The 57,007-nt window shown below is 71.4% G+C and carries 50 protein-coding genes (1 of these 50 cut by a window edge); 17 read left to right on the top strand and 33 right to left on the bottom strand.

Annotation, left to right across the window (positions count from 1 at the left end; translation table 11 throughout):
• Window positions 1-133, top strand: partial view of a 5'-3' exonuclease gene (locus ESG85_RS10545; RefSeq protein WP_128977874.1) — the end only. Its footprint begins 773 nt before the window's first position; only the last 133 of its 906 coding nucleotides appear in the window; the start codon falls outside the window, past its left edge; the stop codon is at window positions 131-133.
• 128 nt (window positions 134-261) lie between these two features.
• Window positions 262-1,098, top strand: coding sequence for a siderophore-interacting protein (locus ESG85_RS10540; protein ID WP_128977846.1), 837 nt, complete (start codon window positions 262-264; stop codon window positions 1,096-1,098).
• Window positions 1,099-1,498: 400 nt separating this feature from the next.
• Here ESG85_RS10540 and ESG85_RS10535 read toward each other — a convergent pair whose 3' ends face one another.
• Both ESG85_RS10535 and ESG85_RS10530 read right to left on the bottom strand, forming a co-directional pair.
• Window positions 1,499-3,286, bottom strand: coding sequence for a virginiamycin B lyase family protein (locus tag ESG85_RS10535; RefSeq protein ID WP_128977844.1), 1,788 nt, complete (start codon window positions 3,284-3,286; stop codon window positions 1,499-1,501).
• A 356-nt stretch (window positions 3,287-3,642) separates the two neighbouring features.
• Window positions 3,643-4,248 (bottom strand): MerR family transcriptional regulator, encoded by a 606-nt coding sequence (locus tag ESG85_RS10530; protein ID WP_374050353.1) that lies wholly within the window; start codon window positions 4,246-4,248, stop codon window positions 3,643-3,645.
• Window positions 4,249-4,487: 239 nt separating this feature from the next.
• Here ESG85_RS10530 and ESG85_RS10525 point away from each other — a divergent pair, with 239 nt between their 5' ends.
• From ESG85_RS10525 to ESG85_RS10515, 3 genes are read left to right on the top strand one after another with little or no spacing between them, the layout of a single operon-like run.
• Window positions 4,488-5,390 (top strand): hypothetical protein, encoded by a 903-nt coding sequence (locus ESG85_RS10525; RefSeq protein ID WP_128977872.1) that lies wholly within the window; start codon window positions 4,488-4,490, stop codon window positions 5,388-5,390.
• On the top strand, window positions 5,387-5,836 hold the full coding sequence (locus tag ESG85_RS10520; protein WP_128977840.1) for an ABA4-like family protein: 450 nt from the start codon (window positions 5,387-5,389) through the stop codon (window positions 5,834-5,836). The genes ESG85_RS10525 and ESG85_RS10520 overlap by 4 nt, the downstream gene beginning before the upstream one ends.
• 9 nt (window positions 5,837-5,845) lie before the next feature.
• Window positions 5,846-6,805: an ADP-ribosylglycohydrolase family protein gene (locus tag ESG85_RS10515; RefSeq protein ID WP_128977838.1), complete on the top strand. Its 960-nt coding sequence runs from the start codon at window positions 5,846-5,848 to the stop codon at window positions 6,803-6,805.
• Window positions 6,806-6,829: 24 nt separating this feature from the next.
• Here the strand turns inward: ESG85_RS10515 and ESG85_RS10510 are convergent, their stop codons facing one another.
• The 12 genes from ESG85_RS10510 to ESG85_RS10455 all read right to left on the bottom strand — a co-directional run bounded on the left by ESG85_RS10510 (window position 6,830) and on the right by ESG85_RS10455 (window position 19,787).
• Entirely contained in the window at window positions 6,830-8,197 is a 1,368-nt protein-coding gene (locus tag ESG85_RS10510; RefSeq protein ID WP_128977870.1) for a cytochrome P450, read from the bottom strand.
• A gap of 185 nt (window positions 8,198-8,382) precedes the next feature.
• Window positions 8,383-11,211 (bottom strand): DEAD/DEAH box helicase, encoded by a 2,829-nt coding sequence (locus tag ESG85_RS10505; RefSeq protein WP_128977836.1) that lies wholly within the window; start codon window positions 11,209-11,211, stop codon window positions 8,383-8,385.
• Window positions 11,212-11,384: 173 nt separating this feature from the next.
• The gene (tatC, locus tag ESG85_RS10500) at window positions 11,385-12,332 is read right to left on the bottom strand and encodes a twin-arginine translocase subunit TatC (RefSeq protein ID WP_128977834.1); all 948 of its coding nucleotides are present in this window, start codon (window positions 12,330-12,332) and stop codon (window positions 11,385-11,387) included.
• 59 nt (window positions 12,333-12,391) lie between these two features.
• Window positions 12,392-12,676, bottom strand: a complete 285-nt coding sequence (gene tatA, locus ESG85_RS10495) for a Sec-independent protein translocase subunit TatA (RefSeq protein WP_128977832.1) — start codon at window positions 12,674-12,676, stop codon at window positions 12,392-12,394.
• Window positions 12,677-12,862: 186 nt separating this feature from the next.
• Complete coding sequence (locus ESG85_RS10490) at window positions 12,863-13,060, bottom strand: hypothetical protein (RefSeq protein WP_128977830.1); 198 nt, start codon at window positions 13,058-13,060, stop codon at window positions 12,863-12,865.
• Window positions 13,061-13,129: 69 nt separating this feature from the next.
• On the bottom strand, window positions 13,130-13,384 hold the full coding sequence (locus ESG85_RS10485; protein WP_128977828.1) for a CpXC domain-containing protein: 255 nt from the start codon (window positions 13,382-13,384) through the stop codon (window positions 13,130-13,132).
• A gap of 89 nt (window positions 13,385-13,473) precedes the next feature.
• Complete coding sequence (locus tag ESG85_RS10480; protein WP_128977826.1) at window positions 13,474-14,424, bottom strand: helix-turn-helix transcriptional regulator; 951 nt, start codon at window positions 14,422-14,424, stop codon at window positions 13,474-13,476.
• A 16-nt stretch (window positions 14,425-14,440) separates the two neighbouring features.
• Window positions 14,441-15,421: a helix-turn-helix transcriptional regulator gene (locus ESG85_RS10475; protein ID WP_128977824.1), complete on the bottom strand. Its 981-nt coding sequence runs from the start codon at window positions 15,419-15,421 to the stop codon at window positions 14,441-14,443.
• 154 nt (window positions 15,422-15,575) lie between these two features.
• On the bottom strand, window positions 15,576-15,956 hold the full coding sequence (locus ESG85_RS10470; RefSeq protein WP_128977822.1) for an FKBP-type peptidyl-prolyl cis-trans isomerase: 381 nt from the start codon (window positions 15,954-15,956) through the stop codon (window positions 15,576-15,578).
• Between the two features lie 63 nt (window positions 15,957-16,019).
• The gene (locus ESG85_RS10465) at window positions 16,020-16,958 is read right to left on the bottom strand and encodes an FKBP-type peptidyl-prolyl cis-trans isomerase (RefSeq protein WP_128977820.1); all 939 of its coding nucleotides are present in this window, start codon (window positions 16,956-16,958) and stop codon (window positions 16,020-16,022) included.
• Window positions 16,959-17,084: 126 nt separating this feature from the next.
• The gene (pafA, locus tag ESG85_RS10460; RefSeq protein WP_128977818.1) at window positions 17,085-18,446 is read right to left on the bottom strand and encodes a Pup--protein ligase; all 1,362 of its coding nucleotides are present in this window, start codon (window positions 18,444-18,446) and stop codon (window positions 17,085-17,087) included.
• 9 nt (window positions 18,447-18,455) lie between these two features.
• Complete coding sequence (locus ESG85_RS10455) at window positions 18,456-19,787, bottom strand: MFS transporter (RefSeq protein WP_128977806.1); 1,332 nt, start codon at window positions 19,785-19,787, stop codon at window positions 18,456-18,458.
• A gap of 123 nt (window positions 19,788-19,910) precedes the next feature.
• Here ESG85_RS10455 and ESG85_RS10450 point away from each other — a divergent pair, with 123 nt between their 5' ends.
• Entirely contained in the window at window positions 19,911-20,933 is a 1,023-nt protein-coding gene (locus tag ESG85_RS10450) for a LacI family DNA-binding transcriptional regulator (RefSeq protein WP_128977804.1), read from the top strand.
• 169 nt (window positions 20,934-21,102) lie between these two features.
• On the opposite strand, the gene prcA is transcribed toward ESG85_RS10450, so the two are convergent.
• From prcA to arc, 6 genes are all read right to left on the bottom strand, one after another.
• Complete coding sequence (gene prcA, locus ESG85_RS10445; RefSeq protein ID WP_128977802.1) at window positions 21,103-21,855, bottom strand: proteasome subunit alpha; 753 nt, start codon at window positions 21,853-21,855, stop codon at window positions 21,103-21,105.
• Window positions 21,856-21,929: 74 nt separating this feature from the next.
• Window positions 21,930-22,769 carry a proteasome subunit beta gene (gene prcB, locus ESG85_RS10440; protein ID WP_128977800.1) on the bottom strand — a complete coding sequence of 280 codons (840 nt, stop codon included), beginning with the start codon at window positions 22,767-22,769 and terminating at the stop codon, window positions 21,930-21,932.
• Entirely contained in the window at window positions 22,750-22,953 is a 204-nt protein-coding gene (locus ESG85_RS36755; protein ID WP_309550255.1) for an endonuclease VII domain-containing protein, read from the bottom strand. The genes prcB and ESG85_RS36755 overlap by 20 nt, the downstream gene beginning before the upstream one ends.
• 403 nt (window positions 22,954-23,356) lie before the next feature.
• Entirely contained in the window at window positions 23,357-23,569 is a 213-nt protein-coding gene (locus ESG85_RS10430) for a ubiquitin-like protein Pup (RefSeq protein WP_030494396.1), read from the bottom strand.
• Window positions 23,570-23,740: 171 nt separating this feature from the next.
• Window positions 23,741-25,255, bottom strand: coding sequence for a depupylase/deamidase Dop (dop, locus tag ESG85_RS10425; RefSeq protein ID WP_128977798.1), 1,515 nt, complete (start codon window positions 25,253-25,255; stop codon window positions 23,741-23,743).
• Between the two features lie 165 nt (window positions 25,256-25,420).
• The gene (gene arc / locus ESG85_RS10420) at window positions 25,421-27,187 is read right to left on the bottom strand and encodes a proteasome ATPase (protein ID WP_128977796.1); all 1,767 of its coding nucleotides are present in this window, start codon (window positions 27,185-27,187) and stop codon (window positions 25,421-25,423) included.
• A gap of 242 nt (window positions 27,188-27,429) precedes the next feature.
• Here arc and ESG85_RS10415 point away from each other — a divergent pair, with 242 nt between their 5' ends.
• Window positions 27,430-27,741 carry a ferredoxin gene (locus ESG85_RS10415; RefSeq protein ID WP_128977794.1) on the top strand — a complete coding sequence of 104 codons (312 nt, stop codon included), beginning with the start codon at window positions 27,430-27,432 and terminating at the stop codon, window positions 27,739-27,741.
• A 68-nt stretch (window positions 27,742-27,809) separates the two neighbouring features.
• Here ESG85_RS10415 and ESG85_RS10410 read toward each other — a convergent pair whose 3' ends face one another.
• From ESG85_RS10410 to ESG85_RS10400, 3 genes are all read right to left on the bottom strand, one after another.
• A complete protein-coding gene (locus tag ESG85_RS10410) occupies window positions 27,810-28,388 on the bottom strand; it encodes a hypothetical protein (protein ID WP_128977792.1) in 579 nt (192 codons plus the stop codon).
• A gap of 340 nt (window positions 28,389-28,728) precedes the next feature.
• On the bottom strand, window positions 28,729-29,616 hold the full coding sequence (locus tag ESG85_RS10405) for a tRNA (adenine-N1)-methyltransferase (RefSeq protein WP_019884997.1): 888 nt from the start codon (window positions 29,614-29,616) through the stop codon (window positions 28,729-28,731).
• Window positions 29,617-29,634: 18 nt separating this feature from the next.
• The gene (locus tag ESG85_RS10400; RefSeq protein ID WP_128977790.1) at window positions 29,635-31,071 is read right to left on the bottom strand and encodes a site-2 protease family protein; all 1,437 of its coding nucleotides are present in this window, start codon (window positions 31,069-31,071) and stop codon (window positions 29,635-29,637) included.
• Between ESG85_RS10400 and ESG85_RS10395 the strand changes: the two genes are divergently transcribed.
• Both ESG85_RS10395 and ESG85_RS10390 read left to right on the top strand, forming a co-directional pair.
• A complete protein-coding gene (locus ESG85_RS10395; protein ID WP_128977788.1) occupies window positions 30,986-31,909 on the top strand; it encodes a RecB family exonuclease in 924 nt (307 codons plus the stop codon). The two genes, ESG85_RS10400 and ESG85_RS10395, sit on opposite strands and share 86 nt — an antisense overlap.
• 84 nt (window positions 31,910-31,993) lie before the next feature.
• On the top strand, window positions 31,994-32,665 hold the full coding sequence (locus ESG85_RS10390) for a response regulator (RefSeq protein ID WP_128977786.1): 672 nt from the start codon (window positions 31,994-31,996) through the stop codon (window positions 32,663-32,665).
• 157 nt (window positions 32,666-32,822) lie between these two features.
• Here the strand turns inward: ESG85_RS10390 and ESG85_RS10385 are convergent, their stop codons facing one another.
• The 4 genes from ESG85_RS10385 to metH form a co-directional block, all read right to left on the bottom strand.
• A complete protein-coding gene (locus ESG85_RS10385) occupies window positions 32,823-34,400 on the bottom strand; it encodes an ABC transporter substrate-binding protein (RefSeq protein WP_128977784.1) in 1,578 nt (525 codons plus the stop codon).
• A gap of 68 nt (window positions 34,401-34,468) precedes the next feature.
• Entirely contained in the window at window positions 34,469-36,058 is a 1,590-nt protein-coding gene (locus ESG85_RS10380) for an ABC transporter substrate-binding protein (RefSeq protein WP_128977782.1), read from the bottom strand.
• 456 nt (window positions 36,059-36,514) lie between these two features.
• Window positions 36,515-37,222, bottom strand: a complete 708-nt coding sequence (locus ESG85_RS10375; RefSeq protein WP_128977781.1) for an HAD family hydrolase — start codon at window positions 37,220-37,222, stop codon at window positions 36,515-36,517.
• Window positions 37,223-37,354: 132 nt separating this feature from the next.
• Window positions 37,355-40,876 (bottom strand): methionine synthase, encoded by a 3,522-nt coding sequence (gene metH / locus ESG85_RS10370; RefSeq protein WP_128977779.1) that lies wholly within the window; start codon window positions 40,874-40,876, stop codon window positions 37,355-37,357.
• 243 nt (window positions 40,877-41,119) lie between these two features.
• On the opposite strand from metH, the gene ESG85_RS10365 reads away from it, so the two are divergent.
• From ESG85_RS10365 to ESG85_RS10345, 5 genes are all read left to right on the top strand, one after another.
• On the top strand, window positions 41,120-41,884 hold the full coding sequence (locus ESG85_RS10365) for an IclR family transcriptional regulator (RefSeq protein WP_128977777.1): 765 nt from the start codon (window positions 41,120-41,122) through the stop codon (window positions 41,882-41,884).
• 265 nt (window positions 41,885-42,149) lie between these two features.
• Window positions 42,150-42,908: an MIP/aquaporin family protein gene (locus ESG85_RS10360; RefSeq protein ID WP_128977776.1), complete on the top strand. Its 759-nt coding sequence runs from the start codon at window positions 42,150-42,152 to the stop codon at window positions 42,906-42,908.
• A 35-nt stretch (window positions 42,909-42,943) separates the two neighbouring features.
• Complete coding sequence (glpK, locus tag ESG85_RS10355) at window positions 42,944-44,473, top strand: glycerol kinase GlpK (protein WP_128977775.1); 1,530 nt, start codon at window positions 42,944-42,946, stop codon at window positions 44,471-44,473.
• 16 nt (window positions 44,474-44,489) lie between these two features.
• A complete protein-coding gene (locus tag ESG85_RS10350; RefSeq protein WP_128977774.1) occupies window positions 44,490-46,094 on the top strand; it encodes a glycerol-3-phosphate dehydrogenase/oxidase in 1,605 nt (534 codons plus the stop codon).
• Window positions 46,095-46,269: 175 nt separating this feature from the next.
• The gene (locus ESG85_RS10345) at window positions 46,270-47,370 is read left to right on the top strand and encodes a PAC2 family protein (RefSeq protein WP_128977773.1); all 1,101 of its coding nucleotides are present in this window, start codon (window positions 46,270-46,272) and stop codon (window positions 47,368-47,370) included.
• Window positions 47,371-47,538: 168 nt separating this feature from the next.
• Here the strand turns inward: ESG85_RS10345 and mshC are convergent, their stop codons facing one another.
• The 4 genes from mshC to ESG85_RS10325 form a co-directional block, all read right to left on the bottom strand.
• Window positions 47,539-48,768 (bottom strand): cysteine--1-D-myo-inosityl 2-amino-2-deoxy-alpha-D-glucopyranoside ligase, encoded by a 1,230-nt coding sequence (mshC, locus tag ESG85_RS10340; RefSeq protein ID WP_128977772.1) that lies wholly within the window; start codon window positions 48,766-48,768, stop codon window positions 47,539-47,541.
• Window positions 48,769-48,956: 188 nt separating this feature from the next.
• Window positions 48,957-49,778, bottom strand: a complete 822-nt coding sequence (locus ESG85_RS10335; protein ID WP_128977771.1) for an SCO1664 family protein — start codon at window positions 49,776-49,778, stop codon at window positions 48,957-48,959.
• A complete protein-coding gene (locus ESG85_RS10330) occupies window positions 49,775-50,365 on the bottom strand; it encodes a DUF3090 domain-containing protein (protein WP_128977770.1) in 591 nt (196 codons plus the stop codon). The genes ESG85_RS10335 and ESG85_RS10330 overlap by 4 nt, the downstream gene beginning before the upstream one ends.
• Window positions 50,366-50,547: 182 nt before the next feature.
• Window positions 50,548-51,237 (bottom strand): histidine phosphatase family protein, encoded by a 690-nt coding sequence (locus ESG85_RS10325; protein WP_128977769.1) that lies wholly within the window; start codon window positions 51,235-51,237, stop codon window positions 50,548-50,550.
• A 96-nt stretch (window positions 51,238-51,333) separates the two neighbouring features.
• On the opposite strand from ESG85_RS10325, the gene corA reads away from it, so the two are divergent.
• Window positions 51,334-52,326 (top strand): magnesium/cobalt transporter CorA, encoded by a 993-nt coding sequence (gene corA, locus ESG85_RS10320; protein WP_128977868.1) that lies wholly within the window; start codon window positions 51,334-51,336, stop codon window positions 52,324-52,326.
• 136 nt (window positions 52,327-52,462) lie between these two features.
• Here the strand turns inward: corA and ESG85_RS10315 are convergent, their stop codons facing one another.
• Window positions 52,463-53,248, bottom strand: coding sequence for a ferritin-like domain-containing protein (locus tag ESG85_RS10315; protein WP_128977866.1), 786 nt, complete (start codon window positions 53,246-53,248; stop codon window positions 52,463-52,465).
• Window positions 53,249-53,493: 245 nt separating this feature from the next.
• Entirely contained in the window at window positions 53,494-54,543 is a 1,050-nt protein-coding gene (locus ESG85_RS10310) for an LLM class F420-dependent oxidoreductase (RefSeq protein ID WP_128977768.1), read from the bottom strand.
• Between the two features lie 162 nt (window positions 54,544-54,705).
• Here ESG85_RS10310 and ESG85_RS10305 point away from each other — a divergent pair, with 162 nt between their 5' ends.
• Both ESG85_RS10305 and ESG85_RS10300 read left to right on the top strand, forming a co-directional pair.
• Window positions 54,706-55,692: an aldo/keto reductase gene (locus ESG85_RS10305; protein ID WP_128977767.1), complete on the top strand. Its 987-nt coding sequence runs from the start codon at window positions 54,706-54,708 to the stop codon at window positions 55,690-55,692.
• On the top strand, window positions 55,689-57,007 hold a 1,319-nt coding region (locus ESG85_RS10300; RefSeq protein ID WP_281288017.1), incomplete at its 3' end, for a helix-hairpin-helix domain-containing protein. The genes ESG85_RS10305 and ESG85_RS10300, both read left to right, overlap by 4 nt.

Here is a 57,007-nt window from a genome sequence, read left to right as displayed (position 1 = left end):
GGACGCGCCGCTGCCCGAGTTCTCGGCGACCCTGCCGCCGGAGCCCCGCGACCCGGAGGCGCTGGCGGGCCTGGTGGAGCGCTGGGGCCTGGGTGGGGCGGTGGGGCGGCTGCTGCCGGTGCTGGCGCGGTGAGCGGGGGCCTGGCGCGGCGGCGCCGGCGGCTTGAAGTCGGTGGGCGTGCGGCCGGCCGGGCCGGGTTCCCCACCCCAGGGTGCTAACTTAGGTAATCCTAAGTAATCATCGGCAACGGGGAGACCGCCGTGGCAGAACAGCCCGCCCGCAAGGCACCGAAGGCACACGAGGCCCAGGTGGTGCGCACCGAGCGGATCACCCCGCACATGGTGCGCCTCGTGCTCGGCGGGGCCGGCCTGGACGCGTTCGAGATCGGCGGGCACACCGACCACTACGTGAAGCTGCTCTTCGCGCCGGAGGGCGTGAGCTACCCGGAGCCGTTCGACATGGAGCGGATCCGGGCGGAGTTCCCGCGCGAGCAGTGGCCGACGACCCGCACCTACACGGTGCGCGCCTGGGACCCGGTGCACCGTGAGCTGACCGTCGACTTCGTGGTGCACGGCGACGAGGGCCTGGCCGGGCCGTGGGCCGCGCGCGCCCAGGAGGGCGACACCATCCGTTTCCTCGGCCCCGGCGGCGGCTACGCCCCGGACACCGACGCCGGCTGGCACCTCCTCGTCGGCGACGAGAGCGCGCTCCCGGCGATCGCGGTCGCCCTGGAGCGGCTGCCGGAGGGCGCGACGGTGCACGCCTTCCTGGAGGTCGACGACGCGGCGGAGGAGCAGAAGTTCGCCACGGCGGCCGGGGTGGAGGTCACCTGGCTGCACCGCGACGGCCGCCCGGTGGGCGAGGCGCTCCTGGAGGCGGTGCGGGGCCTGGACTTCCCGTCGGGCGACGTGCACGCCTTCGTCCACGGCGAGGCCGGCTTCGTGAAGGAACTCCGCCGCCACCTCCGCCTCGAGCGCGAGGTGCCGCGCGAGCGCCTGTCCATCTCGGGGTACTGGCGCCTGGGCAAGACGGACGAGGCCTGGCGGGCGATCAAGCGCGAGTGGAACGAGCAGGTGGAGCGCGAGCAGGAGCGCTGACGCGCACGGATCCCGGGGGGTGGTGGCGGGTTCGGGGCTTTCCCCCCGGGGCGGGGGGGCGGTGAACCCCGTGGGTGGTGACGGGTTCGGGGCCTTCCCCCCGGGGCCGGGGGCGGTGAACCCCGTGGGTGGTGACGGGTTCGGAGCCTTCCCCCCGGGGCCGGGGGCGGTGAACCCCGTGGGTGGTGACGCGCGCCCGGTGCCTCCGGGTGGGGGTGTCCGGACTGCCACCTCCCCTGCGCTGCGCGCGTGGAGGAGGCCGCCACGTCCGGACACGCCCGTCCTCCGGCCCCGGCCCCCTCCCCGCCGTCCTCAGCTATCCGTGGTGGGTCGGCTGCCTTGCCCGCCCCGCCGTCGTCCGCCTCCCCTGGCCGGTGGGGTTTCTCGGGCTTGGCTCGGGTCAGGGGCAGCCCGGGCCCGTGCTCGGGTTGGTGCAGACGTCGGTACCGGGACCGCCGCTGTTGGTGTTCGTGCCCGCGCCGCCGTCGAGGGTGTCGTTGCCGGCGTCGCCGAAGAGGGCGTCGTCACCGGGGCCGCCGGTCACGATGTCGGCCCCGGGCGAGCCGTGGAGGGTGTCGTCGCCCGTGCCGCCGTCGATGCGGTCGCTGCCGGGACCGGCCGTGATCGAGTCGGCCCCGGGGCCGCCGCAGACGAGGTCGTCACCCCTGAGGGCGGTGATGGTGTCGTTGCCGCCATGGGCGAGGATGACGTCCCGCCCGGGTGTGCCGCTGATCTGGTCGTCGCCCTGGGTGCCGGTGATCGTGGGCTGTTCGCCGAAGCAGGCGACCGCGTCGACGGTGGTCGTCTCCGTCACGGTGTCGTTGCCCGGTGTCGGGTCGGAGACCGCGCCGGCCACGCTCGCGGTGTCGACGGCGACGTCCTCGACCGTGGCCGTGACGGTGATCGTCCGCGCGGCGCTCGCTCCCGCGGTGAGGGTGCCGACGCCGCAGCTGACGACGTCCGGCGCGGTGCCTGCCGTGGTGCATCCGGGGGACGCGGAGACGAACTCCATCCCCGCCGGGAGGGTGTCCTGGAGGACGACGCCTTCGGCCGTCTGCGGGCCGTTGTTCGTGGCGGTGAGCGTGTACGTGACGTTCTGGCCCTCCACGACGGGATCGGAGCCCGCGTCGGACTTCGTGACGGCGAGGTCGGCGTCGGTCAGCTGGAGGTGCCCGATGAAACCGGCGGTCTCGGCGAACCAGATGTCGTCGTCCGGCCCCTTGGCGATGCCCCAGGGGCCGCGTTCCGAGGAGGGCAGGGGGAACTCGGCGACGACGCCCGAGGTGCTGATCCGCCCGATCCGTCCGCTGTTGCGCTCGGTGAACCACAGGCTGTCGTCCGGCCCGGCGGTGATGTCCTGGGGCTGGGGCGCGAAGCCGTCCGTCGGCAGGTCGAACTGGGTGATCACTCCGGAGGGCGTGATCCGGCCGATGCGGTTGCCGCCGAACACGGTGAACCAGAGGTTTCCGTCGGGTCCGGTGGTGATGTCGGTCGGACCGCCACCGCCGGGCACCGGGAACTCGGTGACGGCGCCGGTCGTGGTCATACGGCCGATGCGGTCGGCGCCGTTCTCGGTGAACCAGAGGTTTCCGTCCGGCCCGGTGGTGATGGCGGACGGCTGACCGGAGCCGGCGGGCAGCGGGAACTCGGTGATCGCTCCCGCGGTGGTGATGCGGCCGATCCGATTGCCGTTCTGCTCGGTGAACCACATGGCGCCGTCCGGCCCGGCGGTGATGCCGGCGGGTTCGCGTTGCGGTTCGGACAGCTGGTACTCGGTGACCGTGCCGTTCGTGTCGATCTTTCCGATCTTGGAGTCGACGTGCAGCATGGTGAACCAGACGTTGCCGTCCGGCCCGGTGGTGATGTCCTGCGGACCGCTGAACTGGGGCAGTGGGTACTCGGCGATCAGCGTGCCGGCCGGGCTGATCCGGCCGATCTTGTCGGCGACCGCCTCCGTGAACCAGAGGTTGCCGTCCGGACCGCTGGTGATGCCGACCGGGGTGCTGGGGTTGGTCAAGGGGTACTCGTCGATGCCGACGGCGGCCCGGGCCTGCGGGGCCCCGGCGGCCAGGGGGAGGACGGCGGCCATCAGGACACCGGTGAGCAGCGCCGCGTGACCGCGTCGACGGCGTGGGCGCGGCGGGCGGAGCGTCCCTGACGCCGGCGCGTCGGGGTGCGTGGGAGGCATGGGCGAGTTCCTTTCGGTCGTGGCGGAACGCGCCCGTCGTACCAGAGCCCGATCGTTTCTGCGGTTGCGGCGGCACCCGCGCCGCGCCGCGTCTCCACCCGGATTTCACCCGACCAGAGCCACGCCGCCGCACCCACGGACCTCCGCGCCCCCGCCCGAAGCCCCCGCGGATGCGCAGCCCCGCAACAGCCACACCGCAGGCCGCCTCCCCCGTCCCTCCGGCATGAAGTCCTGGTCCGCAGCCGCGCACGTGGCCCCGCCCGACCCCGGCTGGGGGCGGGGCCGCCGGCCGGCGGACGGACTCGAGGCCGTTTCCACCGGGCGTCGGGAGCCCCGCGTGATCCGGAGGAGTCGGCTTAGCGGTCGAGGCCGAAGACCTGCTTCGAGGCCTCGATGTGGGCGAGGCGGCGCAGGGCGGCGAAGACCGCGTCGCCGATGACCGTGCCGACGACCACACTCGCGACGAGTTCTTCGCGGGCGACGTTCTTGGCCACGTAGTCGACGTCCACCCGGGCCACGCGTTCCGCCGCGTCCGCGTACGCCTCGAGGACCGCCTCGGGGAAGTCTCCGTGCCCGACGTTCTCCAGGGCGGCGACGGCGACCGCGAGGGCCTCCGCGGCCGGAGAGCCGGGATGGGAGTGCCAGCCCCGGCGGTCGATCAGCTCCGCGACGGTGACGCGGGCGGCGACGAGGGCGTCGCCCGGCTCGTCACCGACGCCCTCGTAGCGCGGCACCACGTAGTCGGCGGCGGCACCCAGCATCTCGTGCAACGGCCGGTCCGGGTCGTCGACCGCGGCGACGACCTCGCGGACGGCGGCGACGGACAGTCCGCCGACGTCGATCATGGCGCGGATCAGGCGGAGCCGGCGGACGTGCGACTCGTCGTAGGAGGCCTGGTTCGGGCTCGTGAGCTGTCCGGCGGGCAGCAGCCCCTCCCGTACGTAGTACTTGATCGTCGCCACGGACACCCCGGTCCTCCGACTCAACTCTCCGATACGCACCGCGTGTTCACCTTTCCGGTCGCGCCAGGGCCTTGCCGACCCCTCCCTCCATCATAGATAGTGGAACTATCAGATAGCGGTAAGCGCCACTATCCATTCTGTTCCCACGGGGGTTCCTCATGTCCTCAGCCTCAGCCTCAGCCTCAGCGGCACCTCAACTCCGCACCCTCCACCGGCCCTTGGTCTGGTTCACCGGCTCGATGGTCCTGCTCGCCCTGGTCTCGGCCGGCGGGCTCCTGCTGGACGACCGGACGCTGGTCGGCGCGCCCATCTGGGCCAAGCCGTTCAAGTTCTCCGTCTCCTTCGTGGCGTACGCGCTCACGCTCGCCTGGATGCTGTCCCTGTTGCCCGGGGCCCGCGCCCGGCGGGTCGGCTGGTGGGCCGGGACCGTGCTCGCGGCGGCGAGCGCCATCGAGATGGTCCTCATCACCGGGCAGGTGGTGCGCGGCAGGCAGAGCCACTTCAACGTCGGGACGGCCTTCGACGCCGCCGTCTTCCAGCTCATGGGCATGACGGTCGTCGTCCTCTGGGCGGCCGCGCTCGTGATCGCCGTCCTCCTCCTGCGGGCCCGCATCCTGGACCGCGCCACCGCCTGGGCCGTACGCCTCTCCTCGCTCATCGCCCTGGCCGGCGCCGCGATCGGCTTCCTCATGGTCCGGCCGACCCCGGAACAACTCGCGCAGGAGAGCCCGGCGACCAACGGCGCGCACAGCGTGGGCGTCCCCGACGGCGGCCCCGGCATTCCGCTCATCGGCTGGTCCACCACCGGTGGCGACCTGCGCATCGCCCACTTCTTCGGGATGCACGCGCTCCAGCTGGTCCCCCTGCTCCTGCTGCTGCTCGCCGCCCTCGCGCCGCGCTTCGCCCGGCTCGCCGACGACCGGGTCCGCCTCCGGCTGACGCTCACCACCGCGGGCGCGTACGCCGGCCTCTTCGTCCTGGTCACCTGGCAGGCCCTGCGCGGTCAGCCGCTGCTCTCCCCCGACGCCCTCACGCTCGCCGCGGCCGGCGCCCTCGCCGTCCTCACCGCGGCGGCCACCGCCCTGTCGCTCCGCGCCCCCCGCACCCCCGACCCCGCCGGCCGTCAGGAGCTCGCGGCATGACCGACTTCCTCTTCGAACTCACCTTCCTCCTCGCCGCGCCCGTCTGGCTGCTGATGACCCTCGCGCCGGGCCGGAGCATCACGGACCGCGTCGCCGCCTCGCCCCTGACCGTCCTCCCGGTCCTCACGGTCTACCTGGTCCTGGCGGCCCCGGTCCTCCCGGAACTCTGGACGGCCGTCAGCAGCCCGGACATCGACGCCTTCCGCGACCTGACCACGCTCGCCGACGGCGCCGGCGCGGTCTGGGCCCAGATCATCGCCTGGGACCTGCTCCTCGGTCAGTGGATCTACCGGGAGGGCCGCCGCCTCGGCCTCTCGCCCTTCCTCATGGGCCCGCTTCTCGTCCTCACGATCCTCCTCTCCCCCTTCGCCCTCCTCCTGTTCCTCCCGATCCGCGCACTCCGGTATTCCCGCACCCCCCGCCCCGCCTCCTCCGCCCGCCGGTAGCCTCGTCACATGCGACACGAGGACCGGGCCGTCGGCGCCGTACTGGGATCCGCCGTCGGGGACGCGCTCGGTGCGCCCTTCGAGTTCGGGCTTCCCGGCGTGTTCCGCGAGCGCTTCCCCGACGGTACGGGCGAGATGTGCGGGGGCGGCGGCTGGGACCCCGGGGAGGCCACGGACGACACGCAGATGGCCGTGCTCGTCGGGGAGTCGCTCCTCGAACGCGGCGGACTCGATCTGCCGGACATGTTCGACCGCTTCCGCCGCTGGGCCGCCGCCGCGCCCAAGGACATCGGCCTGCAGACGGAGGCCGTTCTCCTCGGCGGCGACCCCTGGGACCGGGCCGCGGCCCTGCACTTCCAGCTCAACGGCCGCGCCGCGGGCAACGGTTCGCTGATGCGGGCCGCGACACCGGCCGTCCGCTTCGCCTCCGCCGGCCGCGCCGCCACCATGGAAGCGGCCCGGCGGATCGCCGCGCTGACCCACGGGGACGCCGCCGCCTGGGAGGGCACGGCAGTGCTGCACGAACTGGTCCGCGTCGCCCTCCTCGGCGAGGACCCGCTGGCAGCCCTGCCCGACGTGCTCGGGAACGTCGCGGAAGCCCACCGGGACCGCTGGGCCACCGTCCTCGCCCCCGGCTGGCGGCCCGAGAACGCCACCGAGTTCAACGGCGCCGTCTGGCCCTGCCTCGGCTCCGCCGTGTGGGCCCTGCGCACCACCGCCTCGTTCGAACAGGCCCTCACCGCCGCCGTCGACCTCGGCGGCGACACGGACACCGTCGCCGCCGTCACGGGCATGCTGGCCGGCGCCGTGTACGGACCGGACGCCGTCCCGGCCCGCTGGGCCGCCGCCCTGCACGTGCCCCTCCCGGGCTTCGGCGACCGGGTCCTGCGCGCCGAGGACCTGGACGCCCTGGCACGGGCCCTGGCCCGTCAGGACAGTGAGGCCGTCCTGGGCCTGTCCGGTCCCTGATCGCGCCGGACAGGCCCCGTTTCCTCAGCCGCGGGAGCGGCCCGGGCGGTCCCTGACCGTCGCGAGGACCTCGCGGTCCGGCTGGAGGGTGAGCCCCGGCATGGGGAGGATCTCCTCGGCGGTGACGTCCAGTCGGAAGCGGCGGGCCAGGACGGCCAGGATCAGGACCGCCTCCACCATGGCGAAACGGGTGCCGAGGCAGACGCGGGGGCCGCCACCGAAGGGATACCAGGCGTACTCGGGTATCTCCTCCGCCTCCTCGCCCTCTCCCGGCGTCAGCCAGCGCTCGGGGCGGAACTCCAGCGGGTCCCGGAACCAGCGGCCGTCGCGGTGGGTGGCCCACTGGCTGCTCCAGATCCGGGTGCCGGCCGGGACCGGGGCACCGCCGAGCACGGCGCCCTCCTTCGCTATCGCGGTGATCAGCCAGACCGTCGGGTAGAGCCGCAGGGTCTCCTTCACCACGGCCTGGGTGTAGGCGAGTTCGGTGTAGTCGTCGAAGCCGGGGTCGCGGTCGCCGAGCACCCGGTCGAGCTCCGCGCCCAGCGCCTCGGCCACGCGCGGGTTGCGGGAGAGGAGATACCAGGCCCAGACGAGGGTGGAACTGGTGGTCTCGTGCCCGCCGATGTAGAGCGTGACGGTCTCGTCGCGGATCTCCTTGTCGGAGAGGTGTGCGCCGGTCTCGTCCTTCGCTGCGAGCAGCCGGCTGAGGAGGTCCGGGCGGTCGCTGTCGCCGTCGCGGTGGCGGGCGACGATCCGGGAGACCTCGGCGTCGATGACAGCCGTCGCACGCTTGACCCGGGCTCGTCCGGGCGTGGGCACCCAGTCGGGCAGCATCGCGCCGATGCCGCTGAACTCGGCGCCGATCTCCTTCTGGGCGACGTCCATGGCGCGGCCGATCGCCTCGGCGTCGGCGGCGGTGTCGACGCCGAAGATGGTGCGGACGGCGATGAGTTGGGTGAGGGCGGCCATCTCCTTCTTGATGTCGACGCGCTGCCCGTCGTTCCACCGCTCGGCGAGGTCCACGGCGCACTCGGCCATCGTCGCGGCGTAGGACTTGACCTGACGGGGCCGCACCGAGGGCTGGACGAGGGAGCGCTTGCGCCGCCAGTCGGCGCCTCTGGAGACGACGACGCCGTCTCCGAGCAGCGTGCGGAAGGCGATGCCCAGTTCTGCCTGGTCGAAGGTCCGCTCGACCTCGGTGAGGAGCTCACCAATGGTCTCGGGGTGGGCGATGAACAGCGAGTTGGTGCGGCCGAAGCGCCAGCGGACGAAGTCGCCGCGTCCACGGAGCTGTTCGAAGAAGGCGAGCGGGTCCTTGCCGAACTCCGGCAGGTTCCCGAGGAACGGAACGCCCCGGGGGCCCGGGGCTGTCTTGCGTCCGTCCGCGGTCACGCCGGTGACGGCGGCGGCGGACGGACCGGCGTGCGTGGTCAAGTGCGGTTCCCCCCTGCGGAATTGCTTTCACGATCTCGTTCTGCTGTACGAGTTCATGGAAGCGGAAGGAACCGACACTCCGCCACCCCTGTGGATAACCCTTGTCAGCTCACGGTCAGCACACCGAACCGGAAGTCGTCGGCTCAGCCCACCGAGCTGTAGGCGACCACGCCCCTGAGCAGCGAATCCACGGCCTTCCGGGCGTTCTTGGCGACCGTGCTGTTCTCCTTCGGCGCGGCCGCCGCGATCTGCCCGAGCACGTCGATGACCTGCTTGCACCATCGGACGAAGTCGCCCGCGGGCATCTCCGCCTCGCGCAGCACCTCGTCGAGCCCCTTGTCTGAGGCCCACTGGTAGGCGGCCCAGGCGAAGCCGAGGTCGGGCTCGCGCTGACCGACGCCCTCCGCCTGGTGGAGCTTGAACTCCTCCTCCAGCGCGTCGAGCCGGCCCCAGATCCGCACCATCTCGCCGAGCGCGGCCTTGGCCCTGCCGGTCGGCAGCTTGGGCGCGACGGCGTCGTCGGACTGCCGGGCCTCGTAGACGAGCGCGGAGACGCACGCGGCCAGCTCGGCCGGGTCGAGTCCCTCCCACACGCCGTCGCGCAGGCATTCGCTGGCGAGGAGGTCGAGCTCGCCGTAGAGCCGGGCGAGCCGCTTGCCGTTGCCGGTGACCTCGTCGCCGCGCAGGTAGTCGAGCTCCGTCAGGAGCGCGACGATCCGGTCGAAGGTGCGGGCGATCGTGTTGGTGCGGCCCTCGATCCGCCGTTCCAGCTGCTTGGTGTCGCGCTGCAGCCGGTGGTAGCGCTCGGCCCAGCGGGCGTGGTCCTCGCGTTCGTCGCAGCCGTGGCAGGGGTGGGCCCGGATCTCGGTGCGCAGCCGTGCGATCTCGCGGTCGTCGGCGGCGGCCGAGCGCTGCTTGCGGTGCCGCTCCGGGTTGATGTGGCCGGCCTTGCTGCGCAGCGCGGAGGCGAGGTCGCGGCGGGACTGCGGGGACCGCGGGTTGAAGGAACGCGGGATCCGCATCCGCTCCAGCGGTTCCACCGGCACCGGGAAGTCGATGGAGGCGAGGCGCTTGACCTGCCGCTCCGCGGTCAGGACCAGCGGCCGCGGCCCGTCGTGGTGCTCGAAGCCGCGGTGCCCGTTGGTACGGCCCGCGGGGACGCCCGGGTCGAGGACGAGCGCGAGGCCGGCGAACTTGCCCGTCGGCACGTGGATGACGTCGCCCGGCTTGAGCCGCTCCAGGGACGCCGCGGCCTGGGCGCGGCGCTGTGCGGCGCCCTGCCGGGCCAGTTCGGTCTCGCGGTCCTTGAGTTCGCGGCGGAGCCGCGCGTACTCCTCGAAGTCGCCGAGGTGGCAGGTCATGCCCTCCCGGTAGCCCTGGAGGCCTTCCTCGTTCCGCTGGACCTGGCGGGAGATCCCGACGACCGAGCGGTCGGCCTGGAACTGGGCGAAGGAGGTCTCCAGCAGTTCGCGCGAGCGGTGCCGGCCGAACTGGTCGACGAGGTTGACCGCCATGTTGTACGAGGGCTTGAAGCTGGAGCGCAGCGGATAGGTGCGCGTGCCGGCGAGTCCGGCCAGGTGGCCGGGGTCCATGCCGCGCTGCCACAGCACGACGGCGTGTCCCTCGACGTCGATGCCGCGGCGCCCGGCCCGGCCGGTGAGCTGGGTGTACTCGCCCGGCGTGATGTCGGCGTGCTGTTCGCCGTTCCACTTGACGAGCTTCTCCAGGACCACGGAGCGGGCCGGCATGTTGATGCCGAGGGCCAGGGTCTCGGTGGCGAAGACGGCCTTGACGAGGCCGCGGACGAAGAGTTCCTCGACGACCTCCTTGAAGGTGGGGAGCATGCCGGCGTGGTGGGCGGCGATGCCCCGCTCCAGGGCTTCCAGCCACTCGTAGTAGCCGAGGACGTGCAGGTCCTCGGTCGGAATCACGGCGGTGCGCTCCTCGACGATCTCGCGGACGCGGGCGCGGCCCTCGTCGTCGTTGAGCCGGAGGCCCGCGTAGAGGCACTGCTGGACGGCGGACTCGCACCCGGCCCGGCTGAAGATGAAGGTGATCGCGGGCAGCAGGCCCTCGGCGTCGAGTCGCTCGATGACCTCGGGCCGGCCGGGGGTCCAGATGCGGGAGCGCTGGCGGCGCTCGCGCTCGCGGTCGGCCTCGCGGATCATCTTGCCGCGGCGGCGGTCGCGCGGGTTGTACGTGCGCGAGTTCTCGGTGCGGGCCAGGCGCAGCAGGTCGGGGTTGACCTCGCGGCGGGAGGCGCCGCGGCCGCCGTGGTCGGTCTCCTCCTCGAAGAGGTCGTACATCCGGCGGCCGGCCAGGACGTGCTGCCACAGTGGCACGGGCCGGCTCTCGGAGACGATCACCTCGGTGTCGCCGCGGACGGTGTCGAGCCAGTCGCCGAACTCCTCGGCGTTCGACACGGTCGCGGAGAGCGACACCAGCGTCACCGATTCGGGGAGGTGGATGATCACTTCCTCCCAGACGGCGCCGCGGAAGCGGTCCGAGAGGTAGTGGACCTCGTCCATGACGACGTAGCCGAGGCCGGACAGCGCCTGCGACCCCGCGTACAGCATGTTGCGGAGGACCTCGGTGGTCATGACGACGATCGGGGCGTCACCGTTGACGCTGTTGTCGCCGGTGAGCAGGCCGACCTTCTCGTGGCCGTACCGCTTCACGAGGTCGGCGTACTTCTGGTTGGAGAGTGCCTTGATCGGCGTGGTGTAGAAGCACTTGCGGCCCTGCCGGAGGGCGAGGTGGACGGCGAACTCGCCGACGATGGTCTTGCCGGAGCCCGTGGGTGCGGCGACGAGCACGCCCTTGCCCGCTTCGAGAGCCTGGCACGCCTCGATCTGGAACGGGTCGAGACCGAAGTCGTACATCTCGCGGAAGGGGGCCAGCGCCGTGGCCTGCTCCGCGTTGCGGGCGCGGGCGGCTGCGTACGCTTCGGCTGGTGTGAGGTCCTCTGTCATCTTGTTGTCGAGCCTACCCGCCCCCTCCGACAGTGACGCGATCTTTATCGAGGGACTGCCGGCGGACGGGAAACGCGCAGGTCCCCCCGGACGGCGTCCGGAGGGACCTGGAGGATCGCGTGAGGGTTCACGGGACCGGGTGACGGGCCCGGGGTGGCAGATCCGGTGGCCGGTCAGGTGATGTCGTCGTAGCCGTTCAGCCGGTGCGACCTGGCGCCCTCGGACTCCCCGGTGGCCTGCTCGGGCAGGGCCCGGGCGGCGGTGACGGGCTCGACCTCGCCGACGGCCTCGGGCGTCAGGTCGAGGTGGGAGGCCTCGTCGTCGCCGAGTGCGGCGTCGGGGTTCCGGCGGCCGCGGCGCTTGTCGTTGAGGAGGGAGAAACCGACCGCCGCCAGGTAGAGGAGGGTGATCGGGCCGGCCAGGGCGAGCATGCCGACGGGGTCGGTGGTCGGGGTGATGACGGCGCCGAAGACGAAGACACCCATGATCACGCCGCGCCACCAGCGAGCCATCCGCCGGCCGCTGAGCACTCCGGTGAGGTTCAGCATCACCAGGACGAGCGGCAGCTCGAAGGCGAGGCCGAAGACGAGCACCATGCGCAGGGTGAAGTCGAGGACGTCGGCCAGCGAGAGGATGTTGGCGGAGCCCTCGGGCGTGAGGCTGATGAGCACCTTCACGCTGATGGGGAGGATGAGGTACGCGAGGTAGGCGCCGGCCGAGAACAGCGGGACCGCGGCGGCGACGAAGGCGTACGTGTACTTCTTCTCGTGCTTGTGCAGTCCGGGCGCGATGAAGGCCCAGAGCTGGTACAGCCAGACCGGGCTCGCGACGACGAGGCCGGTCACGAGGCTGACCTGGATGGTGGTGCTGAAGGGGGCGATCAGCGTGTTGAAGGAGACGACGGCGCAGTTGCCGCCGTCGCCCATCGTCCCCTCGGGGCACTTGGGCACCGATTTCGTCAGGAACACCATCAGCTCCTCGCTGTACACGAGGGCGACGACGGTCACCGCCGCGATGGCCAGCAGGCCCTTGGCGAGGCGGTTGCGAAGTTCACGCAGGTGTTCCACGAGGGGCATCCGGCCCTCGGGATCCCTTTCCTGCTTGCGGGCAGACTTGAGCAACCCACGTCCTCATCTCGTGCGGCGACCGCCGCCCGCGGCGGCGGTCGCGGCGGACCGGGTCAGCGCTTGGTGGTGTCGGTGGGCTCGGCCACCGGACGCGAGCTGGTCACGTCACCGGGCGCGGCCTGGATGGTGCGCGGCGCGGCCTGGTCCTGGGGAGCGGGGTGCGGCGGGTCGGCCGGGGCGCTCTGCTGGTCGTCGGACTTCATCGCCTTGGCCTCGCTCTTGAGGATGCGGGCGGACTTGCCCAGCGAACGGGCCATGTCGGGGAGCTTCTTGGCACCGAACAGCAGGATGATCACGACGAGGATCAGAATGATCTCGGTGGGGCCGAGCTTACCCATAGCTGTTTACCTTCTTCACCGAGGCGACATTGGAGTGCGTGCCCGGCCCGTCGGACATGCGTCCGGCCACCGCGCTGAAAGCGATCGTAACCCGCAGGAGTAAACGGGCGGCAATGACCGTGCATACTCCCCATCGCGCACCGCACGGCTTCGGGAGCGGCTTTCCGCGCAGCGTACGGGGCGAATTCAGCGCAGTGTCTCGCCCGTTCGCGCCAGGTCGACGGCGGCCTTCTCGAGGTCCTCGGCGGCCTGGTGGATGCGCTGTGTGGTGCGGGCCACTTGACGGCCGAGGCGCTGGGCCTCCAGGAACACCTTGATGCCGAGGACGCCGAGGACGGCGATGCCGAGGAAGCCGAGGGCGATGGCGAGCATGGACCAGAACATGTGCCGAGCCTAGGGCCTCTCCGGCCGCGGCCGCCGCGCAGGCCCGGGACACCGCCGGAGGCCCGGGCGTCAGCCGGTGGTGTGCAGGCGCAGGGTGTTCACGCCGCCGCCGGTGAGGAGCTCGACGATCCGCTCACCGGCCGGCTTGCGGACGGCGCTGCCGCACTCGGGGCAGGTGAAGGAGTAGAAGGTGGTGCGGCGGCTCGCACCGATGGCGAGCCGCAGGGCGCCCGCGGAGAGTTCGAAGCGGGCGCGGCAGTCGGGGCACGCGGCCTTGAAGGTGACCGGGGCGACGGGCACCGTAACAGCGGACATCGCGGTCATTTCCCTCAACTCTCCCCACTGCGGTACGGGTACGGGTCCCACTCGGAACGGCGTCCCGGTCCCCCGGAACGTCACGTTCCCCCTGCTGTTCAGCCCTCGTACGCGGCCAGTGCCGCCGCCGCGGCGTCCCGGGCGCTGTCCGCGAGCTCCTGCGGGGCGACGATCCGGCCGTCGCTGCCGAGCCGCAGCGCGAGGCGCCGCAGCGAGGCGGGCGCCGGCGTGCGCAGCGTGATCCGCAGCCCGCCGTCGGGCAGTTCCTCGGCCCGGTCGTGCGGGTAGTACTCGGCGACCCAGCGGCCGCCGGGCCCGACCTCCACCACGACCTCCGGGTCCTCGGCGGAAGGCTGCACCAGCCCCTCGGACAGGTCGCGCAGCTCGATCTCCGGCGGCGCGGCGTGGTCGTCCAGGATCCGGATCTCGGCGACCCGGTCGAGCCGGAAGGTGCGGCGCGCCTCGGAGAGCCGGCACCACGCCTCCATGTACGTGTGACCGACGGCGAAGAGACGGATCGGGTCCACCTCGCGCTCGGTCAGCTCGTCCCGCGCGGGCGAGTAGTACCGCAGCCACAACCGGCGCCGCTCGGAGATGGCCCGGTCGACGTCGGCGAAGACCCCGCCCTCGGACTCGAAGGTCACCGAGAGCCGGGAGCTGGCGCCGGCGGCCTCGCCGGCCGCGGCCTCCAGCTTGGCGGTGGCGCGCAGCAGCGCCTCGCGGTCGCTCTCGCGCAGCCCGGGCAGGGTGGCCACCGCCCGCGCCGCCACGAGCAGGGCGGTCGCCTCGTCGGCGGCGAGCCGCAGTGGCTCGGCGACGTCGTCCGGGTTGTGCCACCAGATCCGGTCGCCGTCGGTGTCGATGTCGAGGAGGTCGCCGCCCCGGAAGCTGGTGCCGCACATCGGCAGCACGTCGAGGTCGGAGATCAGCTCGTCCTCGGTGATGCCGAAGGCGCGGGCGACGTCGGCGACGTGCGCACCCGGGCGCTCCCGGAGATAGGTGACGAGGGAGAGCATGCGCCTCGTCTGGTCGATGGCGTTGGCGGCCATGGTCGTTCCTTCCCCCTCAGCCCTTGGCGACGGCGCGCAGCCGCTCCACCACGTCGGCCCGCAGGTCCGCGGGCTCCAGGACGACCACGTCCGGCCCGAACTCCACGAGCCAGGCGTCGAGGCCGTGCCCGTACGGGATCTCCAGCTCGTCCCAGCCGCCGGCACCCTCGGTCACGGACAGGGCGCGGGCCCGCAGCGGGTAGCCGCAGCCGGCGCGCAGCCGGATCCGGGCGGAGCGCGTGGCGGTCTCGCCCGCCCAGCTCTCGACGGTCTCGCGGACGGTGACGACGTCGGGCACGGGCGCGGTGAAGGCGCCGGCCCGGGAGCGCACCTTGCCGGTGATGCGGGAGAGCCGGAAGACCCGCTCGGCGCCCCGGTCCCGGTCCCAGCCCGCGAGGTACCAGTGGCCGCGCCAGCACTCCAGGGTCCACGGCTCGACGTGCCGTGTCTCGGGGCGGGCGGCGGTGGCCTTGCGGTAGTCGAAGACGACCGGGCGGCGGTCGCGGCAGGCAAGCATCAGCGGCTCGAAGGCGGCCTCGTGCACCGGGATCCGCGGCTCCAGTGCGCTGTGCTGGGAGTCGTACGTGTCCTCCGCCTCCGGCATCCCGGCGGCGCGAAGCTTCTGCAGGGCGCCGCTGGCGGCGCCGGCGAGGCGGGCCTGCTGCCAGACCTTGGCGGCGAGGCCGAGGGCGGCGGCCTCCTCGGCGTCCAGGGTGATCGGCGGCAACCGGTTGGAGTCGCGGCGGGCCAGGTAGCCGGTCTCGCCGTCGAGGTTCTCGACCGTCTCGATGACCAGGCCGAGCTCGCGCAGATCGTCCTTGTCGCGCTCGAACATCCGGTTGAAGGCGTCGTCTCCGGCGGCCGGGCCGTTGCCGGGACCGAAGGCCTCGACGTACGCCTCGATGGAGCCGCGGAGCTCCCGCTTGCTCAGCGGACGGCGGGTTCCGAGCAGGCACAGCGCAAGATTCATCAGCCGCTCGGCCTTGGCAATCGCCATCGACGCCCCGCACCCTCTTCTGCCGGATTGACTTCTGGACGTCCGACCGTACCGCCCCGGGGTGTCCGGACAAAAGCCGGGCCCGGACCGGGACGACGCGCAGAGGGCCCCCGCCGGACGGCGGGGGCCCTCTGGTCCGGACGCAGTGGCCGGATCAGACCTTCTTCACGTCCACGAGGTCGCAGACGAAGATCAGGGTGTCGCCGGGGCCGATCTTGGCGCCGGCACCGCGGTCGCCGTAGGCGAGGTGCGCGGGGATGGTCAGCTGGCGGCGGCCGCCGACCTTCATGCCCTGGACGCCCTTGTCCCAGCCCTGGATGACCATGCCGACACCGAGCTGGAACTGCAGCGGGTTGCCGCGGTTCCAGGAGGAGTCGAACTCCTCGCCGGACTCGAACAGCACACCCACGTAGTGGACGTCGATCAGGTCACCGGCCTCGGCGACCGCTCCGTCGCCCTCCCAGATGTCCTTGATCTCCAGGTCGGCCGGCGGCTCGCCGCCCGGGAAGTCGACCTCGGGCTTCTCGATGTTCACTGCAGTGCGCTCCTCAAAAACATGTGAACCGCGCAGGTGATGACCTGCGCGACCTGGACAGTCTTACACCTTCGCCAGGATGTCGACGGCGAAGACGAGGGTGGAGTTCTTCGGGATTCCCTGCTGCTCCTGGTCGCCGAAGGCCTCGGACGGCGGGGCGACGATCAGGACCCGGCTGCCGACCTTCTTGCCGACGACACCGTCCTTGAGACCCTTCAGGGTCAGCTGGGCCAGCGGGAAGTTCACCGGCTTGCCCTGCGCGTACGTCGAGTCGAAGACCTTGCCGTCCTTCCACAGGGCGGCGACGTAGTTCACGGCGACCGTGTCCGTCGCGGCGACGGTCTCGCCCTTGGACTCCAGGACGTAGGTGGAGACCAGCTTCGTCGGCGGGTCGACCTTCGGCACGGTCAGGGACGGCTGCTTGCCGTCCGTGTTGGTGCCGACCTTCGGCAGGTCCTTGTTGTCCTGCGCCACCTCGGTGCCGGAGGCCGACTTCGGGAGGGTGACGGCCTTCAGGATGTCCACCACGAACACCAGCGTGGCGTTGCCCTTGATGTCACCCTGGCCCTGCGCGCCGTAACCGAGCTCCGGCGGGATGCCGATCTCGACGCGGCTGCCGACCTTCTGCCCCTCCAGGCCCTTCTCCCAGCCCTGGATGACCTGGCCCTGGCCGAGGGTCAGCGGGTAGGGCTGCTTCCGGTCGAAGCTGTTGTCGAAGGGTGTGGACTCGTCCCACTCCTGACCCAGGTAGTTGACCGAGAGCACGTCGCCCTTCTTGGTGACCGCGCCGTCGCCCTCACTGATGACGTTGACCTTGAGCTCCTTCGGCGGGTTGCCCACGCCCTGGGAGAGGGTCGGCTTCTCTCCGAACTTCTCCCCCGCGGTGATGGCGGGGAGCCCGTTCTTCATCGAACCGGAATCGGAGCCCTTGTCGTCGCTGCCGCATGCCGCTGTGGTGAGCAGCAGAAGCGGGACGACGAGCAGGCCGGCAAGTCGGCGCACTAGTTCCTCAGATCTCAGACGGCACAGTAGTTGTCCGGACACTCTAGGGGAGGACCCCGAGAAGCCGTCGGCCCCGCACGTGAAACGTGCGGGGCCGAGGTGTGACCGCCTGCGAGCCGTGCCGGTCTACATCCCGGCGATCAGCTTCTCCACCCGGTCGTCGACCGAACGGAACGGGTCCTTGCACAACACGGTGCGCTGCGCCTGGTCGTTGAGCTTGAGGTGGACCCAGTCGACGGTGAAGTCCCGCCGCTGCTCCTGCGCACGCCGGATGAAGTCGCCGCGGAGCCGGGCCCGGGTGGTCTGCGGGGGCACCGACTTGCCCTCGAAGATCTTCACGTCGTTGCAGACCCGCGCCGCCTGGCCGTTCTTCTGGAGCAGGTAGTACAGCCCGCGGCGGCGGTGGATGTCGTGGTACGCGAGGTCTATCTGGGCGACCCGCGGATGCGACATCGTCATGTTGTGCTTGGCCCGGTACCGCTCGATGAGCTTGTACTTCATGACCCAGTCGATCTCGGTCTCGATGCGGTCGAGCTGCTCCTGCTCGATGGCGTCGAGCGCGCGGCCCCACAGTTCGAGGACCTGCGCGACGGTGCCGCTGCGGATGCCGCGGCGGTCGACGAAGTCGGCGGCCTTCTCGTAGTACTCCCGCTGGACCTCCAGGGCGGAGGCCTCGCGGCCGCTGGCGAGGCGGACCTTGCGCTGGCCGGTGATGTCGTGGCTGACCTCGCGGATGGCCCGGATCGGGTTCTCCAGGGTGAGGTCGCGCATGACCGTGCCCGCCTCGATCATGCGCAGCACGAGGTCGGTGGCGCCGACCTTGAGCAGCATGGTCGTCTCGGACATGTTGGAGTCGCCGACGATGACGTGGAGCCGGCGGTAGCGCTCGGCGTCCGCGTGCGGCTCGTCGCGGGTGTTGATGATCGGACGCGAGCGCGTGGTGGCCGAACTGACGCCCTCCCAGATGTGCTCGGCACGCTGGGAGACGCAGTAGACGGCGCCGCGCGGGGTCTGCAGCACCTTTCCCGCACCGCAGATGAGCTGACGGGTGACGAGGAACGGAATGAGGATGTCCGCGAGCCGCGAGAACTCCCCGTGGCGGGCCACCAGATAGTTCTCGTGGCAGCCGTAGGAGTTTCCGGCGGAGTCGGTGTTGTTCTTGAAGAGATAGACGTCGCCCGCGATTCCCTCCTCGTGCAGGCGGCGTTCCGCGTCGACGAGCAGACCTTCGAGAATGCGCTCGCCCGCCTTGTCGTGGGTGACCAGTTCGACCACGTTGTCGCATTCGGGAGTTGCGTATTCCGGATGCGAACCCACGTCAAGGTACAGGCGGGCGCCGTTCCGCAGGAAGACATTGCTGCTGCGGCCCCATGACACGACACGGCGGAAGAGGTAGCGCGCCACTTCGTCAGGAGACAGTCGGCGCTGTCCCCTGAACGTGCACGTGACGCCGTACTCGTTCTCCAGCCCGAAAATGCGGCGGTCCATGTCAGAACATTACGCCTGAAGACCCGAGCTGAAACCGGGTTCGGCCGCCCCGTTCCGATCATTTTCCGATGAGTGCGTGTTCTTTTCGGCCGCCCCGGGCTCGGCCGCGTCGCCCGCGGCGCCCCCGCTGACGGCGTGTCGCGACCCCACGGTGGGGCCGAGCACCCGGCCGGTGGCGAGGAGGACCAGGAAGGCGACGAGGCCGCCGGCACCGGCCACGGCGAAACCCGCCGGAGTCCCGGCGAGTTCGACGACGGGCCCCGAGACCGCCGAGCCGAGCGCCGCACCCACGCCGAAGGTGGTCACCAGCCAGGAGAAGGCCTCGGTGACCGTCCCCCGCGGTGCGTGGCGGTCGACGACGATGAAGGCACAGGCGATGGCGGGCGCCAGGAACACCCCCGCAAGGGCCGCGAGCCCCGTCATGGCGAGCGGCCCGGGCACCAGCATCAGCGGAAGGTAGCCCAGCGCCAGCAGCAGCACCAGGACCCGAAGCCGCCGCTCGGGCGCACCGGCCCAGTGACGGGCGCCGTAGGCCACGCCGCCGATGAGCGCGCCGAGCCCCAGGGCGGCCATCAGCCAGCCGTACACCGACTCGTTGCCGCGCTCGTCCGCGTACGCGACGGCGGCCACGGTGATGGAGCCGAGGGCCAGGCCGACGAAGAAGAACGAGGCGAGCAGCGCGAGCAGCCCCGGCGAGCGCAGCGCGCCCAGCCAGTGCGCCTCGCGGGGCGCCGAGCGCCAGGCGCGGGAAGGCTCGGAGAGAACGACCGACAGGGCGCCGAGGACACCGAGCAGATTGATGACGAGCAGCGCCGAGGCGGGCGACCAGAGCGCCACCAGCAGGGTCAGCAGCAGCGGCCCGACGGTGAACATGACCTCCTGGGCGACCGCGTCCAGGGCGTACGCGCGGTGGACCCGGTCCTCACGGCCCAGGACGCTCGGCCACAGGGCCCGCAGCCCGCCCTCGAGCGGCGGGGTGAAGAGTCCGGCGACCAGGACGGCGACGTAGGCGAGGAACAGGTTCCCGATGCCGGTGACCGCCAGGGCCGCCATGCCGAGGGCGGAGATCACCGCGGCGGGGAGCTGGACGCGGGGCTGCCCCTTGAGGTCCACGGCGCGGCCCAGGAGCGGCTGGCCGACGGCGGTGGCCAGGCCGTACGCGGCGATGAGACCACCGGCCAGGCTGTAGCTGCCGCCCTCGGCGCGGGTGAAGACGGTGATGGCGACCGGGCCGGTGCCGTTGGGCAGCCGGCCGACCAGCGTGCCGGTCAGCAGGCGCGCGGCGTGCGGGGCGCGCAGGATGTCGAGATAGCCGCCGCCCGCCCTGGCCTCGCTGGCCATGATCGCTCCCCTCTCGGGGCATCCACCCGAGGTTTTACGTATAACGTCCTGCGTCATACGTACCATGACGACAGCACGCCGGTCCACCCCGCGTGCCGCCCCGCCCCCGACCCGGAGGTTCCAGTGCACACGCCGGAGCAGCCCCCCGCCACCCGGCCCACCAGCCGGGACGTCGCCCGGGCCGCCGGAGTCTCCCAGGCCACCGTCTCCCTCGTCCTCGGCGACAAATGGCGCGGACGCGTCTCCGAACGCACCGCCGCATCCGTCCGCACCGCCGCACAGACCCTCGGCTACCGGCCCAACCTCGCCGCACGCAACCTGCGCCTCGGCCGCACCCGCACCGCACTCCTCGTCGTCCCCGCACTCACCAACGAGTTCTTCGCCCACGTCTACACCGGCGCCGCCGCCGAAGCCGCCCGCCACGGCATCGGCGTCGTCCTCTACCCCTCCCCCGACGGCACCGGCCCCGCCAAGGACCCCTTCGCCTCCGCACCCGCCTCCCTCGACGGCGTCCTCGCCTCCTCCATGGCCACCGACGCCCTCAAGGCCTTCCAGGGCACCAATCTGCCCCTCGTCATGCTCGACAGCGACCCCGCCGACCCCAGCGCCGCCGCACACGTCAACCTCGACGTCGCCGACGGCATGCGCCGCGTCACCCGCCACCTGCTCGGCCTCGGCCACCGCCGCTTCCTGCACCTCGCGTCCGCGGTCCCCTCCTGGACCTTCGACGCACGCGCCACCGCCCTCGCGCAGACCCTGCCCGGAACAGCCGAACTGCGCACGGCGCGCGCACGGCTCAACGTCGCCGCCGCCTGGGAGGCCGCGAACGTGGCGCTCACCGCCCCCGGCCCCCGGCCCACCGCCGTGATCTGCGACGACGACATCCTCGCGGCCGGCGTCCTCAAAGCCGCCCGCCGCCTCGGCCTACGGGTCCCCGAGGACCTCTCGGTCACCGGCTTCGACGACATGGCCCTCTCGACCGCCCTGGAACCGGAACTCACCACCGTGCGGCTGCCCGCCGAGGAGTTCGGCGGACGGGGCATGGCCGCACTCCTCACCGCCCTCGCCGGAGCACGACCCGAACCCGTCGAACTCCCCGTCGAACTGGTCGTCCGCGGCTCCTCGGGCCCCGCCCCGACCACCTGACCCGCCCCGTCCACCTCCAGGCACGACGAAGGCCCCGACCCGCCGAAGCGGGCCAGGGCCTACGAGCCCGACACGAACGCCCGACACGAACATCCGAGCGGACGCCTGCCACGAAAACGTCCGGCGCGAACGCCTGCCACGAACACCGACGGACGTCCGCCGGCGCGGACTACTCCTCCGCGGCCTCGTCCGACGGATCGTCCGTCTTCGCCACGGCCGCGTCGTCCGCCTCGAGCAGCCGCTTCAGCTGCCGGCCGACGATCCGCTTGAACTTGCGCTGCTGCGGACGCGTACGGTCCAGGACCGCCACCTCCAGCCGCTCCGCGGGGATCTCCCGCTCACTGCCGTTGGTGTCACGCGACAGCGCCTGCACCGCCAGCTTCAGCGCCTCCGCGAGCGACATGCCGTCACGGTGCCGCTGATCCAGGAAGGAACTGATCTGCTCCGCGTTGCCACCCACCGCGACCGAGCCGTGCTCGTCGACGATCGACCCGTCGTGCGGCAGCCGGTAGATCTGGTCGCCCTCCGGCTCCACGCCGACCTCGGCCACGACCAGCTCCACCTCGTATGGCTTCTCGCCCGCACTGGAGAAGATCGTGCCCAGCGTCTGGGCGTACACATTGGCCAGACCACGAGCCGTGACGTCGTCACGGTCGTAGGTGTAACCCCGCAGATCGGCGTAGCGCACACCGCCGATCCGCAGGTTCTCGTACTCGTTGTACTTGCCGGCGGCGGCGAAGCCGATCCGGTCGTAGATCTCGCTGAACTTGTGCAGCGCGCGGGACGGGTTCTCGCCGACGAAGACGATGCCGTCGGCGTACTGGAGGACGACGAGGCTGCGGCCTCGGGCGATGCCCTTGCGGGCGTACTCGGCCCGGTCGGCCATGGCCTGCTGAGGTGAGACATAGAACGGCGTGGACACCGGCTACCGTCCCTTTCTTCCGGTCTGAAAGGCTCTGAGGGCTACTGCGGTCGACGAACGGGGCCGACGAACGGTCAGAGCAGCGCGGCGCGCGGCCCGTCGGGCTGCTCCAGACGCCGATCGGTGACCGACCGGGCCAGCTCCGAGGACTCCGCCTCCGTGAGCCTGCGGAAGCCCTCGTCGGTGATGACGGTGACGATCGGGAAGATCCTGCGGGCCAGGTCCGGGCCGCCGGTCGCCGAGTCGTCGTCCGCCGCGTCGTACAGCGCCTGGACGACCAGCGTGGTGGCCTGCTGCTCGGTCAGGTCGTCCCGGTAGAGCTTCTTCATCGACCCGCGCGCGAAGATCGAACCCGAGCCGGTGGCGGCGTACCCGTGCTCCTCGGAGCGGCCGCCGGTGACGTCGTAGGAGAAGATCCGGCCCTTCTCCTTGCCCTCGTCCCAGCCGGCGAACAGCGGGACGACGGCCAGGCCCTGCATGGCCATGCCGAGGTTGCTGCGGATCATCGTGGAGAGCCGGTTGGCCTTGCCCTCCAGGGAGAGGGTGGCGCCCTCCACCTTCTCGAAATGCTCCAGCTCCAGCTGGAACAGCTTCACCATCTCCACGGCGAGGCCGGCGGTGCCGGCGATGCCGACCGCGGAGTACTCGTCGGCCGGGAACACCTTCTCGATGTCCCGCTGCGCGATCATGTTCCCCATCGTCGCCCGCCGGTCACCGGCGAGCACGACCCCGCCGGGGAACGTCGCGGCGACGATGGTCGTCCCGTGCGGCGCCTCGACGATCCCCTCGGGGAGCTTCCGGTTGCCCGGGAGCAACTCCGGCGAGTGGTCGGCGAGGAAGTCGATGAAGGAGGACGAGCCCGGCGTCAGGAAGGCAGCGGGTAGACGCCCGGTGCTACGAGTGATGGCTTCCACGCGTTCCCTCCAGGTATGAGATGGCCCGACGTATGCGGTCGGGATCGTCTCCCAACGTGCCGATGGCCGAATGACAGTTGAAGCACAGTACGCCACGGACCCTACCCGTCTCGTGACAGTGATCCACATGTATGGCGGGAGCCGCCATACAGATCGCACAGAGACCGTCCTGCGAAGCGATCATCTCGTCGCGCTCGGCCTCCGTGATGCCGTCCTCGCGCTTGAGGCGACCTGCCCGCCCCTGGGTCTTCTTGCATTGGCTTGGATCGAGTGGCAAGGCCGTCCGAGGCGGTGGAATGGCGATGCCACTCGCTGTGCGGCTTGACCTCACCGCACCGCCGGCACGGCTTGTGCCCTGCCGGCACCTCCACCCTGCTTCGGACGACCTCGCCCTCGGCCGCCTGCCGGTTCCGGTAGCGCTCGGCGCTATAGGCCGCGACGCATTCCCGGCGCCGTGGTCGCAGCCCGTCTCCGCGATTGCAGTCCCTCGCGAATCCGGTCGGCGGGAGATCCCGCCCACAACCACGACAGTGCTTGACAGCCTTCGACATCTCCCCGCCCCTGCGACCGCACCTTCGGTTCGAAGGCTACTGGCCGCCCTTTTGCACGAAGCTTCGCACGAAATCCTCGGCGTTCTCCTCGAGTACGTCGTCGATTTCGTCCAGGACGGAGTCCACGTCGTCGCTCAGCTTCTCCTGGCGTTCCTTGAGGTCGGAGCTTGCCTCCGTGGTGGTCTCCTCGACCTCCTCGGTGGAACGCGTCGCCTTCTGCTGTCCGCCGCCGGTGTCCTTGGTCGCCATAAACCTCACCCCGCTCGAATCGGCCCGCTCGTTTGGGTCTGTACAAGATCAGACCTTACAAGCCGGGACTGACATCGGCCCCGCAGTTTCCACAACGTCCGGGCACTGATCCCATGATTCCCAGTCCCCGGGCATTTCAGCCGTGCCCGGGGTCCGGGAAAATCGCTGCCGCTAGGAGTTTCCGGACAGGACGCGGACCAGTTCCTCCGCGGTCCTGCACCGGTCCAGGAGTTCCTTGACGTGGTTCCGGGTGCCCCGGAGGGGTTCCAGGGTCGGGACGCGCTGGAGGGAGTCGCGGCCCGGCAGGTCGAAGATCACCGAGTCCCAGGAGGCGGCGGCCACGTCGTCCGCGTACTGCTCCAGGCAGCGGCCGCGGAAATAGGCCCTGGTGTCCTCCGGAGGGCTCGTCTCGGCCCGTTCCACCGTCGCCTCGTCCAGGAGTCGCTTCATGCGCCCGCGGGCGACGAGACGGTTGTACAGGCCCTTCTCGGGGCGGACGTCCGCGTACTGGAGGTCCACGAGGTGGAGCCGGGCGGCGTCCCAGTCCAGGCCGTCGCGGCGCCGGTAGCCCTCCATGAGCTCCCGCTTGGCGATCCAGTCCAGCTCGCCGGCCAGGCTCATCGGGTCGTTCTCCAGCCGGTTGAGGGTGTCCTCCCAGCGGGCCAGGACGTCCTTGGTCTGCTCGTCCGCGTCGGACCCGTAGCGCTCGTCCACGTACTTCCTGGCCAGCTCGAAGTACTCCATCTGGAGCTGTACGGCGGTGAGTGTCCGGCCGCTGCGCAGCGTGATCAGGTACTGGAGGCCGGGGTCGTGGGAGACCTGGTGGAGGGTGCGTACGGGCTGGTCGACGGCGAGGTCGACGGTGATGAAGGCGTCCTCGATCATGGAGAGGACGAGGGACGTCGTGCCGAGTTTGAGGTAGGTGGAGATCTCGGAGAGGTTGGCGTCTCCGATGATCACGTGCAGGCGCCGGTACTTCTCGGCGTCCGCGTGGGGTTCGTCGCGCGTGTTGATGATGGGGCGCTTGAGCGTGGTCTCCAGGCCGACCTCGACCTCGAAGTAGTCGGCGCGCTGACTGATCTGGAAGCCGTGCTCGCGGCCGTCCTGGCCGATGCCGACGCGGCCGGCGCCGGTGACGACCTGGCGGGACACGAAGAACGGCGTGAGGTGGCGCACGATGTCCGAGAAGGGGGTTTCCCGCTTCATCAGGTAGTTCTCGTGCGTGCCGTAGGAGGCGCCCTTGTTGTCGGTGTTGTTCTTGTAGAGGTGGATGGGCTGGGCACCGGGCAGCTGGGCGGCCCGTTCGGCGGCCTCGGCCATGATCCGTTCGCCGGCCTTGTCCCAGAGGACGGCGTCGCGCGGGTTGGTGACCTCGGGGGCGCTGTACTCGGGGTGGGCGTGGTCCACGTAGAGCCGGGCGCCGTTGGTGAGGATGACGTTGGCGAGGCCGATGTCCTCGTCGGTGAGCTGGCTGGAGTCGGCGGCCTCGCGGGCGAGGTCGAAGCCGCGGGCGTCCCGCAGCGGGTTCTCCTCCTCGAAGTCCCAGCGGGCGCGGCGCGCCCGGTGCATCGCCGCCGCGTAGGCGTTGACGATCTGGGACGAGGTGAGCATGGCATTGGCGTTGGGGTGCCCCGGGACGGAGATCCCGTACTCCGTCTCGATGCCCATAACGCGCCGTACGGTCATGCGGCCCTCCTTGCCCGGCGCCGACCCCCGCACGGTGCGTGATTCGGCGGTACCCACGAGCCTAGAGCGGCTGCGCGTGTACGGGGAGATCGAATGCGGTTCGGTGAGTGGAATGCGACGGCTGCGGATGCCCGTGTTCCGGACATCCGCAGCCGGTGCGCGTCACTACAGGTACTGACCGGTGTTGGCCACCGTGTCGATGGAGCGACCGGTGTCCGCGCCCTGCTTTCCGGTGACGAGGGTGCGGATGAAGACGATCCGCTCGCCCTTCTTTCCGGAGATGCGGGCCCAGTCGTCGGGGTTGGTGGTGTTGGGCAGGTCCTCGTTCTCCTTGAACTCGTCCACGCAGGCCTGGAGGAGGTGGGAGACGCGGATGCCCTTCTGGTCGTGGTCGAGGAAGGCCTTGATGGCCATCTTCTTGGCCCGGTCGACGATGTTCTGGATCATCGCGCCGGAGTTGAAGTCCTTGAAGTAGAGGACTTCCTTGTCGCCGTTGGCGTAGGTGACCTCGAGGAAGCGGTTCTCCTCGGATTCGGCGTACATCTGCTCGACGACGGACTGGATCATCGCGTGTGCCGCGGCTTCCTTGGATCCGCTGTGCTCGGCGAGGTCGTCGGAGTGCAGCGGGAGGGAGGCCGTGAGGTACTTGGCGAAGATGTCCTTGGCCGCTTCCGCGTCCGGGCGCTCGATCTTGATCTTGACGTCGAGCCGGCCGGGCCGCAGGATCGCGGGGTCGATCATGTCCTCGCGGTTGGAGGCGCCGATGACGATGACGTTCTCGAGGCCTTCCACGCCGTCGATCTCGGCGAGCAGCTGGGGGACGATGGTGTTCTCCACGTCCGAGCTGACGCCGGAGCCGCGGGTGCGGAAGAGGGATTCCATCTCGTCGAAGAAGACGATGACGGGGGTGCCCTCGCTGGCCTTCTCGCGGGCACGCTGGAAGACGAGGCGGATGTGCCGCTCGGTCTCGCCGACGTACTTGTTGAGGAGTTCGGGGCCCTTGATGTTCAGGAAGTACGACTTCCCGGCGGGCTGGCCGGTGACCTCGGCGACCTTCTTGGCAAGGGAGTTGGCGACGGCCTTGGCGATGAGCGTCTTGCCGCAGCCGGGCGGGCCGTAGAGCAGGATGCCCTTGGGCGGCCGGAGTTCGTGCTCCTTGAAGAGGTCGGGGTAGAGGTAGGGGAGCTCGACCGCGTCGCGGATCAGTTCGATCTGGTTGCCCAGGCCGCCGATCTTGTCGTAGTCGACGTCCGGGACCTCTTCGAGGACGAGTTCCTCGACCTCGCTCTTCGGGACGACCTCGTAGACGTATCCCGACCTGGGTTCCAGGAGCAGGGCGTCGCCGGGGCGGATGGTGATGTCGAGGAGGGGTTCGGCGAGCCGGACGACCCGCTCCTCGTCGGTGTGGCCGATGACCAGGGCTCGCTCGCCGTCCTCGAGGATCTCCTTGAGGGTGACGATGTCGCCGGCGCGCTCGAATTCCATGGCCTCGACCACGTTGAGCGCTTCGTTGAGCATGACTTCCTGGCCCCGCCTGAGCTCGTCGAGCTCGACGCTGGGGCTGACGTTCACCCGGAGCTTGCGGCCCCCGGTGAAGATGTCGCACGTGCCGTCCTCGTTGGCCTGCAGGAAGACACCGAAGCCGGCCGGCGGCTGGGCGAGCCGGTCGACCTCCTCCTTGAGGGCCACGATCTGGTCGCGGGCCTCACGGAGCGTGTTGGCGAGTCGCTCGTTCTGCGCGGACACGCCGGCCAGGTTCGTCTGCAGCTCGACGATCCGCTCCTCGAGAATCCTCGTGTGACGCGGAGAGTCGGCGAGCTTGCGGCGCAGGACGGCGATTTCCTGCTCGAGATAGGCAACCTGGCCGGCGGGGTCCTCAGACCCCCGCCCCGGCCGGATGCCGCGGTTGATGTCGTCGTCGTGGGCTGCCACGGTCCTCACCTCCTCCAAGGGGAGCTGGACGCTTCCTGACCCTACCTGGGTGGGTGATGATTGAAACCCCTAGATCAAAAAGACTGCGGGGTGTGTCCGATCTTCACCCTTGCGCTTCCCCTCACGCCAGGGGAATACCCACCGGGGGGCTCGCCAAAAGCGCCCGGTTGTATCGTCGTGGGTGGTCAACACCCGTCAGGGTTTGCCCGACTTATCGAAGCGAAGCAGAAACGGCAGGGGATATGACCGTGCAGCAGGAGGTCCCGGCGGCGGGTGCCGGCGAGGCGCTGGAGGTCTGGATCGATCAGGACCTGTGCACGGGGGACGGGATCTGCGCGCAGTACGCTCCCGAGGTCTTCGAGCTCGACATCGACGGGCTCGCTTATGTGAAGAGCGCGGACGACGAGCTGCTCCAGGAGCCGGGTGCGACGACGCCGGTGCCGTTGCCGTTGTTGCGGGACGTGGTGGACTCCGCGAAGGAGTGCCCGGGTGACTGCATCCATGTGCGGCGGGTCGGCGACGGCGTCGAGGTGTACGGGCCCGACGCGGAGTGACGGCGTGGTGACGGGCCGCGGTGTGCGGCCCGGTCCGCCGGCCGGCCGGGCGGCGCGTGTCCGGTCCGTCAGACGGACCGTGCCTGGTCCTGGGTGGTGCGGACGAAGGTTCCGCGCTGCCAGCGCCAGGTGACCTGTTCGCTCTGGTCGGGGCAGCAGCTGGGGACGCGGGGGCCGGAGTAGCCGAGCAGGGTGGCGTGGACGGCTCCGTCGCGGACGGTGAAGTCGGTGATCGTCTTCTGCTGTGTGGGGTCGACGAGGGTGGCGACGACGCGTGCCGCGGGTGTGCCGGTGCCCTTGCCGTGGGTGAGGACGTAGACGCCGCTGGGTGGGGTTCCGGAGCCGGCTTCGCAGTGTACGACTGCGACGGTCTCGGGGTTTCCGTCGCCGTCGAGGTCGCCGGTGGCCTGTCGGGCGATGGTGCTGGGGGCTCCGCCGCATTCCAGGGGGTAGGGGGCGGTGCCGGCGTCGGGGGCGGGGCGTGCGGCGGGAGCGGCGTGCGCGCCGACGGCTCCGGCGGCTCCGGCGGAGCCGGGCTGGAGGAGTCCGGCGAGGGCGACGACCGCGGCCATGGCGGTGGCGGTGGTCAGCCAGTGCACGGGACGGGCGTGGGTGTGCGCGAGGTCCGTGACGGCGGAGGGCTGCACGCGAGAAGTCTCCTGTGAGGGTGGCGCGGAGGGAGTTGCGGGCATCGTGCCACACGTCACAGGAGTGGGGAACAGGCGGGGTGGCCCGGGTGGTGGGGCGTGGGCGCGTGGGTTGCGGCTCGTTGCCGGACGCGGAGCCCGGGCCGGGATGTGAGGTCCAGGGCAGGCACGGAGACTGAGGCCGTGTGGCCGGGATGCGGTGCGCGGGCCCGTTGGTGAGTCCCCGGGCCGTGGACGGTGTGCCCCGAACACGTGGGTGCCGCCGTCGACTTCCGCGCTGTGGGGCGGGAACTCGGCGGCGGCACCGTTGCGTTGTCGGGGCGTCAGCCCCGTGAGGGCGTCAGCCCTTGTTGGGGCCCTCGTAGTCCTCGCCGTAGGCGCCCTTGGCGGGCCGGCGGCGGCGCATCGGGGGCTCGACGCCGTCCGCGAGGCGGCGGGCGGTGACGAGGAAGCCGGTGTGGCCGATCATGCGGTGGTCGGGGCGCACGGCCAGGCCCTCGACGTGCCAGTTGCGGATCATGGACTCCCAGGGCTGCGGCTCGGCGTAGCAGCCGAACTCGCGGATGGACTCCACGGTGCGGGCGAGCTGCGTGGTGGTGGCCACGTAGCAGCAGAGGATGCCGCCGGGGACGAGCGCCTTGGAGACGGCCTCGAGGCATTCCCAGGGGGCGAGCATGTCGAGGATGACGCGGTCGACGTCGGTGTCGGACAGGTTGTCCTGCAGGTCGCCGACGGTCAGCTGCCACGCGGGGTGCGGGCCGCCGAAGTAGCGCTCGACGTTGCCCTTGGCGATCTCGGCGAAGTCCTCGCGGCGCTCGTAGGAGTGCAGCATGCCGCTGTCGCCGATGGCACGCAGCAGGAAGGAGCTCAGCGAGCCCGAGCCCACGCCCGCCTCGACGACGCGGGCGCCGGGGAAGATGTCGGCGAAGGCCAGGATCTGCCCCGCGTCCTTGGGGTAGACCACGGCGGCGCCGCGGGGCATGGACAGGACGTAGTCGGGGAGCAGGGGGCGCAGCGCAAGGTAGGCGACGTTCCCCGTGGTACGGACAACACTGCCCTCGGGAGCGCCGATCAGCTCGTCGTGCGGGAAGGAACCCTTGTGGGTGTGGAAGTTCTTCCCGGCCTCGAGCGTGAACGTGTAGTGGCGTCCCTTGGGGTCGGTGAGCTGGACCTGGTCCCCGACCTTGAAGGGCCCGCGACGGCGGGCGGCACCGGTCGGTTCGGACATGTGAACAGGGTACCGGTGTTACGAGGAAGGTCGTGCCATGGCCTTGACGAAGGCCTTCTCGACATCGGTGGTGGACAGCACGCCGTAGATCTCGCCGGTTTCCTCGACGACGAGGTACTCGGTGGCGGGGCTGGCGCGGAGGTGGTCGAGGAGGGGCTGGCCGGTGAGTTCGGCGGGGACCTTCATGCCGTCGGTGAGGTCCTGGGAGAGGGTGCTGACGGCGACCCAGGGGCGGCGGTGCTGGGGGACGGCGGCGATGGCGGTCTCGCGGACGATGCCGGTGGGCGCGCCGTGGCCGTCGACGACGACGAGGGCGCGGGCTCCGGCCTCGTTGGCGCGGCGGAGGGCTTCGGAGAGCGGGGTGGCGGGCTCGACGGGGATGGCGCGGCGAGTGAGGGCGCGGGCGCGGAGTTCCGGGAGGTGTTCGCGCAGTCGGGCCATGCGGAGGCTGTTGCCGGCGCCGGTCCAGATGATCGCGGCGAGGATGGCGGCGAGCAGGGCGTCGGTGACGGTGGTGAAGCCGGAGATGTCGTCGGGTGAGTTGCCGAGCCAGCCGGTGCGGGTGAGCAGGGGCAGTCCGATGAGGACGGTGACGGCGAGGGCGCGACCGACCCAGGCGGCGGCGACGGTGCCGCTCATGGCGTTGCCGGTGATCTTCCAGACGACCGCGCGGAGCATCCGGCCGCCGTCGAGGGGCAGGCCGGGGAGCAGGTTGAAGACGGCGACGATGAGGTTGGAGATCATCAGGCCGCCGAGCAGGACGCCGGGGACGGTGCCGGGTTCGACGGCGTAGAGGCTGAGGTAGAAGAGTCCGGCGAGGACGAGGGAGAGGAGGGGGCCGACGAAGGCGAGGACGAATTCGCGGCCGGGGGTCTCGGTCTCCTTGTCGATCTCGGAGACGCCGCCGAAGAACTGGAGCTGGATGCGGCGCACGGGGAGCTTGAAGCGGAGTGCGGCGAGGGTGTGGGCCAGTTCGTGGACGAGGACGGAGGCGTAGAAGGCGATGGCGAAGAAGAGGGAGACGAGGTAGCGGGCGGCGCCGAGTTCGGGCAGGACGCGTTCGATCTGGTCGCCGAAGACCCAGGTGATGAGGGCGGCGACGAGGAACCAGCTGGGTGCGACGTAGACGGGCACGCCGAAGGGCCGGCCCATGAGGAGGCCACCGCCTGGCTCCTCGGTCCGCTGCGGCTTGGACTCGTCCTGGTTCACGGGTTCCTTTCGTCGCCGGGCCGCTCGGCCCGCGCACTCGGTCACGGTTCGATCATGCAGCGCGACGGGTCCTGCGTCGATGGTATTCCGCGCGGGCCCGTCGGGTGGATCAGGGTCGGGGAGGTACTGACTGTCGGTGGTGGGTCGTAGGGTCTGTGTCATGAGTACGAGTGAGCAGCCGTCCGTGGAGTCCGTGCAGGCGCGGCCGCCCATGTCGTTGTCGCCTTCGCGGGCGAGCGACTTCATGCAGTGCCCTCTGCTGTACCGGTTCCGGGTGATCGACCGGCTGCCGGAGAAGCCGAGTGCGGCGGCGACCCGGGGCACGCTGGTGCACGCGGTGCTCGAGCGGTTGTTCGACGCGCCGGCGGTGGAGCGTACGGTGCCGCGGGCGAAGGCGCTGATCCCGGGGCAGTGGGACCGGCTGCTCGCGTCGCGTCCGGAGCTGGCGGAGCTGTTCGAGGAGGAGGCCGGAGGTTCCGCGACCGGCTCGGACGGCTCGGACACGGATCCGACGGAGCCGCGGGCCGAGCGTCTGGCGCGGTGGCTGTCGGAGGCGGAGGCGCTGGTCGAGCGGTGGTTCACGCTGGAGGATCCGACGCGGCTCGAGCCGGCGGAGCGCGAGCTGTTCGTGGAGACGGAGCTGTCGTCGGGGCTGCGGCTGCGCGGGGTGATCGACCGGGTGGACGTGGCGCCGACGGGTGAGGTGCGGATCGTCGACTACAAGACGGGCAAGGCGCCGCGCCCCGAGTACAGCGAGGGCGCGCTGTTCCAGATGAAGTTCTACGCGCTGGTGGTCTGGCGGCTGAAGAACGTGGTGCCGCGCCGGCTGCAGCTGGTGTACCTGGGCAGCGGTGACGTCCTGACGTACGACCCGGTGGAGGCGGATCTGCTGCGGGTGGAGCGCAAGCTGCACGCGCTGTGGGAGGCGATCCGGCTGGCGACGGAGTCGGGTGACTGGCGGCCGCGGCCGACGAAGCTGTGCGGCTGGTGCGACCACCGTGCGGTGTGTCCGGAGTTCGGCGGCACTCCCCCGGTGTATCCGCTGCCGGTGGTGCCCGCGCGCCCGCCGGAGTCCGCGGAGTAGCCCCAGGGCAGAATGGACGCGGGGTGCCCGATCATGATCCGCCGGGCGTCCTGGGGTTCCGTCCATGCCGTGAAGGAGTTGTCCGTGGCTATCCGCGTCCTACTGGTCGACGACCAGCCGCTGCTGCGCACCGGTTTCCGGATGATCCTGGAGGCCGAACAGGACCTGGCGGTGGTGGGTGAGGCCGGGGACGGTCTGCAGGCGCTGGAGCAGGTGCGGGCGCTGCAGCCCGATGTGGTGCTGATGGACATCCGGATGCCGCGGATGGACGGGGTGGAGGCCACCCGGCAGATCACCGGTCCGGGCCGGGACGGTCCGGCGAAGGTGCTGGTGCTGACCACGTTCGACCTGGACGAGTACGTGGTGGAGGCGCTGCGGGCGGGGGCGAGCGGCTTCCTGCTGAAGGACGCGCCGGCGCACGAGCTGGTGCAGGCGATCCGGGTGGTGGCGGCGGGCGAGGCGATGCTGGCGCCGTCGATCACGCGCCGGCTGCTGGACAAGTACTCGGCGCACCTGCCGTCGGGCGAGGAGCAGGTGCCGGACACGCTGAACACGCTGACGGACCGCGAGGTCGAGGTGCTCAAGCTGGTGGCGCGCGGTCTGTCGAACGCGGAGATCGCGGCGGACCTGTTCGTGAGCGAGACGACGGTGAAGACGCACGTGGGTCATGTGCTGACGAAGCTGGGTCTGCGGGACCGGGTGCAGGCGGCGGTGTACGCGTACGAGAGCGGTCTGGTGCGCCCCGGGGCGCAGTGAGTCAGTGAGTCTTCGGGGCAGTACGTGAAGAGCCCGGCGCGCGGTACGTGAGCCGCCCGGGATGGGAAGAGCCCGGCGCGCGGTGCGTGAGCCGCCGGGGTACGGGGAGGGCCCGGCGCCACGAGCGTGCCGGGCCCTCCTCGTCGCGGAGCGGGTGTCAGCCCTTCTTGATCTCCCAGAAGCGGAAGACGGTGGAGGCGTCGAGGGTCCATTCGAGGCCGGTGACGCCCTCGCGGGCGACCGCGTACTGCTTGCCCTGCCACAGCGGCAGCAGCGGCAGCTCGTCGGCGACGAGGTCCTGGACCTTGGTGTAGGTGGAGCCGGTCTGGCCCCGGTCGGGGGACGCGGCGACGGCCGGCAGCAGTTCGCCGGTGATGAGGGCGTTCTGGTAGCGGTTGCCGAGGACGTTGTCGTCGCCGAAGAACGGGGAGGTGAAGTTGTCGGCGTCCGGGTAGTCGGGGACCCAGCCGCGGACGTAGACGCCGTACTTGCCGGCCGCGATGTCCTTCTCGTACTGCTCGAAGGAGACGGACTGGACCTTGGCGTCGAACAGGCCGCTCGCGTTGAGCTGGCCGGCGATCGCTTCCATCATCTGGTCGGTGGCGGGGCCGAAACGGTTCGGGGTGGACCAGAGGGTGAGCTTGACCTTGCCGGTGATCCCGTCCTTGCGCAGCGCCGTCTTGGCCTTGGCCGTGTCGGGCTCGCCGTAGGTGTCGAAGAACGAGGTGGCGTGGCCGGCGATGCCGGTGGGGACGATGGAGTACAGCGGCGTGGCGGTCGACTTGTAGACGTTCTGGACGAGCGCCTCGCGGTCGACGAGGTGGGCGATGGCCTTGCGGACGCCGATCTTGCCGACGACCGGGTCCTTGACGTTGAAGACCAGGTGCTGGACCTCGGCGCTGGAGCCCTGGACGACCTGGATGCCCTGGTTGTCCTGGGCGTTCTCCAGGGCGGCTATGTCGTCGGCGGCGAGGCCTCGGTAGGCGACGTCGATGTCGCCGGCCGAGAGGGCCTTGGCGAGGGCCTCGCGGTCGCCCTGGTAGAGCTTGAGGGTGACGCTGCCGTTCTTCCGCTTGGCGTTGCCCTGGTAGCTGTCGTTGCCGGTGAAGGTGGCCTGGCTGTCGCTGAACGACTCGAGCTTGTACGGACCGGAGCCGACGGCCTTGCCGTCGGTGCGCAGTCCGTCGGCCGGGTACTCGCGGTGGTCGACGATGGAACCGGCACCGGAGGCGATCTTGCTGGGGAAGGTGGCGTCGGGCACCTTCAGCTTGAAGACGACGGTCTTCTCGTCGGGCGTCTCGATGGAGTCGATCGAGGAGAGCAGCGGGGCGGGGCCGTTGGGGTCGGCGATCTTCAGGGCGCGCTCGAAGGAGAACTTGACGTCCTCCGAGGTGAGCGGGTTGCCGTTGGAGAACTTCAGACCGTCACGCAGGGTGCAGGTGTAGATCTTGCTGCCGCCGGAGAAGCCGCACTTGTCGGCGGCCTCGGGCTCGGGCTCGGAGGCACCCTTCGGGAAGGCGAGCAGGGACTGGAAGACGTTGTTGAACAGCAGCCAGGAGCCGGGGTCGTAGCCGGCGGCCGGGTCGGTCGCCATGATCTCGTCCGACATGCCGACGGTGACGGCGGACCCGGAGCCCCCGGAGTCGCCGCCCTTCTCGGTGCCGCAGCCGCTGAGCAGCGCGGCGGCCAGGCCCGCGGCGAGCGGGGCGGTCAGCCACTTGTTGTGTGCCTTCACAGAACTTGCCTCTTGATCTCTTGCCAGGCCGGCCGCGCAACCGCTGCGCGGCCGGTACAACGAAGGGGTCAGGCGGTGCCGCGGCCGAGCTCCCACAGGAGCAGGTCGGAGGAGGTGTTCAGCGACCACTCGACGCCGGTGATGTCGTCGCGGGCGGCGACGTACTGCTTGCCCTGCCACAGGGGCAGGACGGGGACGTCCTTGGCGACGATCTTCTGGATCTGCTCGAAGACCGGGGCCGCGGCGGTGCGGTCGGCCTCGCGGCGCGACTGCGGGATCAGCCGCTCACGGACGGACTGGTTGACGTAGGGGGTGTTGAGGAAGTTGTCGCTGTCCAGGAACGGGGCGACGTAGTTGTCCGGGTCCGGGTAGTCGGGGAACCAGCCGAGGCCGTAGACGGCGTAGTCGCCGCGCTTCTGGGCCGGGCGGAACTTGGACCATTCGGTGCCCTGGACGCGGGCGTCGAAGAGCTTGGTGGCGTTGAGCTGGGCGCGCAGGGTCTCGAACTCCTGGGCCGTCTCGGCGCCGTAGTGGTCGGTCGTGTAGTGCAGGGTGACCGGGACGGGCGTCTTGATTCCGGCGTCGCGCAGCAGCTTGGCGGCCTTGGACGCGTCGGGCTCGCCGTAGGTGTCGATGAACGAGGTGGCGTGGCCGGTGACGCTGGAGGGGATCAGGGAGTAGAGGGGCTCGGCGGTGGGGCCGTAGACCTGCTCGATGAGCTTGCCGCGGTCGACGACGGAGGCCATGGCCTGCCGGACGGCCTTCTCCTTGACGGCGGGTGCCTTGGTGTTGAAGGCGAGGTAGCGGATCTCCAGGCCGGGGACCTCGGTGAGGTCGATGCCCTCCTGGGGCTTCTCGGTGAGGTCCCTGATCTGGGGCTGCGACATGGCGCGGGCGGCCATGTCGATGTCGTCGGAGCGCAGGGCCTTGTCCATGGCGCCGGCGTCGGCGAAGGTGCGCAGTTCGACCTTGTCGTTGCGCAGGGTGATGTCGCCCTTGTAGCGGGGGTTCTTGGTGAAGACGAACTTCGTGACCGTGTCGCCGTCGCGTTCGGTCGTCATCGTGTACGGGCCGGAGCCGTCGACGTCGAAGCCCTCGCGGAGGGACCTGCCCTCGTACGTGTCCTTGCTGAGGATGCCGGCGACGGGGGTGGAGAGCTTGTACGGGAAGGTCGCGTCGGGCGTCTTCAGGTGGAAGACCACCTCGCGGTCGCCCTTGGTCTCGACGGTGTCGATGTTGGCGAGGAGGGCGGCGGTGCCGTTGTCGGACTTGATGGCGAGCACGCGCTCGACGGAGAACTTGACGTCCTCGGCGCTGACCGGGGTGCCGTCGGCGAAGGTGAGGCCCTCACGGAGCGTGCAGCGGTAGCTCTCGCTCTCCTTGTCGGAGAAGCCGCAGCTCTCGGCGGCCTCGGGGACCGGGGCGCCGCCGCCGCGCGGGACGTGCATGAGGGTCTGGACGGTCTGCCGCAGGATGTTCCAGGCGCCGGTGTCGTAGGCGAAGGCGGGGTCGAGCGGGGCGGGAGCGTCCTCGGTGGCGACGAACTGGTCCGTGGTGCCGACGACGATCGCTCTGCTCTCGTCCCCTCCACCGCAGCCGGCGAGCAGGGGGCTGAGCAGTGCGGCCGCGATCGGCAGCACCAGGGTCTTGCGGTTCATCGGGACGTTCTCCTCATCCGGCACGGGGGTGACGGCCGGCGGTGGTACAGCGGCTTCGGTCACTCCGCCGGACGCCCGTTCGGGGCGCGGCGATCGGGCCGGGAGGGGTGCGATCGGTCCGGTGTGCGCGGCGGCGTGGGTGGGCCGCCGGGGCACGCGGAGGTGCGGCGGAGTACGTGCGAAAGATTAGTGGGCTACACCAGTGCCGCCGGACGGGGGAACGTCGCGAAGGCGCACGGCCGGCGAGCATGAATACGGTGAGTTCGATAGTCATGCGCGGGAATGATTCGTACGCGCGGGAGCGAACCGGGACACATGGGCAGGGTGTAACCGGTGGTTTCGGGACACCACACGCGAACAGGCCACCCACCGGTCGGCACTCTGGGTGACCAATGTCACTCAGGGTTCTTTTCGGCGAGTGGCCTGAAGTTCCCGGGCGCGAACGGGACGGGCCCGTCAGTGTCCGCGGGGCGAGGCGATGAGCGTCCGGAGGAAGGGCACGTCGACCTCCTCCAGGGAGCGGACCACGACCCGGCCCGCGGAGGGTGCGATGGGGGCGACGGAGGGCACCGCGACGACCCGGCAGCCGGCCGCCTCGGCGGCGGCGACGCCGGTCGCGGTGTCCTCGACCACGGCGCAGAGCGCCGGCTCGGCCCCGACGCCGCGGGCGGCGGTCAGGTACGGCTCCGGGTGCGGCTTGGTGCGGGCCACCTCGTCGCCCGCGATGCTCAGCGCGAAGCGGTCGCGGCCGAGCGAGGCGAGCACCCGGTCGATGATCCGGCGGTGCGAGGCGGAGACCAGGGCGGTGGGGATGTCGTGCCGGGCCAGCTCGGTGAGCAGCCGGTCCGCGCCGGGCATCAGGGGCACGCCCTGGTCGATGCGCTGCTCGAACTTCTCGTTGAGGAGCACGGTGAGCTCCTCCAGCGTGATGTCGGCGCCCGTGGCCTCGATCAGGTAGCCGGCGCTGCGCGTCATGGGCCCGCCCACGACGACGTCGCGCCAGGCCTCGTCGAGCCGGTGCCCGAGGTCGGCGAAGACCTCCACCTCCGCGTCCCACCAGAAGCCCTCGGTGTCGACGAGGGTGCCGTCCATGTCGAGGAAGACCGCCTGCAGGGCGGAGCTGCCGTTGGCACGGAACAAGGACGCGGGGACCGTACTGGTCATCCGGCACACCTCCACGGAGGGACGAAGAGGCCGGCCGCCCTCCCCTTGCACGGGGGTGGACGACCGGCCTGCACTGGACCGACCAGTGTACGTCCGGATCACCTCAGGCGCAGGGATTTGCCCCCGTACCGGTCACCGGGCGTTGAAGTACTTCGCCTCCGGGTGATGGATGACGATGGCGTCCGTGGACTGCTCGGGGTGCAGCTGGAACTCCTCCGAGAGGTGGACGCCGATCCGCTCCGGCTCCAGGAGCTCGGCGATCTTCGCCCGGTCCTCCAGGTCGGGGCAGGCGCCGTAGCCGAGCGAGAAGCGGGCGCCGCGGTACTTGAGCGCGAACATGTCCTCGACGTTCTCCGGGTCCTCGCCGGCGAAGCCGAGCTCGGCGCGGACCCGGGCGTGCCAGTACTCGGCGAGGGCTTCGGCCAGCTGCACGGACAGGCCGTGCAGCTCCAGGTAGTCGCGGTAGGAGTCGGACGCGAAGAGCTTGGCCGTGGCCTCGCCGATGCGCGAGCCGACGGTGACGACCTGGAAGCCGACGACGTCGGTCTCGCCGGACTCCTCCGGGCGGAAGAAGTCCGCGAGGCACAGGCGCCGGCCGCGCCGCTGGCGCGGGAAGGTGAAGCGGGTGCGCTCGTTGCCGGCGTCGTCGAGGACGATCAGGTCGTCGCCCTTGGAGACGCAGGGGAAGTAGCCGTGGACGACGGCCGCCTCCAGGAGGTTCTCCGTGTGGAGGCGCTCCAGCCAGCCGCGCAGCCGCGGCCGGCCCTCGGTCTCGACGAGTTCCTCGTACGAGGGGCCGTCGCCGGCGCGGTTCTGCTTGAGGCCCCACTGGCCCTTGAACAGGGCGCCCTCGTCGAGCCAGCTCGCGTACTCCTTGAGCTGGATGCCCTTGACGACGCGGGTGCCCCAGAAGGGCGGGGTGGGCACCGCGTTGTCGGTGGCGACGTCGGAACGGCCGCCGGGCTCCGGCTCCTCGATCTGGAGGGTGGTGGCGCCCTTGGCGACCCGGCGCTGCTTGAGCTCGGGCAGGGCGGCGCCGGGTACGCCGCGCTTGACGGCGATGAGGGCGTCCATGAGGCGCAGGCCCTCGAAGGCGTCGCGGGCGTAGCGGACCTCGCCCTGGTAGATCTCGTGGAGGTCCTGCTCGACGTAGGCGCGGGTGAGGGCGGCGCCGCCGAGGATCACGGGGTACCTGGAGGCCAGCTCGCGCTGGTTCAGCTCCTCCAGGTTCTCCTTCATGATCACGGTGGACTTCACCAGGAGGCCGGACATGCCGATCACGTCGGCGGCGTGCTCCTCGGCGGCCTCCAGGATGGCGGAGACGGGCTGCTTGATGCCGAGGTTGACGACGTTGTAGCCGTTGTTGGACAGGATGATGTCGACGAGGTTCTTGCCGATGTCGTGGACGTCGCCGCGGACGGTGGCGAGGACGATGGTGCCCTTGCCCTCGGCGCCCTCGACCTTCTCCATGTGCGGCTCCAGGTAGGCCACCGCGGTCTTCATGACCTCGGCGGACTGGAGCACGAACGGCAGCTGCATCTGGCCGGAGCCGAACAGCTCGCCGACCACCTTCATGCCGTCGAGCAGCGTGTCGTTGACGATGTCGAGGGCGGGCCGGGTGGTCAGGGCCTCGTCGAGGTCCGCCTCCAGGCCGTTCTTCTCGCCGTCGATGATCCGGCGCTTGAGGCGCTCCTCCAGCGGCAGGGCGGCCAGTTCCTCGGCCTTGCCGGCCTTCAGGGACTTGGCGGTGGCGCCCTCGAACAGGGCCATCAGCTTCTGCAGCGGGTCGTAGCCCTCGGCCCGCCGGTCGTAGATCAGGTCTAGTGCGGTGGTGACCTGCTCCTCGTCGAAGCGGGCGATCGGGAGGATCTTCGAGGCGTGGACGATGGCCGAGTCCAGGCCGGCCTTCACGCACTCGTCCAGGAAGACGGAGTTGAGCAGGATGCGCGCGGCCGGGTTGAGGCCGAAGGAGATGTTGGACAGGCCGAGCGTGGTCTGGACGTCCGGGTGGAGGCGCTTCAGTTCGCGGATCGCCTCGATGGTGGCGATGCCGTCCTTGCGCGACTCCTCCTGGCCGGTGCAGATGGTGAAGGTCAGGGTGTCGATGAGGATGTCCGACTCGCGGATGCCCCAGTTGCCGGTGAGGTCGTCGATGAGCCGCTCGGCGATCTCGACCTTCTTCTCGACGGTGCGGGCCTGGCCCTCCTCGTCGATGGTGAGGGCGATCAGGGCGGCGCCGTGCTGCCGGGCGAGGCGGGTGACCTTGGCGAAGCGGGACTCGGGGCCGTCGCCGTCCTCGTAGTTGACGGAGTTGATGACGGCCCGTCCGCCGAGCTTCTCCAGGCCGGCCTCGATGACGTCGACCTCGGTGGAGTCGAGGACGATCGGCAGGGTGGAGGCGGTGGCGAAGCGGCCGGCGAGCTCCTTCATGTCGGCGACGCCGTCGCGGCCGACGTAGTCGACGCAGAGGTCGAGCATGTGCGCGCCCTCGCGGATCTGGTCGCGCGCCATCTCGACGCAGTCGTCCCAGCGGGCCTCCAGCATGGCCTCGCGGAACTTCTTCGAGCCGTTGGCGTTCGTCCGCTCGCCGATCGCCAGGTACGAGGTGTCCTGGCGGAAGGGGACCGTCTGGTAGAGCGACGCGGCGCCCGGCTCGGGGTGCGGCGTGCGGACGGGCGGGACGACGCCGCGGACGCGCTCGACGACCTGGCGCAGGTGCTCGGGCGTGGTGCCGCAGCAGCCGCCGATCAGGTTGAGGCCGTACTCGTGGACGAAGGTCTCGTGGGCGTCGGCGAGCTCGGCGGCCGAGAGCGGGTAGTGCGCGCCGTCCTTGGTCAGGACGGGCAGGCCGGCGTTGGGCATGCAGGAGAGCGCGACGCCCGCGTGGCGGGCGAGGTAGCGCAGGTGCTCGCTCATCTCGGCGGGGCCGGTGGCGCAGTTCATGCCGATCATGTCGATGCCGAGCGGCTCGAGCGCGGTGAGCGCGGCGCCGATCTCGGAGCCGAGCAGCATGGTGCCGGTGGTCTCGACGGTGACCGAGCAGATCAGCGGGACGGTGTAGCCGGCGGTCTCCATGGCGCGGTGGGCGGCGATGATCGCGGCCTTGGTCTGCAGCAGGTCCTGGGTGGTCTCGACGAGCAGCGCGTCGGCGCCGCCGGCGAGGAGGCCCTCGGCGTTCTGCTGGTAGGCGTCGCGGAGGGTGCCGTACTCGACGTGGCCGAGGGTGGGCAGCTTGGTTCCGGGGCCCATCGAGCCGAGGACCCAGCGCTGCTGTCCGGTCTTCTCGGTGTACGCGTCGGCGGCCTCACGGGCGATCCGGGCACCGGCCTCGGACAGCTCCTGGATGCGGTGGGCGATGTCGTACTCGCCGAGCGCGGAGAAGTTGCAGTTGAAGGTGTTGGTGCCGACGCAGTCGGTGCCGACCTCGAGGTAGGCGTCGTGGACCGCCCGGACGATGTCAGGGCGGGAGACGTTCAGGATCTCGTTGCAGCCTTCGAGCTGCTGGAAGTCCTCGAGGGAGGGGTCCTGGGCCTGGAGCATCGTGCCCATGGCGCCGTCGGAGACGACGACGCGGGAGGCGAAGGCCTCGCGCAGGGCGTCGGCCCGCCGGGCGGCGGTTGCGGGTGCGGCGGAAGGGGTCGGCGACGAGGCCATGGATGGGGCTCCCTGGGGTGCGACGGCTGTCGGCTTTGCGCCCTCGGCAGAGGGTGCACGGGCCCAGCGTAGCCGCGACGGTGCCGGGGTGGACACGGGGTTCCAGCAGGTGGACGGCATCCTGTGTCCGGGGACTCCCGGTCCGGCCCGTTCTTGTCCGACACTGTCAGGTGTGACACAAGGTCGGCATCGACCGATAGTGTTCAGCATTGTCGAACAGCATGTGAGGAGAAGGGCCGGGCGATGGCGAAGAACATCCAGTCGCTTGAACGGGCGGCGGCGATGCTGCGACTGCTCGCGGGCGGCGAGCGCCGGCTCGGCCTGTCGGACATCGCCTCCTCGCTGGGTCTCGCCAAGGGCACGGCGCACGGCATCCTGCGCACGCTCCAGGCGGAGGGCTTCGTGGAGCAGGACAGCGCGTCGGGGCGCTATCAGCTGGGCGCGGAGCTGCTGCGCCTGGGGAACAGCTATCTGGATGTGCACGAGCTGCGCGCGCGGGCGCTGGTCTGGACGGACGACCTGGCGCGCTCCAGCGGGGAGAGCGTCCATCTGGGCGTGCTGCACCAGCAGGGCGTGCTCATCGTCCACCACGTCTTCCGGCCGGACGACAGCCGGCAGGTCCTGGAGGTGGGGGCCATGCAGCCGCTGCACTCCACGGCCCTGGGCAAGGTGCTCTCGGCGTACGACCCGGTGGCGCACAGCGAGGCGGTGGAGGTCGAACGGGAGCCGTTCACGCCGCGCACGGTGACCGGGCTCGCGGACTTCGAGTCGCTGCTCGACATGACCCGGGCGCGCGGCTGGGCGGCGGACGTGGAGGAGACCTGGGAGGGCGTGGCCTCGGTGGCGGCGCCCATCCACGACCGGCGCCGGATGCCGGTGGGGGCGGTGGCCATCACGGGCGCGGTGGAGCGGGTCTGCGCGGACGGCGAGCTGCGCTCGGAGCTGGTGGCGGCCGTCCGGGACTGCGCCCGCGCGGTCTCCCGCGACCTGGGGGCGGGTCGCTTCTGACCTGGTCAGCGGCTACGCCCGGGCACGCCGGAACCCGTCGGTAACGATCGCGTTATCGGCGGGTTTTTCGCGCTCGTGACCCTTGACGGGCTGTGAAGCGTGGCGCAAAACTTCCGTTCATCGGTCGGCATTGTCGAACAGCTACCGGCAATACGCGCTAAGGTGTGACAGTGCCAAGGGCCGGCAACGCCCTCACCTGAGGGCGCGAACCACCGGAGGGACCCGTGGTTCGCCTTCCCCTGGACGAAGGACAAAGGAGTCGCGGGTGTCCAGCTCCGACATCTTCATCGGCGAGACCATCGGTACCGCCGTACTCATCCTGCTCGGCGGCGGCGTCTGCGCCGCCGTGACGCTCAAGAGCTCCAAGGCCCGCAACGCGGGCTGGCTGGCGATCACGTTCGGGTGGGGCTTCGCCGTGATGACGGCGGTCTACATGACCGCTTCCCTCTCCGGCGCCCATCTGAACCCCGCCGTCACGATCGGCATAGCCCTGAAGGACGGCGACTGGAGCAACGTGCCGGTCTACGTCGCCGGTCAGATGCTCGGCGCCATGATCGGCGCGGCGCTGGTCTGGATCGCCTACTACGGCCAGTTCCGGGCCCACCTCACGGACCCCGAGACGCTCGGCGAGAAGCCCGTCGAGGGCCCCGGCCCGGTGCTCGGCGTGTTCTCCACCGGTCCGGAGATCCGCAACACCTGGCAGAACCTGGCCACCGAGATCATCGGCACCGTGGTGCTCGTGCTCGCCGTGCTCACCCAGGGGCTCAACGACAGCGGCAAGGGCCTCGGCGTCATCGGCGCCCTGATCACCGCCTTCGTGGTGGTCTCCATCGGCCTGTCGCTCGGCGGCCCCACCGGCTACGCGATCAACCCGGCCCGTGACCTCGGCCCGCGCATCGTGCACGCCCTGCTCCCGCTGCCGAACAAGGGCGGCTCCGACTGGAGCTACGCCTGGATCCCGGTCGCCGGTCCGCTGATCGGTGGCGCCCTCGCCGCGGGTATCTACAACATCGCGTTCGCCTGAGCAGTCCTTCTTCCAGACTTCCCTTGGAGTTCACCGTGACCGACGCCCACACTGCCGGCCCGTTCATCGCCGCCATCGACCAGGGCACCACCTCGTCCCGCTGCATCGTCTTCGACAAGGACGGCCGCATCGTCTCCGTCGACCAGAAGGAGCACGAGCAGATCTTCCCGAAGCCGGGCTGGGTCGAGCACGACGCCACCGAGATCTGGACCAACGTCCAGGAGGTCGTCGCCGGCGCCATCGCCAAGGCCGGCATCACCGCGGCCGACGTCAAGGCGATCGGCATCACCAACCAGCGCGAGACCACCCTGATGTGGGACAAGAACACCGGTGAGCCGGTGCACAACGCGCTGGTCTGGCAGGACACCCGCACCGACGCCCTGTGCAAGGAACTCGGCCGCAACGTCGGCCAGGACCGCTTCCGCCGCGAGACCGGCCTGCCGCTCGCCTCGTACTTCTCCGGCCCGAAGGTCCGCTGGCTGCTCGACAACGTCGAGGGCCTGCGCGAGCGCGCCGAGCGCGGCGACATCCTCTTCGGCACCATGGACTCCTGGGTCATCTGGAACCTGACCGGCGGCGCCGAGGGCGGCGTGCACGTCACCGACGTCACCAACGCCTCCCGCACCCTCCTGATGAACCTTCACGAGATGGCCTGGGACGAGCGCATCCTCGCCTCCATCGGCATCCCGGCCGCGGTGCTGCCGGAGATCCGCTCCTCCGCCGAGGTGTACGGCACGGTCAAGGGCGGCGTCCTGGACGGCGTCCCGGTCGCCTCCGCGCTCGGCGACCAGCAGGCCGCCCTGTTCGGCCAGACCTGTTTCGCCGAGGGCGAGGCCAAGTCCACGTACGGCACCGGAACGTTCATGCTGATGAACACCGGCGACAAGATCATCAACTCCTACAGCGGCCTGCTCACCACCGTCGGCTACCAGATCGGCGACGAGAAGCCGGTCTACGCGCTCGAGGGCTCGATCGCCGTCACCGGATCCCTGGTCCAGTGGATGCGCGACCAGATGGGCCTGATCAAGTCCGCCGCCGAGATCGAGACGCTCGCCTCCTCCGTCGAGGACAACGGCGGCGCCTACTTCGTGCCGGCCTTCTCCGGCCTCTTCGCCCCGTACTGGCGCTCCGACGCCCGCGGCGTCATCGCCGGCCTCACCCGCTACGTCACCAAGGCGCACATCGCCCGTGCCGTCCTCGAGGCCACCGCCTGGCAGACCCGCGAGATCACCGACGCCATGACCAAGGACTCCGGCGTCGAGCTGACGGCCCTCAAGGTCGACGGCGGCATGACCTCCAACAACCTGCTGATGCAGACCCTCTCGGACTTCCTGGACGCGCCCGTCGTGCGCCCGATGGTCGCCGAGACCACCTGCCTCGGCGCCGCCTACGCCGCCGGCCTGGCCGTCGGCTTCTGGCCCGACACCGACGCCCTGCGCGCCAACTGGCGCCGGGCCGCCGAGTGGACCCCCCGCATGGACGCCGACAAGCGCGACAGCGAGTACAAGAACTGGCTCAAGGCCGTAGAGCGCTCCATGGGCTGGATCGAAGCAGAAGAGAACTGACGAGGAGCAAGACGCGATGACCACCCTGCAGAGCCTCCCCTCCCTGGGGACGCACCCGGCCGCCGGTTCCCTTCCGACCCGTGCCGAGACGAGGGAGCAGCTGTCCAAGGCGACGTACGACCTCCTGGTGATCGGCGGCGGCATCCTGGGCATCTCCACCGCCTGGCACGCCGCGCAGTCCGGGCTGCGGGTGGCCCTGGTGGACGCCGGCGACTTCGCCGGCGCCACCTCCTCCGCCTCCTCCAAGCTCCTCCACGGCGGTCTGCGCTACCTGCAGACCGGCGCGGTCAAGCTCGTCGCGGAGAACCACTTCGAGCGGCGCGCGGTCTCCCGCCAGGTGGCCCCCCACCTGTCCAACCCGCTCACCTTCTACCTGCCCGTCTACAAGGGCGGCCCGCACGGCGCGGCCAAGCTCGGCGCCGGCGTCTTCGCCTACAGCGCCCTGTCCGCCTTCGGCGACGGCGTCGGCCACCTGCTGAGCCCCGCCAAGGCCGCCCAGGACGTGCCGGAGCTGCGCACCGACAACCTGAAGGCCGTCGCCGTCTACGGCGACGACCAGATGAACGACGCCCGCATGGCGCTGATGACGGTCCGCGCCGCCGTCGACGCCGGCGCGGTCGTCCTCAACCACGCCGAGGTCACCGGCCTGCGCTTCACCAAGGGCCGGGTCACCGGCGCCGAGCTCAGGGACCGGCTGTCCGGCGAGGAGTTCGGCGTCACCGCCCGCCTGGTGCTCAACGCCACCGGCCCGTGGGTCGACCACCTGCGCCGGATGGAGGACCCGAACGCGGCGCCCTCCATCCGCCTCTCCAAGGGCGCCCACCTGGTGCTCAAGCGGACCTCCCCGTGGAAGGCCGCGCTGGCCACCCCGATCGACAAGTACCGGATCACCTTCGCCCTCCCCTGGGAGGACATGCTCCTGCTCGGCACGACCGACGAGGAGTACGAGGGCGACCCGGCCGAGGTCGCGGTCAACGACAAGGACATCGCCCAGATCCTGGACGAGGCCGCCTTCTCCATCCGCGACCAGCAGCTCGACCGGTCCCTGATCACCTACGCCTTCGCCGGCCTGCGGGTGCTGCCGGGCGGTCCCGGCGACACCTCCAAGGCCAAGCGGGAGACGGTCGTCACCGAGGGCCGCGGCGGGATGCTGTCGGTCGCCGGCGGCAAGTGGACCACCTTCCGCCACATCGGCCGCACCATCATGAAGAAGCTGGAGTCGCTGCCGGGCCACCCGCTCGGCGAGGACTACGAGCCGGTGTCCGCGCTGCCGAAGCGGCTGCCGCTGCCCGGCATAGCCAACCCGAACGCGGTCGCCCACCGGCTGCTCGTGGACGGCCCGGCGCCCGGCCCTCGGATGTCCGCGGACACCGCCAAGCACCTGGCCACCCACTACGGCTCGCTCGCCTTCGACATCGCGCGCATGGCGAACGAGAACCCCGAACTCGCCGAGCGCGTCCACCCCGACGCGCCGGAGATCTGGGCCCAGGTCGCCTACGCCCGCGACCTCGAGTGGGCCGAGACCGCGGACGACGTGCTGCGCCGCCGCACCACCCTGACCATCCGCGGTCTCGCCACCGACGAGATCCGCGGCAAGGTCGAGGACATGCTGCGCAAGTAGGCGTCACGCCGGGAACGGCACGCGTGCGTAAGGGGCGGTCTCCGTGGGGGACCGCCCCTTACGCGTTTTCGTGTGCGGCCCCGTTTTCCTGGGTAGTTGATCAAGGCCGACGCGGCTCGGGAAAGCCGTAAGGTTGGTCCGTACGACAGAGGAACTTCGACGAAGGAGGCGCTGGGTGATCGAGCTCGAGGGGGTTCCCGAGCTGATCGACCCGGTCATGGTGGCCGCGTTCGAGGGGTGGAACGACGCCGGTGACGCCGCCTCCGCGGCGGTCGCCCATCTGGACCGGGAGTGGAAGGGCGAGGTGTTCGCGGCGCTCGACGCCGAGGACTACTACGACTTCCAGGTCAACCGGCCCACGGTGTGGCTGGACGGCGGCGTCCGGAAGATCACCTGGCCGACGACCCGGCTCTCCGTGGTGCGGATCGGCGGCGAGAAGCCCCGCGACCTGGTCCTGGTGCGCGGGATCGAGCCGTCCATGCGCTGGCGGTCGTTCTGCAACGAGCTGCTGGGCTTCGCGCACGAGCTGGGCGTGGAGATGGTGGTGATCCTGGGCGCGCTGCTCGGCGACACCCCGCACACCCGGCCGGTACCGGTCAGCGGCGTCACCTCCGACCCCGACCTGGCCCGCACGATGGACCTGGAGGAGACCCGCTACGAGGGCCCGACGGGCATCGTGGGCATCCTCCAGGAGGCCTGCACCCACGCCGGCGTGCCGGCGGTGAGCCTGTGGGCCGCGGTGCCGCACTACGTGTCGCAGCCGCCGAACCCGAAGGCGACGCTGGCGCTGCTCAACCGCCTGGAGGACCTGATCGGCCTGCGCATCCCGCTCGGCGAACTGCCGGAGGACGCGCGGGCCTGGCAGCTGGGCGTGGACCAGCTGGCCGCCGAGGACAGCGAGGTCGCCGAGTACGTGCAGACCCTGGAGGAGGCGCGGGACACGGCGGAGCTGCCGGAGGCCTCCGGCGAGGCCATCGCCCGCGAGTTCGAGCGCTATCTGCGGCGCCGCGACCCGGGCCAGGGCCCGGGGCCGGGCCTGGCGACGGAGGGCGGCGACACCTCGTACCTGCGGGACGGCCCGGACGAGCGGACCCGCCCGCCGAAGCCGCAGCAGCCAGGCCCCGAGGCGGTCCCGGGCGCGGACCCGGCCCTGGGCGGCGGCCCGGACGCCGGGGACGCCACGGGCTCCGGCGGCCCGGACGGGGGAACCGGCCCGGACGCGCCGGGCGCCGCGGACGCGGGTGAGGAGCCGGACGGCGGCGACACCGGGGACTGACCGGCGCGGCGACACGGCCTCGCGGCCGGGGCCCGGATCGCCGGCCGTCCCTCCGTACGACGTCCCCTCCCCCGTGGCGACGAACGAACCGCCCTCGGACTTCACCAGGAAGTCCGAGGGCGGTCGCGTGTGCCGGGGTGTGCCCGAGCCGTGCCGGTCCGGGACGCGCTACAGGGCGACGCCGAGCAGCGCGTCGACGGCACGGGAGACGAGCCCGGGCGCGGACTCGTCGGTGCCGCCCTCGGCGGTCTGCGACGCGACCCAGCGGTCGACCGCGGCGAGCGCGGCCGGGGCGTCCAGGTCGTCGGCGAGTGCCTCGCGGATCTCCTCGACGAGCGCGTCGGCGGACGGGCCGTCGGGGCGCGAGACGGCGGCGCGCCAGCGGTCCAGGCGCGCGACGGCGTCCTGGAGGACCTGGTCGGTCCATTCCCAGTCGGCCCGGTAGTGGTGGGCGAGCAGGGAGAGCCGGATGGCGGCCGGGTCGACGCCGTCCCTGCGGAGCGCGGAGACGAAGACCAGGTTGCCCTTGGACTTGGACATCTTCTCGCCGTGCAGGGCGACCATGCCGGCGTGGACGTACGCCTTGGCCATGGGGAACTCGCCGGTGAGCGCCTGGGCGTGCGAGGCGCCCATCTCGTGGTGCGGGAAGATCAGGTCCGATCCGCCGCCCTGGACGTCGAAGCCCATGCCGAGGTGGTCGAGGGCGATGGCGACGCACTCGATGTGCCAGCCGGGACGGCCGGGGCCGAGGCTGGCGCCGTCCCAGCTGGGCTCGCCCTCGCGGGCGGCCATCCACAGCATCGGGTCGAGCGGGTTCTTCTTGCCCGGGCGGTCCGGGTCGCCGCCGCGCTCGGCGGAGAGGTGGCGCATCAGCGCGGTGTCGTAGTGCGAGACCTGGCCGAAGTGCGGGTCGGCCTCGACGGAGAAGTAGATGTCGCCGTCGAGCTCGTAGGCGGCGCCGGAGTCCCGCAGCCGCTCGACCAGCGGGACGATGCCCGGTATGGCCTCGACGGCTCCGACGTACTGCTGCGGCGGCAGCATGCGCAGGGCGGTCATGTCCTCGCGGAACAGGGCGGTCTCGCGCTCGGCGAGGGCGACCCAGTCGATGTCGTCGCGGAGGGCCCGCTCGAGGAGCGGGTCGTCCACGTCGGTGACGTTCTGGACGTAGTGGACCTGCCGCTTGGTGTCGAGCCACACGCGCTGAACGAGGTCGAACGCGTTGTAGGTCGCCGCGTGCCCCAGGTGGGTGGCGTCGTACGGCGTGATGCCGCAGACGTAGATGCGGGCGACGGGGCCGGGGGCGAGGGTCACTCGTCCGCCGGTCGACGTGTCGTGAATCCGGAGGTCGCGGCCCTTGCCGGGCAGGGCGGGGACCTCAGAAGCGGGCCAGGCATGCATGTCCTGAGCGTAACCGGACAGGTGTTCCGGATACGAACCGCACCCGGATCTTGACCGATTAGGCGGTCTTGCAAGTCAGAGCGGTTCGTGCATACCCCCGGGGGGTGTGACCGAGCCGACGGAGGTTGGCCGGAAAGCATCGGCCCGTTACACGCGAGTTCCCCGATGACGCCTGGTGGGGACGGTCGCTACACCGGCGGCCAGGGGATCGCGGGCCACTGCCCCGACGGTACGGGATGCCGCCCCGTCCCGCGCAGCCGGGCGACCCGCTGCCGCAGGGCGTCCACCTCTGCGGCGGTCAGCAGCGCCGCGAGCCGTTCCGCCAGGGGAGTGCCGGGCGCGAGCCGGGCGTCCAGGACGGCCAGCACGGCGAGGGCCTCCTCGGTCAGCTCCTCCCCCGCCCAGCCCCACAGCAGGGTGCGCAGCTTGTCGTCGACGTGGAAGGAGACGCCGTGGTCGATCCCGTACAGATGTCCGTCAGGTCGGGGCAGCAGATGCCCGCCCTTGCGGTCGCCGTTGTTGATGACGGCGTCCAGGACGGCCAGCCGGCGCAGCTGCGGGCTGTCGGCGTGCACGAGCAGCGCCGTGCGGTCCTCTGCCACCTGGGCGGGCCCGACGGCCTTCCAGCCCTCTCCCGGCTCCTCGTCGTCGACCAGCGCGAGCAGGGCCGCCTCCGGGTCGGTCTCGACCCACAGCTGCACCATGCCCTCGCCGTACGGCCCGTCGCGGAGCACGGTCGGCGGGACCAGGTCCCAGCCGGTGGCCTCGGACAGCTCGAAGGCGGCGACCTCGCGGCGGGCGAGGTTGCCGTCGGGGAAGTCCCACAGGGGGCGCTCCCCGGCGACCGGCTTGTAGACGCAGTCGAGCTCCTGGCCGTCATGGGCGACGGAGCAGAACAGCACCGCGTTGGACGCCTCGCGGACCCGGCCGCGGACGGTCAGCTCGCCCCGGCCGAGCAGGTCGAGGACCGCGGGCGTCGTGGGCGTCGCAGGGGCCTGATGGCTGCTCATGCGCCGCGACGGTATCCGTTCTGGCGCGGGCAGACATGGCCCTCGGGGTCGAGCGGCAGACTGCACAGCGGGCACGGCGGCCGGCCCGCGTTGACCACGTCGAGGGCGCGCTTGGCGAAGGCCCGGGCCTGGGCTCCGGTCAGTCGGACCCGCAGCATCGGCGGGCCGTTCTCCTCGTCCTGGAGCAGCCGCTCCTCGGCCTCGGCGAGGTCCTCCTCGGAGTCCGCGTCGAGCTCGACGAGCGCCTGCGCCTCGACGATCATGCGCTGCTCCTCGCCGTCCCAGGCGAGCGCCATGGTGCCGACCCGGAACTCCTCCTCGACGGGGGTGTCGAGGGGGGCGGTGTCCGTGACGTCGGCGGGGGCCACCGCGGGGACGGGAGCGTTGCCGCCGGTGCGGCGCACGACCTCGTCGAGCAGTTCGTCGATCCGCTCGGCGAGGGCCGCGACCTGGGTCTTCTCCAGGGCGACGCTGGTGACCCGGCCGGCCGCGGACGCCTGGAGGAAGAACGTACGGCGGCCAGGCAGCCCGACCGTGCCGGCCACGAAACGCTCCGGCGGGTCGTAGAGGAACACCTGACGGGACACGTTCCCGACTCCCTTGGGTCTCGGCTGTGGTGCTGCTGTCGTGGATCTCGGCTGTGGTGCTGTCGTCCACGCCCCTGCCGTGAACGCCCCTGCCCCGAACGCAGTTGCTGTGAACACTGTTGTCACGGCGCCGGCCGCGGGACGTCACTACAGCGGCGCGTCCACCCTACTGCGCGGATGGATCACGGTGCGCCCGCGCCGCCTCCCACCTCGGCCTCCCCCGCGCCGCCGGCCGGCTCGCGCGGGGCGAGGGCGGCCAGGTCGCCGGTGTCGCCGAGGCGGAGCAGGAAGGGGCGGAGGCGGGTGTAGCGGATGGCGGTGACCGAGCAGGGGTCGACCTGGATCCGCTGGAAGAGGTCCAGGTGGAGGCCGAGGGCGTCGGCGACGAGCGCCTTGATGATGTCGCCGTGCGAGCACATCACGTAGACGGCGTCCTCACCGTGCTCGGCCTCGATCCGGGCGTTCCAGTCGCGCACCGCGTCCACGGCCCTGGCCTGCATGGCGCGCAGGGACTCGCCGCCCGGGAAGGCCGCGGCCGAGGCGTGCGCCTGGACGACCTGCATCAGCGGCTCGTCCATGAGTTCGGCGAGCTTGCGGCCGGACCAGTCGCCGTAGTCGCACTCGCTGATCCGCTCCTCGGCGTGCAGCGGCAGCCCGGGGCGGGCGTCGAGGAGCGGCCGCACGGTCTCGCGGCAGCGCTGGAGCGGGCTGGTGACGACGGCGGCGAGCGGCACTCCGGCCAGCCGCCCGGGCAGCTCGGCGGCCTGCGCGGCGCCGCGCTCGTCGAGCGCGACCCCGGGCGTGCGTCCGGCGAGCACCCCGGAGGTGTTGGCGGTGGAGCGTCCGTGCCGTACGAGGATCAGGGTGGCCATGGGGGCCAGCGTAGGCGTCCCCACGCGCGCGTGGGGAACGCCGGTGGCGGACCGGTGCTCCGCGGGAGGGTGCGCTCCGGCTTCGCCCGGGGGAGAATACGGCGCGTGATCGTGGACTCAGCCATCTATCGGCGCGGGCAGCGGACGAGGAGCCCCGCCGATCTGTCGGAGGCCCTGGCGGAGGCGCGGTCGAGCGGGGACGCGTTCCTGTGGGTGGGGCTGTACGAGCCGACCGAGGCCGAGTTCAGCCATGTCTCCTCGGAGTGCGCGCTGCACCCGCTGGCCGTGGAGGACGCCCTGAAGGCGCATCAGCGGCCCAAGCTGGAGGTGTACGACGACTGCCTGTTCGTCGTCCTGAAGCCGGTGGTGTACGAGCCGGAGAGCGACCGGGTCAGCTCGGACGAGGTGATGGTCTTCGTCGGCGACTCGTTCGTGGTGACCGTACGGCACGGTGCCGGCAGCCCGCTGACGGCCGTGCGCAAGCGCATGGAGGCCACGCCGGACGTGCTGCGGCACGGGCCGACCGCGGTCCTGTACGCGATCAGCGACGCGGTCGTGGACCACTACATCGACGTCGCAGGGGAGCTCCAGATCGACCTGGAGGAGCTGGAGGCGGATGTCTTCGCGCCGTCCGGCGGCAGCCCGAAGCGGACCGCGGAGCGGATCTACACGGCGAAGCGGCAGGTCCTGGAGTTCCGCCGGGCGGCGAGCCCGCTGACCGGGCCGATGGCCCGGCTCGCGACGGGCGCGGTGCCCTTCGTGCACGACAAGGCGATGCCGTTCTTCCGTGACGTGCAGGACCATCTGCTGCGCGCCAACGAGCAGGTGGAGAGCCTGGACCGGCTGCTGTCGGACGTGCTGTCGGCGCATCTGGCGCAGATGGGCGTGCGGCAGAACGACGACATGCGCAAGATCTCGGCGTGGGCGGCGATGGCCGCGGTCCCCACGATGGTCGCGGGGATCTACGGCATGAACTTCGAGCACATGCCGGAGCTCCGCTGGGCGTGGTCGTACCCGGTGGTGCTCCTGCTGATGGCGGGGATCGTCACAGGCCTGTACCGGCTGTTCAAGCGGCGCGGCTGGCTGTGAGATCCGGCCCCGAAGGGCCTCGAGGCCCCCTGCCGCGGGACCGCGCGCAGGGGCTCCGGGCGGGTGCTCTGGGGGCGGGACCTCGGGGGCCGGGATCTCGGACGGCCCGGGCCCGGTCGTCCGTCCGGGGTGCCGGTCAGAAGGCCGGGGCCGGCGTCATGGGGCCGCCGAGGGCGTCGCGGCGCTCGGGCATCCTGAGGTCCACCATCTTGTGCCAGCCGGCGGCGCGCTCCCACACGTACATCGCGTGGATGCCGGCGGCGAGCACCGCGGACTTCGCCCGGGACCAGCCCAGGATGCGGCCCATGTGGCCCATCACGGCGAGGCCGACGTCCCGGTAGACCTCGATCTCGGCGAGCGCGGACTCCCGCAGGACGCGCTGGATGAGCCGGCCGTGCCCCTCGTGGTTGAGGCGCAGCAGTTCCTCGTGGCAGTACGCGAGGTGGTTGGTCTCGTCGTTGTCGATCATGCGGATGGCCTTGCCGAGTTCGGGATGGTCCCCGAAGTACGTGACCAGCATGATCATCTGATCGGCCGCCCGCTGTTCGGTGACCCGGCTGTGCGCCAGGTAGACGATGACGTCCCGCTCCGTCAGCGGCTCGTCGCGGCGCAGCTTGTCGTGCGCGAGGCCGATGCCGCGCTTCTCCAGCAGCATCGTGTAGTCGGTGTCGGGCGGGACGGGCACCGGGTCGAGGCCCCGCTTCTTCAGCAGGGCGTTGAAGATCCGGCCGTGTTTGTCCTCGTCGGCGCCGTGCCGGGTGATCTTGGGCACCATGTCCCGCATGCCGGGGGGAACGAGCGACGCGATCCGGCCGTTCTCCCAGCCGCCCTGGGCCTCGCCGCTGGCGGCGATGGAACAGAAGAGCCGGAACGACTCGTCGTTGTCGATGATTTCTTGGAAAAGGCCCTTGGCCGTGAGCATGGCTGCCACCTCCCGTGGTGTACGAGTCAAATGCGCCGCCCGGGGGCGGGCAACAGGAGGGGCGGGGGGCTGGGCCGAAAGGATGACGGCCCGGAACGGTGCCCGGCGGGCGTTCGGCCGGCCGGGAGCGTAACCCCGGGCGCGGCTCGCGCGTTGTGCTGCGTGACGGCCGTGGCGGGGAAGACCCCCGAGCCCCCACCACGGCCGCGGGTTCGTTCCGGGACGCGTCCCGTGGATACCGGGCCTTACGCGAGACCGGCGCGCTCCAGGGCCTCCACACCGGCGCGCAGCGCCGCGAGCCGTTCGTCGAGCGTGAAGCCGGCCGGGGCCAGCGTCAGGGTCGTCACCCCGGCCTCCGCGTAGGCCTTCATGCGGTCGGCGATGCGGTCGACGGAGCCGAGCAGGGTGGTCTGGTCGATCAGCTGGCGCGGTACCGCGGCGGCGGCTCCGGCCTTGTCGCCGGACAGGTACTTCTCCTGGATCTCGGCGGCGGCCTTCTCGTAGCCCATGCGCTGGGCGAGCTGGTTGTAGAAGTTCTGCTTGCGGCTGCCCATGCCGCCGACGTACAGCGCGGTGTACGGGCGGAAGACGTCCGCCAGCGCGTCGATGTCGTCGCCGAGGGCGAGCGGCAGGGTCGGGTGGACGTCGAAGCCGTCCATGGTGAGCCCGGCCTTCTCGCGGCCCGCCCGGAGATGGCGCAGCGCGGTCTCCTCCAGGTGCTCGGCGGCCGGGAAGATGAGCAGGGCACCGTCGGCGATCTCGCCGGTCTGCTCCAGGTTCTTGGGGCCGATGGCGGCGATGTAGAGCGGGATGTGCGGGCGGGTCGGGTGGACCGTGAGCTTGATGGGCTTGCCGGGGCCGTCGGGCAGCGGCAGCGTCCAGTGCTCGCCCTCGTAGCTGAGGCGCTCGCGGGACATGGCCCGGCGGACGATCTCCACGTACTCGCGGGTGCGGGCCAGCGGCTTGTCGAACTTGACGCCGTACCAGCCCTCGGAGACCTGGGGCCCGGAGACGCCGAGGCCGAGCCGGAAGCGGCCACCGGAGAGCGAGTCGAGGGTCGCGGCGGTCATGGCCGTCATCGCGGGCTGCCGCGCCGGGATCTGCATGATCGCGGAGCCGATGTCGATCCGCTCCGTCTTGGCGGCGACGTACGAGAGCACGGTCGGCGCGTCGGAGCCGTACGCCTCGGCGGCCCAGCAGACGTCGTAGCCGAGCCGGTCCGCCTCCTGGGCCACGGCCAGGTTGTCGCCGTCCATGCCCGCGCCCCAGTAGCCGAGGTTGATGCCGAGCCGCATGCCACGTACCCCTTACCCATCGGTAACGTCCTGTGCCGGGGACTCTAGCGCGCTCCCCCGGCATTCGTCAGGAGCCGGTCCGGGGGCTTCGAACGGACGGCCTGTGGACAGCTTGTCCACAGGGTCTCTCCGCGTGGTGCCATGGCCAGTAATCTCGCGGCCATGGAGCAGAGGCATCTCGGACGTACCGGCCTGCGCGTGTCCCGGCTCGGGCTCGGCACCCTCACCTGGGGCCGCGACACCGACGAGCACGACGCCGCCGAGCAGTTGAAGGTGTTCTGGGACGCGGGCGGCACGCTCGTGGACACGGCGGACGTGTACGGGGGCGGCGAGGCGGAGTACCTGCTCGGCCGGCTCGTGGACGAGAGGTCGGGCCTGGTCCCGCGCCGTGACCTGGTGATCTCGACCAAGGCCGGCAGCGTCCCCGACCCGGACCGGCGCACGGACGGCTCGCGCGGCCACCTGCTCGCCGCGCTCGACGCCTCGCTCGCCCGGCTCGGCACGGACCACGTGGACCTCTGGCAGCTGCACGCCTTCGATCCGTACACCCCGCTCGAGGAGTCGCTCCAGGCCCTCGACATCGCCGTGCGCAGCGGCCGCGCCCGCTACGTGGGCGTCTCCGACTTCTGCGGCTGGCAGCTGGCGAAGGCCGGTACTTGGCAGCAGAGCGGTGACCGGACCCGGTTGGCCGGGACGCAGATGGAGTACTCGCTGCTCCAGCGGGGCGTCGAGCGCGAGGTGCTGCCGGCCGCGCTCGACCTGGGCATAGGACTGCTGCCGTCCTCGCCGCTCGGCCGCGGAGTGCTCACCGGCAAGTACCGGCACGGGACCCCGGCGGACTCGCGCGGTGGTTCGGAGGCGCTCGCGCCGTTCGTCGAGCCGTATCTGGACGAGGCGGCGAGCCGGATCGTGGACGCGGTCAGCACGGCGGCCGACGGCCTCGCCACCACGCCGCTGCAGGTCGCCCTCGCCTGGGTCCGCGACCGGCCCGGCGTCACCGCCCCGATCGTCGGCGCGCGCAACGCGCAGCAGCTCGCGGCGGCTTTGTCAGTGGAGAGCCTTAGTCTTCCTGACGAGATCTGCCGGGCTCTCGACGACGTGTCGGCGCCCGTGCACCGCTACCCGGATCACGACTGGAGCACCTTGTGACCGAGCCTTCCGGCGACACCGCGCCGCCCGGGGCGACCGAGCCGACCACCGACGCCCAGGAACCCCCCGCGAGCCCGCCGGACGCGCCCGCGTCCGAGGAGCGCGAGGCCACCGAGGAGCCGGAGGAGTCCGGTGCGCCCGAGGACGCGGCCGGGGCTGAGAGTGCGGACGGGGACGGGGACACGGACGGGGACGACGCTGCGGACGCGGCGACGGGCGCGGACGAGGCTACGGACGCGGACGCGGCTACGGACGCGGACGCGGCTACGGACGCGGACGCGGCTACGGATACAGATACGGATGCGGATGCGGATGCGGCTACGGATACGGCCGGAAGTGACGCAGACGGGGCCGGGGCGTCCGCGCTGTCCGAGGCGCAGGCGGAGCTGGCCGCGCAGCGGGAGCTGCGGGCGAGGATCGAGCAGCGCAAGGCCGAGCGCGCCGCGCCCGTCGAGGCGGGCGGGAAGCTGACGGGCACGGCGGCGGACCTCCTCGCCGCGGTACGGGCGGTGGAGAGCGGCGCCCGGCCGGTCTCGGTCCCGCGCGTCGAGGCGCCCGTGCCCGCCCGGCCCGCACCGGCTGCGCCGGCCGCCGCCCCCGCCGCGACCGTGCGCCCGCCGGTGTCCCAGGCGCCGCCGGCGACCGAGGAGGCCACGGCGGCCGTGCGGCAGGTGCTGGCGCGCGGCGACGCGCCCGAGGCGCTCGCCCCGAAGGTCGCCGCGGTCCTCGGCGAGGGCGCGGCACGGGCGCTCGCGGACGATCCGTGGCAGCTGCTCGCGGTCCCGGGCGTGCGGCCCGAGCAGGCGGACGGATTCGCGCGGGCACTGCTGGGTCCGGAGTGCGGTCCCGCCGACCCGCGCCGGGCGGTGGCCCTCACGGCCTGGCTGCTCGACCAGGCGGCCCTGAAGGGTCACACCGCCCTGGAGATCGGCGCCGTACGGGACGGGCTCGCCCGGCTCTCGGTGCCGGAACCCGACAAGGCCGTCGACCTCGCCGTCTCCGAGGCCGCCGTACTGGTCTTCCAGGAGGAGGATCAGGAGGACGAGGAGCCGGAGGAGACCGGTGAGGCCGGCGGGGAGGAGCGGGAGGAGCCGCGCCCCGGGACGCCGGTGCTGCTGGGCCTGGAGCGTTTCGCGCTCGCGGAGGAGAGCCTCGCCGACGGTCTCGCCCGCCTGATCCGCACGGTCGAGCCGGCGGAGTGGGACGGCCCAGAGCTGGCCCGGGCCACCGGTGCCCACGGGCTCGTGCTGCACACCGGCGGCGAGGCCGCCCGTGCCGAGCCCGTCGCGCTCGCCGAGGCCGCCCGCGCGCGCGG

It is taken from the genome of Streptomyces roseicoloratus (assembly GCF_004117935.1).
Classification (GTDB): Bacteria; Actinomycetota; Actinomycetes; order Streptomycetales; family Streptomycetaceae; genus Streptomyces; species Streptomyces roseicoloratus.
Note: the sequence above shows the minus strand (reverse complement) of the source record. Positions and strands in the feature narration are given on the sequence as shown.

Excerpts from the sequence above, each read along its gene's own strand:
- ESG85_RS10535 (WP_128977844.1), bottom strand. The coding sequence starts at position 3,286 with ATGCCTCCCACGCACCCCGACGCGCCGGCGTCAGGGACGCTCCGCCCG.
- ESG85_RS10525 (WP_128977872.1), top strand. The coding sequence starts at position 4,488 with ATGGTCCTGCTCGCCCTGGTCTCGGCCGGCGGGCTCCTGCTGGACGAC.
- ESG85_RS10520 (WP_128977840.1), top strand. The coding sequence starts at position 5,387 with ATGACCGACTTCCTCTTCGAACTCACCTTCCTCCTCGCCGCGCCCGTC.
- ESG85_RS10515 (WP_128977838.1), top strand. The coding sequence starts at position 5,846 with ATGCGACACGAGGACCGGGCCGTCGGCGCCGTACTGGGATCCGCCGTC.
- ESG85_RS10505 (WP_128977836.1), bottom strand. The coding sequence starts at position 11,211 with ATGACAGAGGACCTCACACCAGCCGAAGCGTACGCAGCCGCCCGCGCC.
- tatA (WP_128977832.1), bottom strand. The coding sequence starts at position 12,676 with ATGGGTAAGCTCGGCCCCACCGAGATCATTCTGATCCTCGTCGTGATC.
- ESG85_RS10490 (WP_128977830.1), bottom strand. The coding sequence starts at position 13,060 with ATGTTCTGGTCCATGCTCGCCATCGCCCTCGGCTTCCTCGGCATCGCC.
- ESG85_RS10485 (WP_128977828.1), bottom strand. The coding sequence starts at position 13,384 with ATGACCGCGATGTCCGCTGTTACGGTGCCCGTCGCCCCGGTCACCTTC.
- ESG85_RS10480 (WP_128977826.1), bottom strand. The coding sequence starts at position 14,424 with ATGGCCGCCAACGCCATCGACCAGACGAGGCGCATGCTCTCCCTCGTC.
- ESG85_RS10475 (WP_128977824.1), bottom strand. The coding sequence starts at position 15,421 with ATGGCGATTGCCAAGGCCGAGCGGCTGATGAATCTTGCGCTGTGCCTG.
- pafA (WP_128977818.1), bottom strand. The coding sequence starts at position 18,446 with ATGGACCGCCGCATTTTCGGGCTGGAGAACGAGTACGGCGTCACGTGC.
- ESG85_RS10455 (WP_128977806.1), bottom strand. The coding sequence starts at position 19,787 with ATGGCCAGCGAGGCCAGGGCGGGCGGCGGCTATCTCGACATCCTGCGC.
- ESG85_RS36755 (WP_309550255.1), bottom strand. The coding sequence starts at position 22,953 with ATGATCGCTTCGCAGGACGGTCTCTGTGCGATCTGTATGGCGGCTCCC.
- ESG85_RS10430 (WP_030494396.1), bottom strand. The coding sequence starts at position 23,569 with ATGGCGACCAAGGACACCGGCGGCGGACAGCAGAAGGCGACGCGTTCC.
- dop (WP_128977798.1), bottom strand. The coding sequence starts at position 25,255 with ATGACCGTACGGCGCGTTATGGGCATCGAGACGGAGTACGGGATCTCC.
- ESG85_RS10415 (WP_128977794.1), top strand. The coding sequence starts at position 27,430 with ATGACCGTGCAGCAGGAGGTCCCGGCGGCGGGTGCCGGCGAGGCGCTG.
- ESG85_RS10405 (WP_019884997.1), bottom strand. The coding sequence starts at position 29,616 with ATGTCCGAACCGACCGGTGCCGCCCGCCGTCGCGGGCCCTTCAAGGTC.
- ESG85_RS10395 (WP_128977788.1), top strand. The coding sequence starts at position 30,986 with ATGAGTACGAGTGAGCAGCCGTCCGTGGAGTCCGTGCAGGCGCGGCCG.
- ESG85_RS10400 (WP_128977790.1), bottom strand. The coding sequence starts at position 31,071 with ATGAAGTCGCTCGCCCGCGAAGGCGACAACGACATGGGCGGCCGCGCC.
- ESG85_RS10380 (WP_128977782.1), bottom strand. The coding sequence starts at position 36,058 with ATGAACCGCAAGACCCTGGTGCTGCCGATCGCGGCCGCACTGCTCAGC.
- ESG85_RS10375 (WP_128977781.1), bottom strand. The coding sequence starts at position 37,222 with ATGACCAGTACGGTCCCCGCGTCCTTGTTCCGTGCCAACGGCAGCTCC.
- metH (WP_128977779.1), bottom strand. The coding sequence starts at position 40,876 with ATGGCCTCGTCGCCGACCCCTTCCGCCGCACCCGCAACCGCCGCCCGG.
- ESG85_RS10365 (WP_128977777.1), top strand. The coding sequence starts at position 41,120 with ATGGCGAAGAACATCCAGTCGCTTGAACGGGCGGCGGCGATGCTGCGA.
- ESG85_RS10350 (WP_128977774.1), top strand. The coding sequence starts at position 44,490 with ATGACCACCCTGCAGAGCCTCCCCTCCCTGGGGACGCACCCGGCCGCC.
- mshC (WP_128977772.1), bottom strand. The coding sequence starts at position 48,768 with ATGCATGCCTGGCCCGCTTCTGAGGTCCCCGCCCTGCCCGGCAAGGGC.
- ESG85_RS10335 (WP_128977771.1), bottom strand. The coding sequence starts at position 49,778 with ATGAGCAGCCATCAGGCCCCTGCGACGCCCACGACGCCCGCGGTCCTC.
- ESG85_RS10325 (WP_128977769.1), bottom strand. The coding sequence starts at position 51,237 with ATGGCCACCCTGATCCTCGTACGGCACGGACGCTCCACCGCCAACACC.
- ESG85_RS10315 (WP_128977866.1), bottom strand. The coding sequence starts at position 53,248 with ATGCTCACGGCCAAGGGCCTTTTCCAAGAAATCATCGACAACGACGAG.
- ESG85_RS10310 (WP_128977768.1), bottom strand. The coding sequence starts at position 54,543 with ATGCGGCTCGGCATCAACCTCGGCTACTGGGGCGCGGGCATGGACGGC.
- ESG85_RS10305 (WP_128977767.1), top strand. The coding sequence starts at position 54,706 with ATGGAGCAGAGGCATCTCGGACGTACCGGCCTGCGCGTGTCCCGGCTC.